General features: G+C 71.6%; 55 protein-coding genes, 1 tRNA gene, 1 pseudogene and 1 riboswitch (1 of these 58 cut by a window edge). Of the genes and pseudogenes, 37 read left to right on the top strand and 20 right to left on the bottom strand.

Features of this window, described 5'->3' with window-relative positions:
• The 9 genes from ABTX62_RS22660 to ABTX62_RS22620 all read left to right on the top strand — a co-directional run.
• A protein-coding gene (locus tag ABTX62_RS22660) for a polyprenyl synthetase family protein (protein WP_352117915.1) crosses the window boundary here: on the top strand, positions 1–799 show its 3' portion. It extends 335 nt beyond the left edge of the window; 799 of the gene's 1134 nt are visible here — the last part of the coding sequence; the start codon falls outside the window, past its left edge; it ends in the stop codon at positions 797–799.
• Positions 800–921: 122 nt separating this feature from the next.
• Entirely contained in the window at positions 922–2991 is a 2070-nt protein-coding gene (shc, locus tag ABTX62_RS22655) for a squalene--hopene cyclase (protein WP_352117868.1), read from the top strand.
• On the top strand, positions 2988–3629 hold the full coding sequence (locus ABTX62_RS22650; RefSeq protein WP_352117867.1) for a 5'-methylthioadenosine/S-adenosylhomocysteine nucleosidase family protein: 642 nt from the start codon (positions 2988–2990) through the stop codon (positions 3627–3629). The genes shc and ABTX62_RS22650 overlap by 4 nt, the downstream gene beginning before the upstream one ends.
• A gap of 5 nt (positions 3630–3634) precedes the next feature.
• On the top strand, positions 3635–4657 hold the full coding sequence (hpnH, locus tag ABTX62_RS22645) for an adenosyl-hopene transferase HpnH (RefSeq protein ID WP_352117866.1): 1023 nt from the start codon (positions 3635–3637) through the stop codon (positions 4655–4657).
• A 4-nt stretch (positions 4658–4661) separates the two neighbouring features.
• Entirely contained in the window at positions 4662–5819 is a 1158-nt protein-coding gene (gene ispG / locus ABTX62_RS22640) for a flavodoxin-dependent (E)-4-hydroxy-3-methylbut-2-enyl-diphosphate synthase (RefSeq protein ID WP_352117865.1), read from the top strand.
• A 29-nt stretch (positions 5820–5848) separates the two neighbouring features.
• Positions 5849–7744: a 1-deoxy-D-xylulose-5-phosphate synthase gene (gene dxs, locus ABTX62_RS22635; RefSeq protein ID WP_352117864.1), complete on the top strand. Its 1896-nt coding sequence runs from the start codon at positions 5849–5851 to the stop codon at positions 7742–7744.
• Positions 7741–9156 carry an aspartate aminotransferase family protein gene (locus ABTX62_RS22630; RefSeq protein ID WP_352117863.1) on the top strand — a complete coding sequence of 472 codons (1416 nt, stop codon included), beginning with the start codon at positions 7741–7743 and terminating at the stop codon, positions 9154–9156. The genes dxs and ABTX62_RS22630 overlap by 4 nt, the downstream gene beginning before the upstream one ends.
• Before the next feature lie 75 nt (positions 9157–9231).
• On the top strand, positions 9232–9876 hold the full coding sequence (locus ABTX62_RS22625; protein WP_352117862.1) for a helix-turn-helix domain-containing protein: 645 nt from the start codon (positions 9232–9234) through the stop codon (positions 9874–9876).
• Positions 9873–9992, top strand: a complete 120-nt coding sequence (locus tag ABTX62_RS22620; protein ID WP_283968768.1) for a DUF6126 family protein — start codon at positions 9873–9875, stop codon at positions 9990–9992. Before ABTX62_RS22625 ends, ABTX62_RS22620 begins: the two co-directional genes overlap by 4 nt.
• Positions 9993–10011: 19 nt before the next feature.
• Here ABTX62_RS22620 and ABTX62_RS22615 read toward each other — a convergent pair whose 3' ends face one another.
• Positions 10012–10809, bottom strand: coding sequence for a tyrosine-protein phosphatase (locus ABTX62_RS22615; RefSeq protein ID WP_352117861.1), 798 nt, complete (start codon positions 10807–10809; stop codon positions 10012–10014).
• A 179-nt stretch (positions 10810–10988) separates the two neighbouring features.
• On the opposite strand from ABTX62_RS22615, the gene ABTX62_RS22610 reads away from it, so the two are divergent.
• The 4 genes from ABTX62_RS22610 (at position 10989) to ABTX62_RS22595 (ending at position 16296) form a co-directional block, all read left to right on the top strand.
• Positions 10989–13064: an alpha-galactosidase gene (locus ABTX62_RS22610; protein WP_352117914.1), complete on the top strand. Its 2076-nt coding sequence runs from the start codon at positions 10989–10991 to the stop codon at positions 13062–13064.
• A 315-nt stretch (positions 13065–13379) separates the two neighbouring features.
• Positions 13380–13534, top strand: a riboswitch (cyclic di-AMP (ydaO/yuaA leader).
• A 4-nt stretch (positions 13535–13538) separates the two neighbouring features.
• Positions 13539–14480 (top strand): M23 family metallopeptidase, encoded by a 942-nt coding sequence (locus tag ABTX62_RS22605; RefSeq protein WP_352117860.1) that lies wholly within the window; start codon positions 13539–13541, stop codon positions 14478–14480.
• Positions 14481–14648: 168 nt separating this feature from the next.
• A complete protein-coding gene (locus ABTX62_RS22600; protein WP_352117859.1) occupies positions 14649–15365 on the top strand; it encodes a DUF6250 domain-containing protein in 717 nt (238 codons plus the stop codon).
• Positions 15366–15510: 145 nt separating this feature from the next.
• Entirely contained in the window at positions 15511–16296 is a 786-nt protein-coding gene (locus tag ABTX62_RS22595) for an SGNH/GDSL hydrolase family protein (RefSeq protein ID WP_352117858.1), read from the top strand.
• A gap of 159 nt (positions 16297–16455) precedes the next feature.
• On the opposite strand, the gene ABTX62_RS22590 is transcribed toward ABTX62_RS22595, so the two are convergent.
• Together ABTX62_RS22590 and ABTX62_RS22585 are read right to left on the bottom strand one after the other, a co-directional pair.
• Positions 16456–17073, bottom strand: coding sequence for a TetR/AcrR family transcriptional regulator (locus ABTX62_RS22590; RefSeq protein ID WP_352117857.1), 618 nt, complete (start codon positions 17071–17073; stop codon positions 16456–16458).
• A gap of 147 nt (positions 17074–17220) precedes the next feature.
• Entirely contained in the window at positions 17221–18399 is a 1179-nt protein-coding gene (locus ABTX62_RS22585) for a Glu/Leu/Phe/Val dehydrogenase dimerization domain-containing protein (protein WP_352117856.1), read from the bottom strand.
• A gap of 140 nt (positions 18400–18539) precedes the next feature.
• Here ABTX62_RS22585 and ABTX62_RS22580 point away from each other — a divergent pair, with 140 nt between their 5' ends.
• Positions 18540–19730 carry an MBL fold metallo-hydrolase gene (locus ABTX62_RS22580; protein ID WP_352117855.1) on the top strand — a complete coding sequence of 397 codons (1191 nt, stop codon included), beginning with the start codon at positions 18540–18542 and terminating at the stop codon, positions 19728–19730.
• A 770-nt stretch (positions 19731–20500) separates the two neighbouring features.
• On the opposite strand, the gene ABTX62_RS22575 is transcribed toward ABTX62_RS22580, so the two are convergent.
• From ABTX62_RS22575 to ABTX62_RS22565, 3 genes are all read right to left on the bottom strand, one after another.
• Positions 20501–22387 (bottom strand): AMP-dependent synthetase/ligase, encoded by a 1887-nt coding sequence (locus tag ABTX62_RS22575; RefSeq protein ID WP_352117854.1) that lies wholly within the window; start codon positions 22385–22387, stop codon positions 20501–20503.
• A 243-nt stretch (positions 22388–22630) separates the two neighbouring features.
• Positions 22631–23008 (bottom strand): SapC family protein, encoded by a 378-nt coding sequence (locus tag ABTX62_RS22570; protein WP_352117913.1) that lies wholly within the window; start codon positions 23006–23008, stop codon positions 22631–22633.
• 303 nt (positions 23009–23311) lie between these two features.
• Complete coding sequence (locus ABTX62_RS22565) at positions 23312–23611, bottom strand: hypothetical protein (protein WP_352117853.1); 300 nt, start codon at positions 23609–23611, stop codon at positions 23312–23314.
• A gap of 103 nt (positions 23612–23714) precedes the next feature.
• Here ABTX62_RS22565 and ABTX62_RS22560 point away from each other — a divergent pair, with 103 nt between their 5' ends.
• Both ABTX62_RS22560 and ABTX62_RS22555 read left to right on the top strand, forming a co-directional pair.
• A complete protein-coding gene (locus ABTX62_RS22560; RefSeq protein ID WP_352117852.1) occupies positions 23715–24260 on the top strand; it encodes an ABATE domain-containing protein in 546 nt (181 codons plus the stop codon).
• A gap of 64 nt (positions 24261–24324) precedes the next feature.
• Positions 24325–24747 carry an alpha/beta fold hydrolase gene (locus ABTX62_RS22555; RefSeq protein ID WP_352117851.1) on the top strand — a complete coding sequence of 141 codons (423 nt, stop codon included), beginning with the start codon at positions 24325–24327 and terminating at the stop codon, positions 24745–24747.
• A gap of 91 nt (positions 24748–24838) precedes the next feature.
• On the opposite strand, the gene ABTX62_RS22550 is transcribed toward ABTX62_RS22555, so the two are convergent.
• From ABTX62_RS22550 to ABTX62_RS22530, 5 genes are all read right to left on the bottom strand, one after another.
• Entirely contained in the window at positions 24839–26290 is a 1452-nt protein-coding gene (locus tag ABTX62_RS22550) for an alpha/beta hydrolase family protein (protein ID WP_352117850.1), read from the bottom strand.
• 41 nt (positions 26291–26331) lie between these two features.
• Positions 26332–26553 carry a hypothetical protein gene (locus ABTX62_RS22545; RefSeq protein ID WP_352117849.1) on the bottom strand — a complete coding sequence of 74 codons (222 nt, stop codon included), beginning with the start codon at positions 26551–26553 and terminating at the stop codon, positions 26332–26334.
• Between the two features lie 156 nt (positions 26554–26709).
• A complete protein-coding gene (locus tag ABTX62_RS22540; protein ID WP_352117848.1) occupies positions 26710–27435 on the bottom strand; it encodes an ion transporter in 726 nt (241 codons plus the stop codon).
• Positions 27436–28219: 784 nt separating this feature from the next.
• Complete coding sequence (locus tag ABTX62_RS22535; RefSeq protein WP_352117847.1) at positions 28220–28846, bottom strand: hypothetical protein; 627 nt, start codon at positions 28844–28846, stop codon at positions 28220–28222.
• Positions 28847–28865: 19 nt separating this feature from the next.
• Positions 28866–29864, bottom strand: a complete 999-nt coding sequence (locus ABTX62_RS22530) for an inorganic phosphate transporter (protein ID WP_352117846.1) — start codon at positions 29862–29864, stop codon at positions 28866–28868.
• Between the two features lie 1237 nt (positions 29865–31101).
• On the opposite strand from ABTX62_RS22530, the gene ABTX62_RS22525 reads away from it, so the two are divergent.
• From ABTX62_RS22525 to ABTX62_RS22475, 11 genes are all read left to right on the top strand, one after another.
• Positions 31102–33507, top strand: coding sequence for an ATP-binding protein (locus tag ABTX62_RS22525; protein WP_352117845.1), 2406 nt, complete (start codon positions 31102–31104; stop codon positions 33505–33507).
• Positions 33508–33575: 68 nt separating this feature from the next.
• Complete coding sequence (locus ABTX62_RS22520) at positions 33576–34007, top strand: roadblock/LC7 domain-containing protein (protein ID WP_030840841.1); 432 nt, start codon at positions 33576–33578, stop codon at positions 34005–34007.
• Positions 34008–34009: 2 nt separating this feature from the next.
• Positions 34010–34381, top strand: coding sequence for a DUF742 domain-containing protein (locus tag ABTX62_RS22515; protein ID WP_062930368.1), 372 nt, complete (start codon positions 34010–34012; stop codon positions 34379–34381).
• Positions 34359–34988: a GTP-binding protein gene (locus ABTX62_RS22510; RefSeq protein ID WP_352117844.1), complete on the top strand. Its 630-nt coding sequence runs from the start codon at positions 34359–34361 to the stop codon at positions 34986–34988. The genes ABTX62_RS22515 and ABTX62_RS22510 overlap by 23 nt, the downstream gene beginning before the upstream one ends.
• Before the next feature lie 60 nt (positions 34989–35048).
• Entirely contained in the window at positions 35049–35621 is a 573-nt protein-coding gene (locus tag ABTX62_RS22505; RefSeq protein ID WP_352117843.1) for a GAF domain-containing protein, read from the top strand.
• A 179-nt stretch (positions 35622–35800) separates the two neighbouring features.
• Entirely contained in the window at positions 35801–36829 is a 1029-nt protein-coding gene (tdh, locus tag ABTX62_RS22500) for an L-threonine 3-dehydrogenase (RefSeq protein ID WP_352117842.1), read from the top strand.
• Between the two features lie 34 nt (positions 36830–36863).
• Entirely contained in the window at positions 36864–38057 is a 1194-nt protein-coding gene (locus tag ABTX62_RS22495) for a glycine C-acetyltransferase (RefSeq protein ID WP_352117841.1), read from the top strand.
• A gap of 36 nt (positions 38058–38093) precedes the next feature.
• On the top strand, positions 38094–38996 hold the full coding sequence (locus ABTX62_RS22490) for a LysR family transcriptional regulator (RefSeq protein ID WP_352117840.1): 903 nt from the start codon (positions 38094–38096) through the stop codon (positions 38994–38996).
• Between the two features lie 46 nt (positions 38997–39042).
• The gene (locus ABTX62_RS22485; RefSeq protein ID WP_352117839.1) at positions 39043–39615 is read left to right on the top strand and encodes a helix-turn-helix domain-containing protein; all 573 of its coding nucleotides are present in this window, start codon (positions 39043–39045) and stop codon (positions 39613–39615) included.
• Positions 39612–40148: a GNAT family N-acetyltransferase gene (locus tag ABTX62_RS22480; RefSeq protein WP_352117838.1), complete on the top strand. Its 537-nt coding sequence runs from the start codon at positions 39612–39614 to the stop codon at positions 40146–40148. Before ABTX62_RS22485 ends, ABTX62_RS22480 begins: the two co-directional genes overlap by 4 nt.
• 20 nt (positions 40149–40168) lie before the next feature.
• Positions 40169–40525, top strand: coding sequence for an MmcQ/YjbR family DNA-binding protein (locus ABTX62_RS22475; protein WP_352117837.1), 357 nt, complete (start codon positions 40169–40171; stop codon positions 40523–40525).
• Between the two features lie 12 nt (positions 40526–40537).
• Here the strand turns inward: ABTX62_RS22475 and ABTX62_RS22470 are convergent.
• A pseudogene (locus tag ABTX62_RS22470) lies at positions 40538–40825 on the bottom strand (transketolase); the annotation flags it as partial.
• A gap of 89 nt (positions 40826–40914) precedes the next feature.
• Between ABTX62_RS22470 and ABTX62_RS22465 the strand changes: the two are divergent.
• Positions 40915–40988 (top strand) — tRNA-Pro (locus ABTX62_RS22465).
• A 261-nt stretch (positions 40989–41249) separates the two neighbouring features.
• Here the strand turns inward: ABTX62_RS22465 and ABTX62_RS22460 are convergent.
• The 3 genes from ABTX62_RS22460 to ABTX62_RS22450 all read right to left on the bottom strand — a co-directional run bounded on the left by ABTX62_RS22460 (position 41250) and on the right by ABTX62_RS22450 (position 43745).
• Entirely contained in the window at positions 41250–41777 is a 528-nt protein-coding gene (locus ABTX62_RS22460) for an NUDIX hydrolase family protein (RefSeq protein WP_352117912.1), read from the bottom strand.
• Between the two features lie 181 nt (positions 41778–41958).
• Positions 41959–42771, bottom strand: a complete 813-nt coding sequence (locus ABTX62_RS22455) for an SAM-dependent methyltransferase (RefSeq protein ID WP_352117836.1) — start codon at positions 42769–42771, stop codon at positions 41959–41961.
• Between the two features lie 158 nt (positions 42772–42929).
• Positions 42930–43745 (bottom strand): hypothetical protein, encoded by an 816-nt coding sequence (locus ABTX62_RS22450; protein WP_352117835.1) that lies wholly within the window; start codon positions 43743–43745, stop codon positions 42930–42932.
• A 182-nt stretch (positions 43746–43927) separates the two neighbouring features.
• On the opposite strand from ABTX62_RS22450, the gene ABTX62_RS22445 reads away from it, so the two are divergent.
• The 7 genes from ABTX62_RS22445 (at position 43928) to ABTX62_RS22415 (ending at position 50911) form a co-directional block, all read left to right on the top strand.
• Positions 43928–44605, top strand: coding sequence for a helix-turn-helix domain-containing protein (locus ABTX62_RS22445; protein WP_352117834.1), 678 nt, complete (start codon positions 43928–43930; stop codon positions 44603–44605).
• A gap of 68 nt (positions 44606–44673) precedes the next feature.
• A complete protein-coding gene (locus tag ABTX62_RS22440; RefSeq protein WP_352117833.1) occupies positions 44674–45999 on the top strand; it encodes a M24 family metallopeptidase in 1326 nt (441 codons plus the stop codon).
• Positions 45999–46976 carry a thiamine pyrophosphate-dependent dehydrogenase E1 component subunit alpha gene (locus tag ABTX62_RS22435; protein WP_352117832.1) on the top strand — a complete coding sequence of 326 codons (978 nt, stop codon included), beginning with the start codon at positions 45999–46001 and terminating at the stop codon, positions 46974–46976. The genes ABTX62_RS22440 and ABTX62_RS22435 overlap by 1 nt, the downstream gene beginning before the upstream one ends.
• Positions 46964–47944: an alpha-ketoacid dehydrogenase subunit beta gene (locus ABTX62_RS22430; protein WP_352117831.1), complete on the top strand. Its 981-nt coding sequence runs from the start codon at positions 46964–46966 to the stop codon at positions 47942–47944. The genes ABTX62_RS22435 and ABTX62_RS22430 overlap by 13 nt, the downstream gene beginning before the upstream one ends.
• Positions 47945–47985: 41 nt before the next feature.
• Positions 47986–49347, top strand: coding sequence for an amidohydrolase family protein (locus tag ABTX62_RS22425; RefSeq protein ID WP_352117830.1), 1362 nt, complete (start codon positions 47986–47988; stop codon positions 49345–49347).
• On the top strand, positions 49344–50225 hold the full coding sequence (locus tag ABTX62_RS22420) for a cupin domain-containing protein (protein ID WP_352117829.1): 882 nt from the start codon (positions 49344–49346) through the stop codon (positions 50223–50225). The genes ABTX62_RS22425 and ABTX62_RS22420 overlap by 4 nt, the downstream gene beginning before the upstream one ends.
• Positions 50222–50911: an SDR family NAD(P)-dependent oxidoreductase gene (locus ABTX62_RS22415; protein WP_352117828.1), complete on the top strand. Its 690-nt coding sequence runs from the start codon at positions 50222–50224 to the stop codon at positions 50909–50911. The genes ABTX62_RS22420 and ABTX62_RS22415 overlap by 4 nt, the downstream gene beginning before the upstream one ends.
• Before the next feature lie 12 nt (positions 50912–50923).
• Here ABTX62_RS22415 and ABTX62_RS22410 read toward each other — a convergent pair whose 3' ends face one another.
• From ABTX62_RS22410 to ABTX62_RS22395, 4 genes are read right to left on the bottom strand one after another with little or no spacing between them, the layout of a single operon-like run.
• Positions 50924–51571, bottom strand: coding sequence for an HhH-GDP family DNA glycosylase (locus ABTX62_RS22410; RefSeq protein ID WP_352117827.1), 648 nt, complete (start codon positions 51569–51571; stop codon positions 50924–50926).
• Positions 51572–51574: 3 nt separating this feature from the next.
• Positions 51575–51919, bottom strand: a complete 345-nt coding sequence (locus ABTX62_RS22405; protein ID WP_283968738.1) for a DUF3140 domain-containing protein — start codon at positions 51917–51919, stop codon at positions 51575–51577.
• 52 nt (positions 51920–51971) lie between these two features.
• Positions 51972–52448, bottom strand: coding sequence for a Dps family protein (locus ABTX62_RS22400; protein WP_352117826.1), 477 nt, complete (start codon positions 52446–52448; stop codon positions 51972–51974).
• Positions 52445–52702, bottom strand: coding sequence for a WhiB family transcriptional regulator (locus tag ABTX62_RS22395; protein WP_352117825.1), 258 nt, complete (start codon positions 52700–52702; stop codon positions 52445–52447). The genes ABTX62_RS22400 and ABTX62_RS22395 overlap by 4 nt, the downstream gene beginning before the upstream one ends.
• A 174-nt stretch (positions 52703–52876) precedes the next feature.
• Here ABTX62_RS22395 and ABTX62_RS22390 point away from each other — a divergent pair, with 174 nt between their 5' ends.
• Together ABTX62_RS22390 and ABTX62_RS22385 are read left to right on the top strand one after the other, a co-directional pair.
• Positions 52877–54064: a thiolase family protein gene (locus ABTX62_RS22390; RefSeq protein WP_352117824.1), complete on the top strand. Its 1188-nt coding sequence runs from the start codon at positions 52877–52879 to the stop codon at positions 54062–54064.
• A gap of 108 nt (positions 54065–54172) precedes the next feature.
• Positions 54173–54946 (top strand): sulfite exporter TauE/SafE family protein, encoded by a 774-nt coding sequence (locus ABTX62_RS22385; RefSeq protein WP_352117823.1) that lies wholly within the window; start codon positions 54173–54175, stop codon positions 54944–54946.
• On the opposite strand, the gene ABTX62_RS22380 is transcribed toward ABTX62_RS22385, so the two are convergent.
• Positions 54932–55732 (bottom strand): HAD-IIA family hydrolase, encoded by an 801-nt coding sequence (locus ABTX62_RS22380; protein ID WP_352117822.1) that lies wholly within the window; start codon positions 55730–55732, stop codon positions 54932–54934. The two genes, ABTX62_RS22385 and ABTX62_RS22380, sit on opposite strands and share 15 nt — an antisense overlap.
• Positions 55733–55999: the final 267 nt, after the last annotated feature.

The following is a 55999-nucleotide window of genomic DNA, read 5'->3' as shown; positions in this document are numbered from 1 at the left end:
CGCCGTCGCCGTGGAACTCATCCACAACTTCTCCCTCCTCCACGACGACCTCATGGACGGCGACGAGCAACGCCGCCACCGCGACACGGTCTGGAAGGTGCACGGCCCCGCCCAGGCCATCCTGGTCGGCGACGCCCTGTTCGCCCTCGCCAACGAGGTGCTCCTCGAACTCGGCACCGTCGAAGCCGGCCGCGCCACCCGCCGCCTGACCACCGCCACCCGCGCCCTCATCGACGGCCAGGCCCAGGACATCTCCTACGAGCACCGCGACCGCGTCAGCGTCGAGGAGTGCCTGGAGATGGAGGGCAACAAGACCGGTGCCCTGCTCGCCTGCGCCAGCTCCATCGGCGCGGTCCTCGGCGGCGCCGACGACCGCACCGCCGACACCCTGGAGAAGTACGGCTACCACCTGGGGCTCGCCTTCCAGGCCGTCGACGACCTGCTCGGCATCTGGGGCGACCCGGTCTCCACCGGCAAGCAGACCTGGAGCGACCTGCGCCAGCGCAAGAAGTCCCTGCCGGTCGTGGCCGCCCTCGCGGCGGGCGGCTCCGCCTCCGAGCGGCTCGGCGAGATCCTCGCCGCCGACGCCAAGAGCAGCGGTGCCGAGAGCTTCTCCGAGGAGGAGTTCGCGGCGCGCGCCGCCCTCATCGAGGAGGCCGGCGGCCGCGAGTGGACCGCCGACGAGGCACGCCGTCAGCACACCATCGCCATCGAGGCCCTCGACGCAGTGGACATGCCCGACCGGGTGCGGGAGCAGTTCACGGCGCTCGCGGACTTCGTCGTCGTACGGAAGAGATGATCACTATCGGTCGAATAGCCCTCGCGTAGTCGCCGGCCGGTGCCGCGAGTCATCACGGAGCACCGGCCGACGGCGGACCCACAGCAGCTGCACACCTTGCACCACTGCACGAAGGGGAAGCCATGACAGCGACGACCGACGGAAGCACCGGGGCCCTGCCGCCCCGCGCCGCCGCGGCCAGCGACACCGACACAGACATCCCCGCGGCGGCCGGGGTTCCGGAGGCCGCCGCACACGCCGCCCGGCGTGCCACCGACTTCCTGCTCTCCCGGCAGGCCCCCGAGGGCTGGTGGAAGGGCGACCTCGAGACCAACGTCACGATGGACGCCGAAGACCTGCTGCTCCGTCAGTTCCTCGGCATCCGCGACGACAGGACCACCCGGGCCGCCGCCCTGTTCATCCGCGGCGAGCAGGGCGAGGACGGTACCTGGGCCACCTTCTACGGCGGACCGGGCGACCTGTCCGCCACCGTCGAGGCGTACGTCGCGCTCCGCCTGGCCGGTGACGCGCCCGAGGCCCCGCACATGGCGAAGGCATCCGCCTGGATCCGCGCGCAGGGAGGCATCGCCGCGGCCCGGGTCTTCACCCGGATCTGGCTGGCCCTGTTCGGCTGGTGGAAGTGGGAGGACCTGCCCGAACTCCCGCCGGAGCTCATCTTCCTTCCGTCGTGGGTACCGCTCAACATCTACGACTTCGGCTGCTGGGCGCGCCAGACCATCGTCCCGCTGACGATCGTCTCCGCCAAGCGGCCGGTACGCCCCGCGCCCTTCCCGCTCGACGAGCTGCACACCGACCCGGACCGGCCCAACCCGGCCAAGCACCTGGCGCCGCCGCTCAGTTGGGACGGGGCCTTCCAGCGGATGGACAAGGGCCTGCACGCCCTGCGGAAGGTCGCCCCCCGCAGACTGCGCAGAGCCGCCATGAGCAGCGCCGCCCGCTGGATCATCGAGCGGCAGGAGAACGACGGCTGCTGGGGCGGCATCCAGCCCCCGGCCGTGTACTCGATCATCGCCCTGCATCTGCTCGGCTACGACCTCGGACACCCCGTGATGCGCGAGGGGTTGGCCTCCCTCGACCGGTTCGCCGTGTGGCGCGAGGACGGGGCCCGGATGATCGAGGCCTGCCAGTCTCCGGTGTGGGACACCTGCCTGGCGGCCATCGCCCTCGTCGACGCCGGACTGCCCCCCGATCACCCGCAGTTGGTGAAGGCGGCCGACTGGATGCTCGGCGAGGAGATCGTCCGGCCCGGTGACTGGTCGGTGAAGCGGCCCGGACTGCCGCCCGGGGGCTGGGCGTTCGAGTTCCACAACGACAACTACCCCGATATCGACGACACCGCCGAAGTCGTCCTCGCGCTGCGCCGGATCACCCACCACGACCCGGAGCGGCTCGACGGGGCCATCGCACGCGGTGTGCGCTGGACGCTCGGCATGCAGTCCAGGAACGGTGCCTGGGCCGCCTTCGACGTCGACAACACCAGCCCCTTCCCCAACCGGCTGCCGTTCTGCGACTTCGGCGAGGTCATCGACCCGCCCTCCGCCGACGTCACCGCGCACGTCGTCGAGATGCTCGCGGTGGAAGGGCTCTCCCACGACCCGCGCACCCGGCGCGGCATCGAGTGGCTGCTGGCCGAACAGGAGCCGGACGGCTCGTGGTTCGGGCGCTGGGGCGTCAACTACGTCTACGGCACCGGGTCCGTCGTGCCCGCCCTGACCGCCGCCGGCATCCCCGCCGCCCACCCCGCGATCCGGCGGGCCGTGGCCTGGCTGGAGTCGGTCCAGAACGACGACGGCGGCTGGGGCGAGGACCTGCGCTCCTACAAGTACGTCAAGGAGTGGAGCGGCAAGGGCGCCTCGACCGCCTCGCAGACGGCCTGGGCGCTGATGGCCCTGCTCGCGGCGGGGGAGCGGGACTCCAAGGCCGTCGAACGCGGTGTCGAATGGCTCGCCGCCACGCAGCGGGAGGACGGCTCCTGGGACGAGCCGTACTTCACGGGGACGGGCTTCCCGTGGGACTTCTCGATCAACTACCACCTCTACCGGCAGGTCTTCCCGCTTACCGCGCTCGGCCGCTACCTGCACGGCGAGCCCTTCGCCCAGAAGCTCCGGGGGACCGGGGCGGCCAGGGCGGCCGGGGAGCTCAGGGGGAGCCGGGCCGGGGCGCCGCTCGTCGAGGCCGAGGGGAGCGGATGAGCGCACAGCCCGCCCCGGCCCCGCTGCTGATCGCCTGCGCGCTCGGCATCGAGCAGTTCGCCCTGCGCGCGGGCGGCCGTGGCGGGGCCGACGGTCCGGTCACGGTGCTGCGGACGGGCATGGGACCGGTCGCCGCCGAACGGGCCGTCACCCGGGTGCTGGCCGACCCTGCCCTGCGTGACGCCGCCGTGCTGGCCACCGGCTTCTGCGCCGGGCTCACGCCGGGCATGCACCCCGGCGATCTGGTCGTCGCCGAGGAGACCCGCGGCCCACGCGGCACGACCCCCTGCGTCGGGACCGGCCTGCTGGTCGAGGAACTGGCCCGCGCACTGCCCGGGCGGACCGTGCACACCGGCCCGCTCACCGGCTCCGACCACGTCGTGCGCGGCCCCGAACGGTCCGCTCTGCGCGCGACGGGGGCGATCGCGGTCGACATGGAGTCCGCCGTCACGCTCCTGAGCGCCGTGCGCGTGGGCGAGCGCCCGGTTGCGGCCGTCCGGGTGGTCGTGGACGCTCCTGAACATGAACTCGTCCGGATCGGCACGGTACGCGGTGGAATATCGGCTTTCCGTGTTCTTCGTTCCGTCCTTCCCGCTTTCTTCGAATGGCACCGTTCCTCGCTGCTCCCCAGGAGGTGAGCCAGATGGCCATGCCGCTCCGACAGTCCATCAAGGTCGCTACATACTTGGCTGAACAGAAGATCCGCCGACGGGACAAGTTCCCGCTGATCGTCGAGCTGGAGCCGCTGTTCGCCTGCAATCTGAAATGCGAGGGATGCGGCAAGATCCAGCATCCGGCCGGGGTGCTCAAGCAGCGGATGCCGGTCGCCCAGGCGGTGGGGGCGGTCATGGAGTCCGGTGCCCCGATGGTGTCCATCGCGGGCGGCGAGCCGCTGATGCACCCGCAGATCGACGAGATCGTCCGTCAGCTGGTGGCCAAGCGGAAGTACGTCTTCCTCTGCACCAACGCGATGCTGCTGCGCAAGAAGATGGACCACTTCACGCCGTCGCCCTACTTCGCCTTCGCGGTGCACATCGACGGGCTGCGCGAGCGGCACGACGAGTCGGTCGCCAAGGAGGGCGTGTTCGACGAGGCCGTGGAGGCGATCAAGGAGGCCAAGCGGCGCGGCTTCCGGGTGACCACCAACTCGACCTTCTTCAACACCGACACCCCGCAGACCGTCATCGAGGTGCTGAACTTCCTCAACGACGACCTCCGGGTCGACGAGATGATGATCTCTCCCGCCTACGCCTACGAGAAGGCCCCCGACCAGGAGCACTTCCTCGGCGTGGAGCAGACCCGGGAGCTGTTCAAGAAGGCCTTCTCGGGCGGCAACCGGAGGCGCTGGCGGCTCAACCACTCCCCGCTGTTCCTGGACTTCCTGGAGGGCAAGGTCGACTTCCCGTGCACGGCGTGGGCGATCCCCAACTACTCGCTCTTCGGCTGGCAGCGCCCCTGCTACCTGATGAGCGACGGGTACGTGCCGACGTACCGGGAGCTCGTCGAGGACACCGACTGGGACAAGTACGGCCGCGGCAAGGACCCGCGCTGCGCCAACTGCATGGCGCACTGCGGCTACGAGCCCACGGCCGTCCTCGCCACCATGGGATCGCTGAAGGAGTCCCTGCGCGCCATGCGCGAGACGGTCTCCGGGAACCGGGAGTGATGTCATGACCGCCATTTCGCTGGGTGTCCCCGAGGTACCGGTCCGGCCGGTCGCGGAGCGGCGCGTCTCGCGCCGGATCCAGGTCGGTCCGGTGGCGGTCGGGGGCGGGGCCCCGGTGTCGGTGCAGTCGATGACGACGACCCGCACGTCGGACATCGGCGCGACCCTGCAGCAGATCGCGGAGCTGACCGCGTCCGGCTGCCAGATCGTCCGGGTCGCCTGCCCCACGCAGGACGACGCGGACGCGCTGGCGACCATCGCCCGCAAGTCGCAGATCCCGGTGATCGCGGACATCCACTTCCAGCCCAAATACGTCTTCGCGGCCATCGAGGCGGGCTGCGCGGCCGTCCGCGTCAACCCCGGCAACATCAAGCAGTTCGACGACCGGATCAAGGAGATCGCCCAGGCGGCGAAGGACCGCGGCACCCCGATCCGCATCGGCGTCAACGCCGGATCACTGGACCGGCGCCTGCTCCAGAAGTACGGCAAGGCCACCCCGGAGGCCCTCGTCGAGAGCGCGCTGTGGGAGGCGTCCCTCTTCGAGGAGCACGGCTTCCGGGACATCAAGATCTCCGTCAAGCACAACGACCCGGTCGTCATGATCGAGGCCTACCGGCAGCTGGCCGAGCAGTGCGACTATCCGCTGCACCTGGGCGTCACCGAGGCTGGGCCCGCGTTCCAGGGCACGATCAAGTCGGCGGTGGCGTTCGGCGCGCTGCTGTCCCGGGGCATCGGCGACACCATCCGGGTGTCGCTGTCCGCGCCGCCGGCCGAGGAGGTCAAGGTCGGCATCCAGATCCTCCGGTCCCTCGGGCTCAAGGAGCGCCGCCTGGAGATCGTCTCGTGTCCGTCCTGCGGTCGCGCCCAGGTCGACGTCTACAAGCTGGCCGAGGAGGTCACGGCGGGACTCGACGGCATGGAGGTGCCGCTGCGGGTCGCCGTCATGGGGTGTGTGGTCAACGGGCCCGGCGAGGCTCGGGAGGCCGATCTGGGGGTCGCCTCCGGCAACGGCAAGGGGCAGATCTTCGTCAAGGGCGAGGTCGTCAAGACCGTCCCCGAGTCCAGGATCGTGGAGACGCTGATCGACGAGGCGATGAAGATCGCCGAGCAGATGGAGCAGGACGGCGTGGGGCCGGGGGAGCCGGCCGTCACCGTGAGCTGAGCAGCACGGAATGCGAAGGGGGCCCGAGCGTGACGATTCTGGAGAGCATCCGGGGACCACACGACCTGAAGGCGCTGTCCGAGGCGGAACTGGGCGAACTGTCCGAGGAGATCCGTGAGTTCCTGGTGCACGCGGTGGCCCGGACCGGCGGCCACCTCGGACCCAACCTGGGCGTGGTGGAGCTGACCGTCGCCCTGCACCGGGTCTTCGAGTCGCCGGTCGACCGCATCCTGTGGGACACCGGCCACCAGAGCTACGTCCACAAACTGCTGACCGGACGCCAGGACTTCTCCAAGTTGCGCGGCAAGGGCGGCCTGTCCGGCTACCCCTCACGTGAGGAGTCCGAGCACGACGTCATCGAGAACAGCCATGCCTCCACCGCCCTCGGCTGGGCCGACGGGCTCGCCAAAGCACGCCAGGTGCGGGGCGAGGAGGGCCATGTCGTCGCGGTCATCGGCGACGGTGCCCTCACCGGCGGCATGGCCTGGGAGGCGCTGAACAACATCGCGGCCGCCAAGGACCGTCCGCTGATCATCGTCGTCAACGACAACGAACGCTCCTACGCCCCCACCATCGGCGGTCTCGCCAACCACCTCGCGACGCTGCGCACGACCGACGGCTACGAGCGGGTCCTGGCCTGGGGCAAGGACCTGCTCCAGGGCACGCCCCTTATCGGCCACACCCTCTACGAGGCCCTGCACGGCGCGAAGAAGGGCTTCAAGGACGCGTTCGCCCCGCAGGGCCTGTTCGAGGACCTGGGCCTGAAGTACGTGGGGCCGATCGACGGGCACGACATCGGGGCCGTGGAGTCCGCGCTGCGGCGTGCGAAACGCTTCCACGGACCGGTGCTCGTCCACTGCCTCACGGAGAAGGGCCGCGGCTACGAGCCCGCCCTCGCCCACGAGGAGGACCACTTCCACACCGTCGGCGTCATGGACCCGCTGACCTGCGCACCGCTGTCCCCGGCAGGCGGTCCCTCCTGGACCTCGGTGTTCGGCGAGGAGATCGTCCGGATCGGCGAGGAACGCCAGGACGTGGTGGCGATCACCGCCGCCATGCTGCACCCGGTCGGTCTCGGCGCCTTCGCCGAGCGGTTCCCGGACCGGATCTGGGACGTCGGCATCGCGGAGCAGCACGCGGCCGTGTCCGCGGCGGGCCTGGCCACGGGCGGCCTGCACCCGGTCGTCGCCGTCTACGCCACCTTCCTCAACCGCGCCTTCGACCAGCTGCTCATGGACGTCGCCCTGCACCGCTGCGGGGTGACCTTCGTCCTGGACCGGGCCGGGATCACCGGTGTCGACGGGGCCTCCCACAACGGCATGTGGGACATGTCCGTCCTCCAGGTCGTGCCCGGTCTGCGGATCGCCGCGCCCCGGGACGCCGACCAGCTGCGCGCCCAGCTCCGCGAGGCCGTCGCCGTCGACGACGCGCCGACGCTGCTGCGGTTCCCCAAGGAGTCCGTCGGCCCCTCGATCCCGGCCGTGGGCCGGGTGGGCGGACTGGACGTGCTGCACCGATCGCCTGAGCCGCAGGTCCTCCTGGTCGCCGTCGGCGTGCTGGCGGCGGTCTGCCTCCAGGCCGCCGAGCTGCTCGAAGCGCGCGGCATCGGCTGCGCCGTCGTCGACCCCCGCTGGGTCAAACCCGTCGACCCGGCGCTGACGGGCCTGGCCGCCGAACACCGCCTGGTCGCCGTCGTCGAGGACAACAGCCGCGCGGCCGGGGTCGGTTCGGCCGTGGCGCTGGCCCTGGGCGACGCCGACGTCGACGTACCGGTACGGCGGTTCGGCATCCCCGAGCAGTTCCTCGCGCACGCCAAGCGCGGTGAGGTGCTCGCCGACATCGGCCTGACACCCGTCGAGGTCGCCGGACGGATCAGCGCGAGCCTGACCGTCAAGGAAGAGCTGTCCAAGGAGCCACAGGAATGACAACCGCCGAGTCCGCGCCGGAGTCGTCGCAGGCCGGGGAGTTCGACCTCGGCACACTGCTGGCCGAGCGCGGAGCCGAGCGCTACGAACTGCACACCCGCTACCTCAACCACCAGCTCCCGCGCATGCTGCACACCATCGGCTTCGACAAGGTGTACGAGCGCGCCGAGGGCGCCTACTTCTACGACGCGGACGGCAACGACTACCTGGACATGCTCGCCGGCTTCGGGGTGATGGGCCTCGGCCGTCACCACCCCGTCGTGCGCAAGGCGCTGCACGACGTGCTGGACGCCTCTCTCGCCGACCTCACCCGGTTCGACTGCCAGCCGCTGCCCGGCCTGCTGGCCGAGAAGCTGCTCGCGCACAGCCCTCACCTGGACCGGGTGTTCTTCGGCAACAGCGGCACCGAGGCCGTCGAAGGGGCCCTGAAGTTCGCCCGGTCCGTCACCGGCAGGCCCAGGGTCCTGTACTGCGCGCACGCCTTCCACGGTCTGACCACCGGCTCCCTCTCGGTCAACGGCGAATCCGCCTTCCGGGACGGCTTCGCCCCGCTGCTGCCGGACACGGCCGTACCGCTCGGCGATCTCGACGCGCTGGACAGGGAGCTGAAGAAGGGCGACGTCGCCGCGCTGATCGTCGAGCCGATCCAGGGCAAGGGCGTCCTGGAGGGCCCGCCCGGCTGGCTCCGGGCCGCCCAGGAACTGCTGCACCGGCACAAGGCGCTGCTCATCGCCGACGAGGTGCAGACCGGCCTCGGCCGGACCGGCGACTTCTACGGCTACCAGCACGAGGAGGGAGTGGAACCCGACCTGGTGTGTGTGGCCAAGGCGCTCTCCGGCGGCTATGTGCCGGTCGGCGCCACGATCGGCAAGGACTGGATCTTCAAGAAGGTCTACTCGTCCATGGACCGGGTGCTCGTCCACTCGGCGAGCTTCGGATCGAACGCGCAGGCGATGGCGGCGGGCCTCGCGGTGCTGTCGGTGATGGAGAACGAGCAGATCGTCGCGAACGTGCGGGCCACCGGGGAGCAGCTCAGATCCCGGCTCGCGGCGCTCACCGAGAAGTACGAGATGCTCGCCGAGGTCCGAGGCCGCGGCCTGATGATCGGCATCGAGTTCGGCCGGCCGAAGTCGCTGAAGCTGCGCAGCCGCTGGGCCATGCTCCAGACCGCCCGCAAGGGGCTCTTCGCTCAGATGGTCGTCGTGCCGCTGCTGCAGAAGCACCGGATCCTCACCCAGGTCTCCGGCGATCACCTGGAGGTGATCAAGCTGATTCCGCCGCTGATCATCGGCGAGCGGGAGGTGGACCGGTTCGTCGACGCCTTCACGGCCGTGATGGACGACGCGCACAACGGCGGGCTGGTGTGGGACTTCGGCAAGACGCTCGTCAAACAGGCCGTCGCCCACCGCTGAGACTCCGCCCGTCCGCGCTTTTGCCTGTGAGGCAAGATATTTGCCGGTGAGGCAAAGGTCCGACTGAATGGAGGTATGAGCTCCTCCGAGACCGAGCGGCCCCACGGGGCCGACTCGCCGGGCGAACCGGCGGCCGGTGCGCTGCCCGCCGTCGCGCCCCAGCTACGGGCACTGAGACGGCAGGCCTCCCTGACGCTGGAAGCCGCGGCCCGCGCCGCCGGGCTGTCGCCCGCCCATCTCTCCCGACTGGAGACCGGGCAGCGCCAGCCCTCGCTGCCGATGCTGCTCGCACTCGCCCGTGTCTACGGTACGACGGTCGCCGAGCTGCTCGGCGAGACGGTCGCCGGCCGGGACGCCGTCATCCGCGCGGCCGACATGGAACCGACCGCGGCGGGCGGCTGGACGTACTGGCAGGCCGGTGCCCCCGGCCGTGGGATGCAGGCCCTGCGCGTCCACGTCCCCTACGGCTCCCAGGGCGACGTCGTGCGCGTCCATCCCGGTGAGGAGTGGCTGCATGTGCTGCGCGGCCGGCTGCGGCTGCGCCTCGGTGACACCACCCACCGGCTGGCGGCCGGCGACAGCGCCCACTTCGACTCGCTCACCCCGCACCGGATCGCCGCCGAGGACCACGACGGCGTCGAGCTGCTGTTCGTCCACACCCTGCTGCAGAGCCCCACGGCCGCCCTGTGCCTGGGCCCCACCCCCGGAGACCTGTCATGAGCGACCTGGAGGAGAAGTTCCCCCGCGCCCTGTGGGTGAGGCTGTTCGTCTACCTCATCGCCGGCCACATCTTCGCCGCGTTCGTGTACCTGCTGTTCGAGGTCGGGGCGAAGTAGCCCGTCCCCGGGCGGCGACTCAGTCGAGGAGCCGCTCGCGCAGCCGCTCCCGGGTCTCCGGGCTGAGCCGCAGCCCCTGCTCCAGATAGGCGTCGACCCCGCCCCAGGTCTCCTCGATGGTGTCGAAGGCCGTCTCCAAGTACTCGGCGCGCGCGTCGAAGAGGGGGCTGAGCAGCTCCATGACCTCGGGGGAGTAGGCCGAGGCGACGGAGCTGCTGCGGTGCACCTTGTAACGGCGGTGCTTGGCGTTCGACTTCAGGTAGTCCTCGACGATCGCCTCGCGCTGCACGCCCACCGCGAGCAGTGTCACGGCGACGGACAGACCCGCGCGGTCCTTGCCCGCCGCGCAGTGCATCAGCGCGGGAACGCTGTCCTGCGCGAGCGCGTGCAGCACCCGGGAGTGCTCGCCCGTGCGCTCCTTGACGATCATGCGGTACGAGGCGATCATCCGGTCCGCGCCCTTGCCGTCCGCGAGGATCGCGCGCAGCTGGTCCAGGTCGCCGTCGCGGACCATCTTCCAGAACTCGGCGCCGTCGGCCGGGTCGCTCAACGGCAGGTTCACATTGCGCACGCCGGGCAGCTCGACGTCCGGCCCCTCGAGCTTCTGGTCGGCCGCGTTGCGGAAGTCGAAGATCGTGTGCAGGCCCAGGGTGGTCAGGAAAGCGGCGTCCTCCCCGGTCGCGTGGGCGAGATGGCCACTGCGGAACAGCACCCCGTGCCGCACCCGTCGGCCGTCCACGGTCGGAAGTCCGCCCACATCGCGGAAGTTGCGCACTCCGGCCAGCTCGGGCTCGGTCGACGGGACCTGCTGTGTCACGAGGGCTCCTCCCCTTCGGCGCCGCCGGCGCGGCTCGTCGGCGGGCGTCACTCGACGATACGACATGCCTGCCTGGGGCAATGAGTTGTCCACAGGCGTTGCCCGCAGGCCCCACCGCACTCGATGATGTTGCCGCCTGGTCGGCACTGATCGGGCTTGTTCGAATCTGTGAGGGCATGATGCTGGAGATCTCCGAAGACGGTCGTACATGGGTGCTCTCCGGGCCGGCCAGCAGCTACGCCGTCCATGTCACCGACCGGGACGAGCTGCTGCACCTGCACTGGGGTCCCCGGATCGGCCTCGCCGACGCCGAGGCCCTCGCCGTGCGGCCGCTTCCGGACTACTGGCCCTTCGAGTCCCCGCTCGACGGACGCGAGGAGTACCCGGTCGAGGGCGGCCCCCGTTTCGTCCGCCCCGCCCTGTCAATGCGCACGGCCGAGCGGCGCGGCACCGAGTGGGTCTTCGAGGGGCACGACACGGAGGACGACGAACTGCGGCTCCGGTTCCGCGACGGCGACCTGGCCGTCACGCTGCACTACCGGGTGCGCTCCGGGGCGGACGTCGTCGAGCGCTGGGTGACCGTCGACAACCGGGGACCGGCCGTCGAGCTGCTGCGCGCCGACTCCGCGACCTGGACCCTGCCCGACCGGGACGCCTGGCGACTGTCGCAGCTGCACGGCCGCTGGGGTGCCGAGTCCCGGCTGACGCGCTCCGGCCTCACCCACGGGGAGAAGGTCATCGGCAGCCGCCGCGGCCACACCTCCCACCAGCACCTGCCCTGGGTCGCCCTCGACACCGACGCCACCGAGGAGCACGGCGAGGTCTACGGCTGCGCCCTCGGCTGGTCCGGCTCCTGGCGCATCGCCGTGGCCCGGCTCCCCGACGCCCGCGTGCAGATCACCGGCGGGGCCGGCTACGACGACTCCGGCCTGCTGATGCTCGGCACCGGGGAGTCGTACACGACCCCTGTCTTCGCCGGGCTCTGGAGCGACGGCGGTTTCGGCGGGGCGAGCCGCGCCTGGCACGCCTATCAGCGGGCGTATGTGATCCCGGACGCCGAGCAGGACCGGCCGGTGCTGTTCAACTCCTGGGAGGCCACCGAGTTCGACATCTCCGAGGAGCAGCAGCGGGCGCTCGCCGAGCGGGCCGCCGCCCTGGGCGTCGAGCTGTTCGTGGTCGACGACGGCTGGTTCGGGGCGCGCACCAGCGACCGGGCCGGGCTGGGCGACTGGACCCCCAATCCCGACCGCTTCCCGGGCGGGCTGAAGCCGCTCGCCGACCACGTGCACGGCCTCGGCATGCGGTTCGGCATCTGGGTCGAGCCCGAGATGGTCAACCCGGACAGCGACCTGTACCGGGCGCACCCGGACTGGGTGCAGTACCAACCAGGACGAAAGAGGACGGAGTTCCGCAATCAGCTCGTCCTCAACCTGGCTCGGGAGGACGTCCGGGAGTACCTGTGGGAGCAGCTCGACGGGCTCCTCTCCGGCGCGCCGGTCGACTACGTGAAGTGGGACTTCAACCGCTGCTTCACCGACGCCGGGTGGCCGGACGACCCCTACCCGCAGCGACTGTGGGTCGACCACGTGCGCGGCCTGTACGCCCTGCTGGACCGGCTGCGGGCCGCCCACCCGGGTGTGGCCTTCGAGTCCTGCTCGGGCGGCGGCGGCCGGATCGACCTCGGGGTGCTGAGCCGTACGGACCAGGTGTGGACCTCCGACAACACCGACCCCCTCGACCGGCTCGCCATCCAGCACGGCTTCAGCCAGCTCCACCCGGCCCGGGTCATGGCCGCCTGGGTCACCGACAGTCCGAACGCCATGCTCAACCACCGGGCCAGTTCCCTGCGGTTCCGATTCGTCAGCGCCATGGCCGGGGTGCTCGGGGTCGGCGGCGACCTCACGCGGTGGACGCCGGAAGAGCTCGCCGAGGCGGAGCGGTGGGTGGGGCTGTACAAGGAGATCCGGCCCGTGGTGCAGCGCGGCGACCTGTACCGGCTGCGGCCCCCGGAGGGCGGCCTGAGCGCCGTGCAGTATGTCCTCGGCGCGGAGACCGTCGTCCTCGCCTGGCTCCAGGCGCAGCACTACGGCGAGCCCGTGCCGACGCTGCGGCTGCGCGGCCTTGACCCGACAGCGGCGTACGAATGCCTCGAAACGGGCGAAGTTCATCGAGGGGCCGTGCTGCTGCACCACGGATTGCGGGTCGGCCTGAGCGGAGATTTCGACGCCACTGTCGTCCGTCTTAGGCGCAAGTAGTCGTTCTGCCCGAATAGGGAGTTTCGGCTGCTATGGGGTAACGTGCCCCGATCGTAAGGGGGATGAGGTCGGGGTGCGTGACCATCGTCATATTCGTGACGATGCGTTGCTGCCATGTTCACGTAATTTCCATGGCGGCAAGGGTCATTGAGAAAAGCGGAAGATCGGTCATCCACGCTCGGTGACGGCATGTGTGTCGGCGCGTCGAGGAAAACACCGTCGCGGGCAACCGCAAGCTTGTCCCATTGCGTCTTGGTCGCTTACGTTCCACACCCATCCGGACGGACGCCTAATCCTGCCGCCGCCCGGAGCCCCACACACTGACCCGACGTACGGCAGGAGCGGGGGACCCACAGGTAAGACGCCTGTTCCGGTTCCCGGAACGGCTTGGGGTTAAGTCGCGCCTCGGCGCGACCGGGCATCTCCAGCCCGCACCCGACAGCTCACCTCGCAGGCGACGGAGAGGAATTCGTCATGCCCGCGAAGGGTAAGCACCGCCGCCCCAAGACCCAGCGTTTCACCCGCTCCATCGCCGTCGCCGGAACGGGCGGGGCCGCTCTCGCCCTGCCGCTCATGGGGGCCACCGGCGCCCACGCCGCCACCCCGCAGTCGGCTCCGGACAAGGCCGTCCAGTCGGCTCCGGCCGCCGGCGAGAAGGCCGCCGGCAAGGCCACCGGCGCCCACACGTACACCGTGAAGGCCGGCGACTACCTCGCGAAGATCGCCGACGACCAGCACGTCAGCGGCGGCTGGAAGAAGCTCTACGCGGACAACCGTGACGCCGTCGGCTCCGACCCGTCGCTGATCCACCCGGGCCTGAAGCTGTCGATCGGCAAGAAGGCCGCGAGCGCGCCCAAGGCCTCGGCCCCGTCCGCGCCGAAGGCCTCGGCCGCGAAGCCCTCGGCCGCCAAGCCGTCCGCCGCCGAGTCGGCCCCGAAGGCGGAGACCGCCGCGAAGCCGGCCGCCGCCAAGCCCGCCGCCGGGCCCGCCGCCCAGAGCAACTCCAGTGGCTACAGCCTCCCGGTGGCCGGTGCCACCGTCGGTACCCCGTACCGCATGTCCGGCAGCATGTGGTCCAGCGGTTACCACACCGGTGTCGACTTCGTCGTCCCGACCGGCACCTCCCTCAAGGCCGTCGGCGCGGGCACCGTCGTCTCCGCCGGCTGGGGCGGCGCCTACGGCAACCAGGTCGTCATCAAGCTCGCCGACGGCTACTACGCCCAGTACGCCCACCTGTCCCAGCTCTCCGTCTCGGCCGGCCAGACCGTGACCGCCGGGCAGCAGATCGGCCTGTCGGGCGCCACCGGCAACGTGACCGGACCGCACCTGCACTTCGAGATCCGCACCACGCCGGACTACGGCTCGGACGTGGACCCGGTCGCCTTCCTGCGCTCGCACGGCGTCTCCGTCGGCTGACCGACCGCACGACCACCTGCCTGACACGCGACCGAAGGCCGGACCCCGATCCCGGGTCCGGCCTTCGGCCTGTCCGTGTCGATCGCCTCAAGGGATCGACAGCGGGCGGCAGTTGGGACACAGTGATCACGTCGAGAGTGCAAGCGCTTTCTGAAGGAGCTGTGTCCCGTGCCGACCACCCGCAGAACGTTCGCAGCCCTGTCCGCCGGAGCCGCCCTGGCGGTCGTCTCCCCGACGGGCGGCGCGCACGCCGCCTCCCGTCATCGCCGCCTCGTCGCCCGCGACGATTTCTGTCACGGCCTCGGGCAGTGGGCGACCGAACTCCAGGGCGGCGGTACCGTCACCGCCTCCCGCGGCATCCTGGAGATCGACGTACCGAGCGGCGCTACCGTGTGGTTCAGGCAGCGGCTCGAAGGGCCGTACCTTCTCGAATACACCGCGACCCCGGTCTCCGCGGGCGGGGTGAACGACCGGGTCTCGGACCTGAACAACTTCTGGAACGCGACCGACGTCCGCTCCCCGGAGGATCTCCTCGCCACACCGCGCGCCGGGGCCTTCGACGAGTACGACCACCTCACGGCGTACTACGCGGGCTACGGCGCCAACCACAACACCACGACCAGGCTGCGCCGTTACGTCGGTCAGCCCGGTGTCCGCCCCCTGCTCCTCGACTACGCCGAGCCGCTGCTGGTGCCCAACGAGCCGAACCGGGTCCGCATCGTCTCCGACGGCTCCACGGTCCAGTGGTGGAACAACGGGCGACTCGTCTTCGGTCACCTCGACCCGCAGCCGTACACGAGCGGGCATTTCGCCTTCCGGACCGTCTGGAGCCATTTTCGGATCAGCGGATTCCGGGTCTGGCGGTTCACTCGGAAACATCCCTGACGAGCGGTGTATTCCGAAGTTGACGAACCCTTGGAAAGTGGCTTATCTCACCGCCAGTCAATCCCTTCCTACGGTCGCGTAGGTCACATTCGAAGGTGAATCATGGACTGCTGTGGCAGACGATTCGAAGAGTGACAGCAGAGTAGTGATCGGGTCGTACGTAGCGGTGGGGGACAGCTTCACCGAGGGCGTGGGTGATCCCGGCCCCGACGGGGCGTTCGTCGGCTGGGCCGACCGGTTCGCCGTCCTGCTCGCCGACCGCAGGCCCGAGGGCGACTTCCAGTACACCAATCTCGCCGTACGCGGAAAGCTCCTCGACCAGATCGTGGCCGACCAGGTTCCGCGGGCCGTCGCCATGGCCCCGGACCTCGTCTCGTTCTGCGCCGGGGGCAACGACATCATCCGGCCCGGCACCGACCCCGACGAGGTCGCCGAGCGCTTCGAGCGGGCCCTGGTCCAGCTCACCGCGGTATCCGGCACGGTCATGGTGACGACCGGATTCGACACCCGTGGCGTGCCCGTGCTCAGGCACCTGCGCGGCAAGATCGCCACCTACAACGGGCACGTCCGGGCCATCGCAGACCGGTACGGCTGCCCGGTGCTCGACCTGTGGTCCCTGCGCAGTGTCCAGGACCGCAGGGCCTGGGACGCCGACCGGCTGCACCTGTCCCCCGAGGGGCACACGCGCGTGGCGCTCCGCGCGGGCCAGGTGCTCGGCCTCGACGTGCCGGCCGACCCCGAGCAGGCGTGGCCTCCGCTGCCCCCGCGCGGCGTTCTCGACGTGCGGCGGGACAACGTCGCCTGGGCGCGCGATTTCCTGGTGCCGTGGATCGGGCGCCGATTGCGCGGAGAGTCGTCGGGCGACCATGTGACGGCCAAGGGGGCGCTGTCGCCGGACGACATCAGGATGCGGATCGCAACGGTGGCGTGAGAGCGGTTCACTGCGCGTGAGGGCCGTGCCGACGGCCAAGGGGGCGCTGTCGCCGGACGACAGGATGCGGATCGCAACGGTGGCCCAGGAGCGGTTCACGGCGCGTGCGGGCCGTGCCGGGTGGAACACCGGCGCGGCCCCCACGCGCAGAAGCACCGGCTACGACGGCATCAGCCGCTCGCCCTCCACCAGCCCCAACTCGCGGGCCAGTGCCTCCTCCACCCACTCCTGAGCCCGTGCTCGCGGTACCGCGCCGGCGTAGGACGTCAACTGCACGGCGAGGCCGTCGAGGAGGGCGGTGAGACGCAGGGCCGTGCCCTGCGGGTCCGGGCAGCGGAACTCGCCGGCGGCCACACCCTCCGCGATGACCTCGGCGAGGGCGGCCTTCCACTGCCGGTCGAGGTCCTGGGCCACTTCCCGCAGCACCGGGTCGCGCAGTGCCGCCGCCCAGCCCTCGATCCACAGGCGCCAGCCCTTGGCCTTCCCGGTCGGGGCGTACCACCGTACGGCCGACCGCAACCGGCGCAGCGCCGGCCAACGGCGGCCGAGCAGCTTGCGCAGATGCGCGAGATCGCCCTCCGCCGCGTGCCGGAACGCGGCGGCGACCAACTGCTCCTTCGTGGAGAAGTGATAGAGGACCAGCGCGTTGCTCACGCCGAGCGCGGAGGCCACGTCGGCGATCCTGACCGCCGCCACACCCCTCGCCTCGATCTGCTCGATGGCGGCCCGCAGCAGATCCCCACGCCGCTGAGCCACACTCAACCGGACTCTGGTCACCCGGTCACCCTACCCACGCGCGTGCGGTGCCTCGACGGGGCGTTTCGGCCTGTCCGGCCCTGGCCCGCGACGGCGGTCGCCGAGAGGACGACGATCGCCTGTCCGGCCCTGGCCCGCGACGGCGGTCGCCGATGGACGACGATGCCCTCACCGGTACCAGCCGAATCGCTCCGCGATCACCGGTAGCCGGTCCGCCGCGATCGCGTGGGCCGCGGCCCGCGGTGTCGTCCCGTCGGCCCGGGCGCGGGCCAGCATCCGCTCGACCAGGTCCCGCATCGACCGCCGGGTGTACGCGAAGGCCTTCTCAGCGTCGGCGCCGATGTCCCCGAACAGCGTCCACCACCACCAGGCGTTCGTCCCCGAGTTGACCACGACGTCCGGCAGCACGGTCACCCCGCGCGCGGCCAGCGGGAGCTCCGCCTCCGGCCGCACGGGCATGTTGGCCGCCTCCACGACCCAGCGGGCCGTGATGCGCCCCTGGTTGCCGGCATCGATGGCGTACGACACGGCGGCCGGCACCAGTACGTCCGCGTCCGCCGACAGCCAGGCGTCGCCCGGCAGTTCGCGGTCGCCGGACCGCAGCGCCGAGCGGTCCACCGTGCCGTGGGCGTCCCTCGCGGCGAGCAACGCCTCGACGTCGAGACCCGCCGGGTTGGCGACCGTGCCCCTGACGTCGGCCACGGCCACGACCGTGAGCCCCGCGCGCGTGAGGAAACGCGCGGTGGCCCCGCCCATGGTGCCCAGTCCCTGGAGGGCGACCCGCGTCCCCGTGTACGGCACACCGGCCAGGTCCAGGGCGGCCAGGGCGGCTTCGGCCACACCGCAGCCGCCGGCCAGCTCGTCCAGCCCGATCCCGCCGACCTCGACCGCGAACGCGTCCCGGAGCCGCCGCCGGGCCTCGGCCTCGTCGTCCAGCAGCGGATACACGGCCTGGATCGAGGAGACCAGCCCCGCCTCGGCGGCGGCCCGGTCCACCAGGTCCTGGGTGAGCCCCAGGTCCTCGCCCGTGGTCCAGCAGCTCTCTATGTACGGCCGCATCGCCCGCAGGTAGCGCACCAGCAGCGGGTACGCCTCCGGGTCCCGGGGGTCGCAGTCGATGCCGCCCTTGGCACCGCCGAGCGGGACGTAGCGGCTCGCGGGGTCGTAGTGCAGGGCCTCCTTCACGGTCATGCCGCGGGCCAGGCCGGTGACCTCCTCCAGGGTGCAACCCGGGCGCATCCGCAGACCGCCGCTGGCGACCCCGCGCACCAGCCGGTCGACGACCAGGAAGCCCTGCCGTCCCGTGAGGTGATCGGTCCAGGTCAGGGACAGCAGGGGGGTGGCCATTCGAGCTCCTTCGCCGTCGGGTCCGCCGTCGGCTTACTGAATCATCGGTCAGTATTACCTTCGCTGGGACCCCTGGGGCCCGGTGATGTCGGAGGGGCCGACCATAATGGAAAGCCTGACCGACTCCACCTGGAGGTACCGTGGCCGGTTTCCGTACCCCGAACTCCGGGCTCCGCGCGCTGCGGCCCGGGGCGTTCGGCGCGGACCCTGATGGTGAGCGCATGGCGCGCATCCGCAGATCGCCCCACTTCAAGGACGGAGTCTTCCAGAACCCCGGGGGCCCCGCGCGGACCCGGCCCTCGGGCTCGACCCTGGACTTCGCGAAGGTCTTCTTCGACAAGGACACCCGGCCCCGCCGCACCCCGAAGGGCACCGTTCCGGTGCACTCCACCACCCTCGCCGACATCGCCCGGCCCCCGGCCACCGGGCTTCGCCTGACCTGGATGGGGCACTCCAGCGTGCTCGCCGAGATCGACGGCCGGCGCGTCCTGTTCGACCCGGTGTGGGGCGCGCGCTGCTCCCCGTTCTCCTTCGCCGGACCCAAGCGGCTGCACCCCGTGCCCATGCCGCTGGCGGCGCTCGGCCCGGTCGACGTCGTGGTCATCTCGCACGACCACTACGACCATCTGGACATGCCCACCATCAAGGCGCTCGCGGGCACGGACACGCTCTTCGCCGTGCCCCTCGGCGTCGGCGCACACCTGGAGCGCTGGGGCGTGTCCGCCGACCGGCTGCGCGAGCTGGACTGGCACGAGGCCACCAGGATCGGCGGCCTCACCCTGAGCGCCACCCCGGCACGGCACTTCTGCGGCCGCGGGCTGCGCAACACCCAGCACACCCTGTGGGCTTCCTGGGTCGTCGCCGGTGAGGAGCACCGCATCTACCACAGCGGCGACACCGGCTACTTCGACGGTTTCAAGGAGACCGGCGCCGAGCACGGGCCGTTCGACGCCACGATGATCCAGGTCGGCGCGTACTCCGGCTTCTGGCCCGACATCCACATGACGCCTGCCCAGGGGATGCAGGCCCACCTTGACCTGCAAGGAGGCAGTCCGGGCGGGGTGCTGCTGCCGATCCACTGGGGCACCTTCAACCTGGCGCCACACGCTTGGGCGGAGCCGGGCGAGTGGATGAAGGACGCGGCTGAGGAGGCCGGCCAGGCGGTGGCGTTCCCGCGGGCGGGCGAGCCGTTCGAGCCGGCGGGGAAACTGCCGGTGGAGGCGTGGTGGCGGGCGGTGTCGCAGCCGATCGCGTGCCCGTGGCGTCGTCCGGAAGTCGTTGATCGTACGGCCGGGACGAACAAGGGACTCGACCTCGCCGGTGAGCGGTGACATCGGAGACGAGCCCCGCGAGATGGCACGGATACTGGGGCGTCCCCGGCTGCAGAGCAGGATCGTTTGCCGCGCGCCTTGGACCGAGCGCCGCATGCGGAGCATGAAGCCACTGCTCAGTGATCCAGGTCCTTGCCGTCCCCGGAAGGCTCACCCGGGTTTGTCGTCCGAACACGCATCGCGGAGCGCTGAGCCGGCCGGAGAACCAGCTCCCCGCCAGGTGGTGCCTCCTGAGCTGTGGTCAGGGCGTCTGACCCGGCTGGCATCCTGCCCGCCTCCAGCATTCCCGTCCGCAGGTCTGCCCCGGCCGACACCCCTCCCACACGTAACCCTCCCTCGACGCCACGGAGCCCCGGCCGAGCAGATCGGCCGGGGCTGCCTTGCGGTCAGATGCCCGCCAGTTCCCGTAGTGAATTCATCGCCGGTCGGAGGCTGTGTCAGGTCGTCTCGCCCTGCACGATGACACCCATGGAGGCCACATAGCCGTTCCAGCCGAAGACGGCCACGGCGCCGTATGAAGAGGAGCCCGGCTCCGGCGAGCGTCCACGGGGCCGCATCGGCGCGGGTGTGAGCGGTAGCCGGCCGGGCCCGTCCGCGAAGGAGTCCGAGCCGCCCGTGGACGGTGCGGACTCGCCAGAGCGCAGCCGGCGTTCAACGCGTGCTCGTGGAGTGCCCTGGAGCTTGACCTGCAGGCGCGAGCACATACTGATCGCCGAAGTGCAGCACGGGAGCGCAGTGTTCGGTTCGGCTGTTGTCCCGGCAGATCGGGGTCAGGCTTCGCGGGAGCCCTCGTACATCGCGTCAATGGCCTGGGCGTACTCGCGCTCCACGACAGGGCGCTTGACCTTGAGGCTCGGGGTGAGTTCGCCGTGCTCGACGTCGAGGTCGCGCGGCAGCACCGAGAATTTCTTGATGGTCTGCCATCGTTGCAGGTCGCCGTTGACCCGCTGGACGAAGCCGTCGATCAGCTCGTGGACCTGCGGTGAGGAGACGACCTCGGCGTAACTGCGGCCGCCGAGGTGGTGGGATGCCGCCCAGGGCATGATGACGGTCTCGTCCAGGGCGATCAGGGCGGTGCAGTAGTTGCGGCCGTTGCCGATGACCAGGATGTTGCTGACAAACGGGCAGATGGCCTTGAAACGGCCCTCGATCTCGGTGGGTGCCACGTACTTGCCGCCCGAGGTCTTGAACACGTCCTTCTTCCGGTCGGTGATCCGGAGGAAGCCGTCCTCGTCCACCTCGCCTATGTCGCCGGTGTGGAACCAGCCGTCGCTCTCCAGGACCTCGGCGGTCTTGTCCGGAAGATTGTGGTAGCCGCGCATGATGCCGGGACCTCTCAGGAGGACTTCGCCATCCTGGGCGATGCGCACCTCGGTGCCGGGCAGGGGTTTGCCCACCGTGCCGACCCGGTAGCCGTCGGCGGGATTGACGGTGCAGGCAGCGCTGGTCTCGGTCAGGCCGTAGCCCTCGAAGACGTGCACGCCGGCGCCGGAGAAGAAGTAGCCGATGTCCGGAGCGAGGGCGGCGCTGCCGGAGACGCTGCCCCGCAGATTGCCTCCGAAAGCCGCGCGGATCTTGCCGTACACCAGCCTGTCCGCGATGGCGTGCTGAACGGCGAGCGGCAGGGGCACCCGGCGCCTCCCGGTCGCCGCTGTGCCCTCCTGCCCGGTCCTGGCGTAGTCGCGGGCGACCTTCGCCGCCCAGAGGAAGATCTTGTACTTGGCGCCGCCCTCGGCTCTCGCTCTGCCGGCGATGCCGTTGTAGACCTTCTCGAAGATCCGCGGCGCGGACGCCATCACGGTGGGCCGGACCTCGGGCAGGTTGGTGACGATACGGTCGACGCGCCCGTCCACCGCCATCACATGACCGGTCCTGACCTGTCCGGCGATCAGCGCCTTCCCGAAGACGTGGGACAGGGGCAGCCACAGGAACTGCACGTCGTCGGAGCGCAGCAGTCCGCTCACCTCTTGGGCGACGCCCTGGTACGACCAGCAGTCGTGAACCAGGCGCACGCCCTTCGGCCGGCCGGTCGTTCCGGAGGTGTAGATGAGGGTGGCGAGGTGCTCCCGCTCGATTCCCCGGACTGCCTGCCCGACCGCGTCCGGGTGCTCTTCCAGGTACACGGCCCCGCGCTTTTCCAGGTCAGCGAGCGACAGTATCTCCAGCCCCTCAACCTTGGGGATGTCCGCCCCGGGGTCGAAGAGGATCGCGTGGCCGAGCTCGGGCAGACGGTCCGCGTGGGCGACCACCTTGGCCAGCTGCGCGGCATCCTCGACGAATATCGCCCGGCTGCCCGAGTCGGAGAGGATGTACACCGTCTCATCGGCATTGGTGCTGGGGTAGACGGCGGTGGCGGCGGCGCCCGCACACATCACACCGAGGTCGGCCAGGATCCACTCCACCCGGGTGGAGGAGGAGATCGCGACCCGCTCTTCGCGCCGCACTCCGAGGGCCAGCAGCCCGGCCGTGATCACCCTGACGCGCTCTGCGGCCTGTGCCCAGGTCAGCGAGCACCACCGCTCGGTGCCGGAAGCACCGTCGCCGGCCGGCGCGGGGTAACGGTAAGCCTCGCCGTGAGGTGTTGCCTCGACTCGTGAGAGAAACAGGTGCGCCACGGAAACGGGGCGGCTTTGAACAAGGGACTGCGCGGAACTCACATTGGCCTCCGGGCCCGGATGCGCCTACTCAAGGACTTGTTAACTGGCTGGTAACTCGCAAGTAGGGTGAGACTAAAGGCAAACGTGCCGGCGCGTAAGGGAGGAAGCGTTGGGGGGAAGCGGTCAATGACCCCTCGGCGCCCTCGCGTACGGGCGCTGGCAAGGGCCGGAGGCAGCGTGCCCGGCATGGCGGTTCGCTGCCGTTGCCGGGACCTCGCGCAGCAGTCGGCGGTGCGGAGGGGCTCATCCCTCCACGAGTTCGCCCATGAGCCGCTCGGCATGGTGGAGCGATACGAGGTGGGTATGTGCCCAGCCGAGGTACCCGCTGTCGTGGAGGCGGACGAGGCCGGGGCGGGCGAGCTGGCGCAGCCTGTCCTCGTCGACCATGCGGAACCCGCCGACCGTCAGAGTCCGGCCACTGCTGTGGTGGCTGAGTTCCAACGGCCTCGGTTCCAGCAAGGCCAAGCGGTCCGGCTCCACGCTGAACGCCTTCGCACGCTCGGTCTCCCGGCGCGATCCCCGAAGGAAGCGGAGCACCTCCTCCAGGTAGGGGGCGTTGCCGCCGTCGGTCTTGAAGAGGCGCTCGCCTCCCGTGGTGCTCCAGCCGGGGAAGGTTGAGATGGTCGGCGACCGACCGCCGGACGTACTCGGACGTGTCGCGGTGCAGCGCGTCCAGTACGGGCAGGGCGGGGGCGAGGTCCGTGATGGGCCGGCGCTTGGGTGGTGTGCGCGTTGAGCAGTTCCTCCACTGCGGGCACGGCACCCTCCTGGTGAGTTCTCTGTCGCCTCACCCGGTCCTTCCGCCCGACGGTGGCCGGGCGGAAGTGACTGCGGCTGTGTCTAGGGGGCTTCTGATGGATCTCCGTAGCGTCACGACGCCCGGCACGCACGCTCCTTCTTCCACGTAGATCCATCAGAAGCCCCCTAGACCTGCGTGCTGTGCAGCACCTCGGCGTGCCGCATGTCGTGGACCTCGCCGATCAGGCCGAAGAAGCCCGCGGCGCCGGGGTCACCGGGCATCTCGCGCGCCGCGCGGGCGGCTGCCTCGGGGGAGGTCCACAGGAGGAAGTCCAGGAAGGAGCCGTCCTCGGACCGGGCGAGGTGGGCACCGAGGAAATCGGCCCCGTAACGCTCACGCAGCAGCGAGACCAGCCCGTCGCGGTGGGCTGCCAGCTCGGTGGGGTCGGTGCTCTCGAACCGTACGTACTCAATGGTCGTGCTCATGGACACTCCTTTGACGTGGGTCACGGATTCGTGCCTCGAAATCCGTGAGGGAAGCTATCACGGATTTCGATGTCTAAAAGCGTTAGTCAGGTAGTTTGGGAGCATGACCCTCAAGAACCTCCACGAGATGCCCTGGATCGGAGAGCACCCGGTGCTGGACCTCGCCAACACCGTTGTGTGCGGCGCCGGACCCGCCCGCGGGGACATCGACTTGCTGGCCGACCCGGAGCTGCGGGCGTCCTGGCGCAGCCGGGCCGCCGACTGGGCATTGGCAAACCTGCCTCTGGAGGAACTGACGGAGCTGCGAGACCCGGTCAGGGCCGTACTCGACGCGGCGGCACGGCAGGCCCGACTGCCCGAGACCGCGCGAACACGACTCAACGACCTCGCCGCTTCGGCCCCAGTCACCTTCCAGGTGGAGAAGGGCGGCCGGCTTGTCGAGCGGGAGGGCGGCGGCCCAGCCGCCGGCGCGGCGGCCCGGCAGGCCCTCGTCCTGGCCGCCGGTCCCGAGCAGGCCAGACTTCAGCGCTGTCCCGCGCCCAGCTGCGGCATGTTCTTCCTGGCCCGCCGGCGCGACCAGGCATGGTGCTCGACCGGCTGCGGCAACAGGGCGCGCTCCGCCCGCCGTCGGCACCAGCACACGGACTGACGCCGGCTTGACCTCGCGCACGCCCTGCCGCGTACCCGCCGGGCATGTGGGCGGTTCAGGCCCTGTGCGCGCGGCCGACGTACTGATAGCAGCGGCCTTCCTCCAGGAACCCACCGACCGGCGACGCCCCACCCGACTCGGCGCCTCCGCCCTGCGCCGCATGCCGGCCGCCGATCTCGCCGACGTGCTGGACGTCCCGCTCAGCCCCGCGGTCCACAGCGCGGCAGCCGCCCTGCACCGCCCAGGCGGCGCCCGACGCGTACTCGCGGCGCTGCGCACGGCCGACGCCGACCGGATCCCGCTCCGCCGCGCACTGCGCGACGTGTCCGTCCCCGTCACCCTGGTGGCCGGTGCGGACGACCCCCTGACGAACCCCGTCCCCCGTCCCGTCCCCACCGTCCCGGGCGCCGGCCACTACCCACAGCTCACCCACCCCGACACGGTGGCCCGCATCCTCGACGAACAGGGTTCCCCCACCACCACGTAACACCGGCTCCCGACCGGCGGACCGCGCCCGCGCGACGGTCACACGGGCCGTCGGGCACCTGAGAAGCGGGCGGGGCCGCACCCCGGCTTCGTCAGGTCCTGCCGCGCGGGGAGTGGACGGTGAGTACACCGTGAGCGGGCAGAACGGTGGCCAAGTCATCCGGTTCACCGCGCAGCGTGGTGTCGAGGAAGGCATGTGAGGCTCCGGCGGTGATACGCGCTCCATCGGTACGGCCCAGTGATCCGACGATCGACCCCACCGGGGGCAGGTAGAGCGGCGCGTCGGTGAACGTGAGGTGTGCCGCGCCGGGGACGGTGAGCCGGTAGCTGGTCGCGGTGCTCAAGGTGAGCACATGTGTGAGGGCGGGGATGTAGTCCGGGTCGATGTCCCGGCGGATGTCCTGGGTGAGTGCCAGGACCGGTTGCGGGAAGGGTTTCGCGTCGGGGTCGTGCGGAAAGCCGTCCAGGTTGATGACGGCGTCGAACCGGCTGTCTTGGCGAGCCGCTTGCAAGGCGGCGCCTCCGCCGAGGGAGTGGCCGGTGACGGCCACTCGGCCGGTGTCCATGCGCCCGCCCACCGGCCCCGGGACCTCACCTCGCGCGACGCGGTCCAACTGGGTGAGGACGAAACTCAGGTCGGCGGCCCGGACCGCTGTCCAGCCGGCCGCCAGCTTCTCGTCCCGGTCGGCGTCGCCCGTGGCGGTGACCTTCGTGGGGATGGTCCGGCCGCCGGCGAGAACGGCGGCGGAGTCGTAGGGGTGATCAAGGGCCGCGACGACATAGCCGTGGCTGGCCAACTCCTGAGCCCATGCCGTGTTCTGAGAACGTACTCCGCCCAGCCCCGGGGAGAACAGCACGACCGGGAAACGTCCGCCTCCCTCTGCCACTGGCGCGTCGACCACCGCGTGGGTACGGGCGCGAGACAGGCCGTCGAGCAGGAAGCCGGGCACGCCGACGTAGTCGGCGAGGGCATTGGAGACGATGCCCGCCTCATGCTCAGTGCGGCCGAGGTACGCGGCGCGTCGCGCGTCCACCGGACTCTTGCGCGCCGGGTACCACAGCTGGACCACGACGGTGCGCCGGTCGTCAGCCTCGGGGGTGGCGTTCTCGGGCCGGTTGGCGTCGGTCCACTCCACCACGCTGGTGCCCACGGCGAAGGAGCCGGACGGCGCGGGAAACGCGGGCGTGGGAAGGGCCCAGGCGGCGGCCGGGCCGATGGCGATCAGGCACAGGCACACCAGCGACGCCGGCAAAGCCACCCACCATCGAGCCCTGCGCGGCGGCCGGCAACTGCGCGCTCGCAGCTCGGCTGCGACGACGAACGGCAAGACGAGTGCGGCGCCCGCCAGGACGGGCACCATCTGCCAGCGCACTGAACCCACCACCAGCGCCGTGCCGGACAACAGCGCCACCAACCCGGCATTGAACGCGACTGGCCGACGCATCCGTCGGGGAAGCCAGCGGGCCGCCACGAGCGCGACGGCACCTACCACCACCACGGTTTCCAGAAGGGACATGTGCAGCCCCGGCAGTGTCTCGGTCACACGGCCATGCTGGCCGCGTGACCGTCCTCCCCGCATCGAGCTCAGGTCGTGACCGAGTGCGACCTGAGGGTGAAGTCACCGTCATCCGAAGGCCGTACGGAAGCGCTCGCGCAGATCACCGAGACGGTCGGCCGGCTCGTTGGCGAAGACCAGCCGTAGATATGTGTCACGCGGGCGGCGGCGAGCCGGCCGGCCGCGGCGGACAGCTCGCGTGCCGCGACGTCCCCGGCGGAGGCCCAGTCGCCGCTGTACCGCTCACCCACCGATTTCCTGGCGAACCGGCTGCAAGCGGCCTCGTAACCCAGGCGAGGACCGGGGGAGTGCGGCCCATGACGGGGGCGCACCGGCTGTCCTGCATGGTGCGGGCGGGCCGTCGTGCATAGGGCCGTCCCATCACGGCGACCCATGGCGGTGCCTTTTCAGCCGGTTCCGGGAGGACGAGCCCCTGGAACCGGCGTGGGGTCACCGTCGCCGTCGGGTGTCGTCCTGGTGCGTTTGTCGATGAAGTAGGCGCCGAAGGTTCCCGCCAGGGCGGCGACGACCACCGCTGAGTACACCGCCAGCAGGACTTCCAGTACCGTGCCGTAGGCCGTGGCCGTGCGGAGCGGCTGTCCGCTGATCGTCATCAGCGCGGTGGCGTGCAGCGTGCTGGCGTAGGAGCCGTGGGCGCCGTCGAGCTCATACAGCAGCTCGCTGGCAGCCAGGATCACGATCAGCGTCACCATGGACAGCCATGCCGCCCGGTCGCCGAGCAACCGCCCGGCCGAGCGCGAGGACCGCACAGTCGAGGAGAGCACCCTGCCGGTGCGGATCAGCCGCAACGACTTCAGCAAGCGGAAGACCCGCAGGAACGGCAGTACCAGGAAAATGACCTGCCACCAGTTCGTACGCAGGAAACGGCCGCGGTGGGACGCCAGAACAAGCCGGGTGGCGAACTCCGCGGCGAAAACCCCCCACAGCACCCAGCCGACCACCGCCAGGGCAGTCGAAGCGGCGCTTTCGGGCGCGACCAGGCGCTCGGCGATGACCACCAGCAGAAACAGCAGCCCAAGGCCGCTCATCACCGGAGTGAGGCGCTCCAGCAGATCGCGCGCCAGTTGGTCACGAAGAGCCGCATCCAGACGTTGCCAACGGCGCCACTCCATACCGAAGTTTCTCCCTGAGAACCCCCATGCCGCCCAGGCAGCACGCGCCACACGGACCCGGCCGCGCGGCCGGCTGCATCTCATATCTTTCCACCCCGCCTGCGCGATGCAGTGCGCCGACGGGCTTTGAATCCGGATTGACCACGCCGGCGCGGGAAGAAGGAGAGCATCGTCGTGGCAACCGCCATCATCTCGGGCCATCAGTTCCCAAGCGTGCGAGCTCGGGAGGCCGGCTCCCTGGTACTACCGTCAGTCGTGCGTGCCGGCGGCATCCCGACTCCCGCCCTTGACGCGTCGGTGCCCCAGCCGGCCAGCAGTCGTAGTGCCTCCGCCGACGGGGAGAACAGGGTTAGGGCGCTTCTGGTGGCTCTTGGCCGGTGTCTCGGAGCCAGATGACGATCGTGGTGACGGTCAGGGTGCCGTTGGTCAGCAAGTTCAGGCCCGGCACTTCCGCCTACCGCCACAGGACGATCACCGCAAGTGGGCCGTAGGCAACCGCGAGGGCGCAGAAGAGCCGTCTCCGTTCAACGGACCAGTGCCGCCGGCCCCGCCCCTTACTGTTGCCACCCAGCGTCCCGGACGCTTTGAGTCGGGCTTCTCGCAGCAGATGAAAGGCGCGTTGATGCGTCCTGTAGCCGGTGAAGGAACCCATCAGTGAACTGCCGAAGGCGACCGAGCCCAGTGATGTCGCCGCGGGCCGGCCGATGGGCGCCGTCCGGCTGACGACGACCGCCGTGGCGTTCCGGAACTGGCCGCACGAGCGCCTGCTGGGCCGCCCGTCCGGTCACGGAGATCGCGGCAGTGTCGTTCGAGGGGCAGCCCCGGTCACAGCCGGGCTTGTGGTGTGCCGGGCCTGGGCGACGGCGTCGTGCAGGAGCTGGGAGAGGCGTTGGTCCGCATCGGGCGCGGTGAGCAGGACGCGCAGGGAGTGTTCGAGGTGGCGGCGGCCTGGGCCGCGCCACCACAGCAGGTCGGCGATGCGAGCCGCCGTCTTCGGCGGACGGGCGTGGGCGAGCCGGCGGGCCCGCTGGTGGCAGGCCGTGCTGTGCCGCTTCAGGCGCCGGGATGCGGGCTGTACGCGGCGGGCGGCGTCCACGACCGTGGCGACCAGCAGTGGTCCGTAGGCGCGGTCGGCGGGGTCGGCGTCGGCGAGGTCGGCGGCCAGCGGCCACAGGGCCTGGCGGGCGGTGTCGCTGACGGCGTCGTTGACCGCGCGGGCGAGGCCGGCGAGTACCGGGTGGGTACCGGGTGGGCTGTCGGTGAAGCGGCCGGTGGCCAGCAGTGATGCGGCCTCCATCAGGCAGGCGCCGTCGTCGGGATGCAGATGCGCGAAGCGGCCCGGCGCGGGAAGACCGTCGGGAATCCCGCCGCGCGGTGGCCCGTACGGCTGGGGGTTGGATGGGGCGGGCATGGGCGGCCTCCGGCTCGGGTCACAGTCCGGTGGTGGCGTGCAGGATCAGGTAGAGGGCGGCGGCGGGCAGTCCGGCTCCGGGGAAGGTGAGGACCCATGCGGCGAAGATGGAACGGGCCACCTGCCAGCGCACGGCCGAGATGCGGCGGGTCGCGCCGGCGCCCAGGATGGACGCGGTGATCGTCTGGGTGGTGGAGATCGGGGCCTCGAAGACGAACGCGGTGGTGTAGAGCACGCCCGCGGCGGCGGACTCGGCGGCGAAGCCGCGCGGCGGATCCAGGCGGACGATGCGCCGGCCCAGGGTGGTGATGATGCGGCGCCCCCCGCTGTAGGTACCGGCGGCCATCGCCGCGGCCACGGCCACGATCACCCACAGGGGCACGGAGAAGTCGTCCTGCCAGCCGGCCGTGACCAGTGCCAGCACGATCACGCCCATGGTCTTCTGCGCGTCCTGCAGCCCGTGGCCCAGGGCCATGCCGGCAGCCGAGACGGTCTGCGCCATGCGGAAGCGGCGGGTCGTGGGGCGGGGGGCAGCACGGCGGAACGCCCACAGGATGGCGGTGTGCAGGAGGTAGCCGAGGGCCACGCCCACCAGCGGGGACAGCAGCATGGGCAGCAGGACCTTGCCCAGGATGCCGGACCAGTGCACGGTCGCGCTGGCGGCGAGGGCGGCGCCGACCAGTCCGCCGATCAGGGCGTGCGAAGAGGAGGTCGGCAGCCCGCGCCACCAGGTGAAGACGTTCCAGCCGATCGCGCCGATGAGCGCACTCATCACCAGCAGCAGGCCCGAGACCCCCTGGGGCGCGCCGACGATGCCGCTGCCGACGGTCTCGGCGACCTCGGTGCCCAGGAAGGCGCCGAAGAAGTTCATCACGGCGGCCATACCCAGCGCGATGCGGGGAGTGAGGGCCTTGGTGGAGATGGACGTGGCGATCGCGTTCGCGGCGTCGTGGAAGCCGTTGGTGTAGTCAAACGTCAGTCCGACGATGATGATCAGCACCACGAGAGTGAGCTCCACGGCCGGATCACCTTTCGCCACGCACAGGACCTATAGGGACCCTCGTCTGTCTTCTCCATCCTGCCGCGAAACAGTGCGCGGAGCCTGGCGCGACACCGTGGGCACCGATCACGACCGGGTGAGTGACAGGGGGTGGCCGTCAGTTCTGCGGGGTGTCGGTGTCGACGTTGGTGGCTGTCGTCCACCCGCCGTGGCCCTGGCGACGGCGCGGGCCACGGCGGCAGCAACGGCTCGATCAACGCAGTCGACAGAGCCTCACGTTGTCCGGATTTCCACATGTCCTTAGAAGTGGGTATGCGCGACGCGCCTGTGGATGGACCCCGTGAGGGGACCTCGCGGCCGCCCGCGCGGTCGGTGCCGGTGTCGTCCTGCCCCGGCCCGGTGCGCCCTTCGAGCCCACGGCGGAGAGCCTGCCGGCGGAGCCGTGGTGGCGTGGGGTGGCGCTTGCTTCGAAGGGCGGCCGTCCGGTGACGGGGGTCCGCGCCGGAGCGGGTATCAAGACCGTCTCGAAGACCGCATCGGACGCAGGAGTCGTGGCCTGGGCCGCCACGGTGAGTGACGATCATGGTCGGGCCGGCAAGGGTGCCGAGGACTCCCAGACGCTCCCGGCGGGCTGACCCGGGGCGCACGACAGGCAGGCGGCGAGTGCCGGGGAGCGCAAGGCTCCCCGGCTGTCGCCGTCTTCCTATGACCGCTGCTGACCAGGTCGGATCGATCTCTTTCGTTCGTGGCCGGATGTGCGGAGGTGCTATCGATCTGCCGTACGAGACCTCATACCAGAGCGGGACGCTCACCGTATGAGTTTGTCAACTGCCCACCGCACATGATGCGCTGGCGACTACTGTCAGTGGCCGTCGGGAAACAGGACGGATCAACGGATCAGGGGAGCGGGGGCCGGTACGTGCAGGCGCAGGGCGGACGAGGGAGTCGACGCGACGGGGATCCCCGCTGCCCGCGTGCCACCGACGCCGGCACGGGTGCGGTCAGCGAGACGGGTGCCGGGGCCGGGTCCGGTGACGCGGTGGCCGCCGCCGGTGTGGATGCCGCCGGGGCCGGTGCGGGCGGCGCCGGGGCTTCCGGCCCGGGCCCGCACGCGGGTCACGGTGGCGCCGGGGCCGCGCGGAAGCGAGGGGAGCCCGGGCGCACGGCCCGGGCGCGCAAGCGGCCGCGCGAACCCGGCCGCACCGCCGCAAGCGCCCCTGGCACCCAGGCCCGACGGACCAGTACGAGGACACCGATGTCTCACCTCCGCGCCCCGGCCGCACGCGCAGACCGCCGTGAGGGCGGGCGGCACGGGCGGCCTGCCGTCCGCACCGCACCCGCGTTGCCCGAGACCCATATACGGCCCCAGCTGCTGCGCCTCGCGGTGCTGCCGCCCGTCGCCGTCGCCCTCAGCGGCTGCGCCGCCGTCCTCTTCACCGTCCGGTCCACCGGCACGCGGCCCGGCCCCACCCTGTGGGTCGTGCTCGGCGGCGCGGTCTTCGTGGCCCTCGTCGGCATCGCCGTCGCCGCGGTCGCCGCCAACCGGGCCGCCCGGTCCGTGCACGACCGCATCGGCGTGCTGCGCCGCAGCACCGCACGGCGTGAGGCCGACCTGCACACCCTCGTCGAGACCCTGCGCCGCGGCGACGGCCCGCCGCAGCTCGCACCGCAGAGCCGGCACGGCGATCCCGCCGAGGACGCCGACGACTTCGACCTCCTCACCGCCGACCTGTCCCGCGCGCACGACGGCGCCGTCACCGCCGTCGTCCAGGCTTCCCAGCTCTCCAGCCAGGCCGGCAGTGAACAGAAGCTCGAAGTGTTCGTCAACCTCGCCCGGCGCCTGCAGTCACTGGTGCACCGCGAGATCTCCATCCTCGACGAGCTGGAGAACGAGATGGAGGACCCCGACCTGCTCAAGGGGCTCTTCCACGTCGACCACCTCGCCACCCGCATCCGCCGCCACGCCGAGAACCTCGCCGTGCTGGGCGGGGCGGTCTCCCGCCGCCAGTGGAGCAACCCGGTCTCCATGACCGAGGTGCTGCGCTCGGCCATCGCCGAGGTCGAGCAGTACTCGCGGGTCAAGCTCGTGCCACCCGTCGACGGACAGCTGCGCGGCCACGCCGTCGCCGACGTCATCCATCTCCTGGCCGAACTCGTGGAGAACGCCACGGTGTTCTCCGCACCGCACACACAGGTGCTGCTGCGCGCCAACCTCGTCACCTCCGGGCTCGCCGTCGAGGTCGAGGACCGTGGACTCGGCATGCCCCTGGAGGAGCAGACGCGGATGAACGCGCTGCTCGCCGATCCCGACCAGGTGAACGTCGCCCGCCTCCTCGCGGACGGCCGGATCGGGTTGTTCGTCGTCTCCCAGCTCGCCCGTCGGCACGGCATCACCGTCCGCCTCCAGACCAACATCTACGGCGGAGTGCAGGCGGTGCTCGTCGTGCCGCAGGCGCTGCTGGGAGCGGAGTCGGGGGCAGGGACTCCCGGGGGCACGGGGCAGCCGGAGGGCGCAGCGGCGGCCGGTCCGGAGCGTCCGGCTGTGCCGGGGCGAAAGGACGGTCAGACCGGCCTGACCGGGCCGGGCGCGCAGTCCGGGCGTCATCGACAGGGGCAGAACGGGCAGGCCGGTGCCGGTGCCGGAGTCGGCGGCGTGTCCGGGGGGCCTGCCCCGGCCGGGGACGGCGTCTTCGGGGTCTCCTCCGTGCCGCTGCCCGCGCCCGGATCAGGGCCAGGGCCGTCGGCCCCGCTCGCCGTATCCGCCGCACCTCAAGGGCACGAGTCCGTACTTCAAGGCCATGAAGCCCTGCCCCGACGGCACGAGTCCGTACCTCAAGGCCACGAAGCCCTGCCCCGACGGCACGAGTCCGTACTTCAAGGCCACGAAGCCCTGCCCCGACGGCACGAGGCCCTGGCCCAAGGACACGGGCAGGAAGCCCGGCCGGGCCCGGGCGGGAGCCCGCAGGGCGGTCGGCCCGCGCCCCTGCCGGTGCGCGGGGCCCGGCGGGAGCGGCCCACCCCGGCCGAGGCGCGTCCCGGCATCACACCCGACGACCGGCGTGTCCTGGCCGAGCACGGGACCGCACCGCCCACCCCGCGCAAGGGCGCCGTGCGCGGCACCATGGGCAAACCCCAACTGCCCCGTCGCCGCGCGCAGGAGCACATCGCGCCCCAGCTGCGCGACGGCCCGACGCCCCGCCAGGACCCCGAACACCTCGTGAGTCATGACCCCGGTCTCATGGCGGCCTTCCAGCGCGGCATCAGCCTCGCCGAGGCCCAACAGCACATGGAGGCCGGCGCCACGGCGTGGTCCGACGTGGAGGTGGCCCATATGGAGGCCGCCGATATGGGGTCCGCCCACATGGAGGCCGCCGACATGGGGTCCGCCCACATGGAGTCCGCAGGCAGGGGATCCGACCGCACGGAGTTCGCCTACACGGACTCCGCCCACACGGACTCCGCCTACACGGACTCCGCCCACACGGACCCCGCACCCAGCGGGTCCGCCCGCAGGGATCCGATGCCCGTTCGGCCGGTTCACCTGGAGGCGCTCCCCTCGGAGCTATCGAACAGGCCGACCCCCGGGGCCCGTCCCCCCGGGGCCCGTTCCGACCCCCGCACGACCACCACCCGGCAGGACGGGAGCGCACCCGCCGGATGACCACCCCTCGTTCCACCCCCACACCCAGCGCTCCCGCAGACCTTCGTACCCCAAGGAGTCGATCCACCATGGCGAGCGATGCGCCGACCGCCCATGTTTCCGACCTCGACTGGCTGATGAGCGGCCTCGTGCAGCGCGTGCCGCACACGACCGCCGCCGTGCTGCTGTCCTGCGACGGGCTCGTCAAGTCCGTTCACGGCCTCGACCCGGACAGCGCCGACCACATGGCAGCGCTGGCCTCCGGCCTGTACTCCCTCGGCCGCAGCGCCGGTGTCCGCTTCGGCGACGGCGGCGACGTGCGGCAGGTCGTCGTCGAACTCGCCTCGACCCTGCTGTTCGTCACCACCGCGGGCTCCGGCACCTGCCTGGCCGTGCTCGCCGGCCGCGAGGCGGACGCGGCCGTGCTGGGCTACGAGATGGCGATGCTGGTCAAGAGCGTCCGTCCCTATCTGGTGACCGCTCCCCGGCAGTCCGTCGAATCCCCGGCGATGAGGCCTTGAGCGTGACGGCGGCCGGTGACGGGCCCTGGCTCGACGACGCGGCCGGGCGGCTGGTGCGCCCGTTCACGGTCAGCAACGGCCGCACCCGTCCCACCGTCGCGCTCGACCTCGTGTCGCAGGTGATGGCCACCGGGGCGACCCCCCTCGGCTATCTCGGCCCCGAGCACGCGCAGGCACTCGAACGGTGCCGGGTACCCGTCGCCGTCGCCGAGGTCGCCGCCCATCTCAAACTGCCGGTGGCCGTCACCAAGGTGCTGCTGGCGGACCTCGTCGACTGCGGGGCGCTGACCACCAAGCCCCCCGCGTTCCACCACAACCCGACGGACCGGGCCCTTCTGGAGGCAGTGCTCGATGGACTACGACGACAGCTCTGACTACACCGACGGACCGGCTCGCGGCGCCGACCCGTTCCCCACCGCGCTGAAGATCCTGGTGGCGGGCGGGTTCGGCGTGGGCAAGACGACCTTCGTCGGCGCGGTCAGCGAGATCGCGCCGCTCAGCACGGAGGAACTGCTCACCACCGTCAGCGCCGCGACCGACAATCTCGACGGCATCGAGAACAAGGTCGAGACGACCGTGGCCATGGACTTCGGCCGCATCACCCTCGACCCGAAACACGTGCTGTACCTGTTCGGCACGCCCGGACAGGAGAGGTTCTGGTTCATGTGGGACGAGTTGTGCGAGGGCGCGCTCGGCGCGGTCATCCTCGCCGACACCCGCAGGCTCCAGGAGTGCTTCGCGGCCGTCGACTTCTTCGAACAGCGCGGCCTCGACTTCATCGTCGCGCTCAACGAGTTCGACGGCGCCTACCGCTACGACCCCGAGGAAGTGCGAGGCGCCCTCGACCTGTCCGAGGACGTGCCCGTCGTGCGCTGCGACGCGCGGATCTCCAGCTCCGGGGTCCAGGCCCTGCTGACCCTGGTGCGTCATCTCATCGCTCACACGCCGGCCCCCGCGACGGGGTACGGCGCCCACATGTGACCCCCTCACACCGCCAGGGAGCCCCTATATGAGGCAAGTCCACAGCCCAGGAGCACGCCCATGACCTACGACCCGCCGCGCCCGGCCGGTCGTCTGCTGCTCACACCCGAGGACAGGGAGGCCCCCGCCCGCACCCGCCGACTGCGCCGACTGGGCCTGGGGGAGCGCCCCGAACCCGCACTCGACGCCTTCGCGCACCGCCTCGCCGAGTTCACCGGGACGCCGTACGCCATGGTCAACCTCCCAGACGAACAGGGGCAGTTCTACGCGGGTCTGCACGTGCCGGCCGTCGCACCGGTGGTGCGCAGCGACGGCACCACCCCGCGCCTGGGCCGTGCCCTGCCCCGTGACCACGGCTTCTGCCCCCATGTGGTGGCGCGCCGCAAGGCCCTCGCCCTGGAGGACGTGGGCGACTTCCCGCGGTTCGCCGGCAACCCGGTGGTGGACGAATTCGGCATCCGCTCCTATCTGGGAGCTCCGCTCGTCGACGGCACGGGACTCGTGCTGGGCACGGTCAGCGTCGCGGACGTCGGGCCGAGGCCGTGGGGGAAGCCGGGCCTGACGGCGATCAAGGAGTACGCCGCGCAGCTCGTCATCGAGCTGGAGGCCCGGGACGGCCTGCCGCCCTACTGAAACCCGCGGGCCCGGCGGGACCCCGAGGGCGTGAAGGAAAGCTGAGGCGCCGCTTAAGAAAACCTCGATGGACCGGCGTGCCGCCGTACGGCAGATTGCAGTGCGATCCCACTCCTCTCCCGGCCCAGGGGTTCCTTCGGCATACCCGGAGCCGGGACTCACCCCCAGGAGCCGTAGCGGTGAAGGCGCTGGTCAAGCAGAAAGCGGAACCCGGGTTGTGGCTCGCGGACGTCCCCGAGCCCATCGTCGGGCCCGGCGACGTACTCATCAAGGTGCTGCGCACCGGAATCTGCGGCACCGACCTGCACATCCGGGCCTGGGACGGCTGGGCGCAGCAGGCGATCAGCACCCCGCTCGTGGTCGGGCACGAGTTCGTCGGCGAGGTCGTCGAGACCGGGCGGGACGTCACCGACATCGCTATCGGCGACCGGGTCAGCGGCGAGGGCCACCTGGTGTGCGGCAAGTGCCGCAACTGCCTGGCCGGACGCCGGCACCTGTGCCGGGCCACCGTGGGGCTCGGGGTGGGACGGGACGGGGCGTTCGCCGAGTACGTCGCGCTGCCCGCCGCCAACGTGTGGGTGCACCGGATCCCCGTCGACCTCGACGTGGCCGCGATCTTCGACCCGTTCGGCAACGCCGTGCACACGGCGCTGTCGTTCCCGCTGGTCGGCGAGGACGTCCTGATCACCGGCGCGGGCCCGATCGGCCTGATGGCCGCCGCCGTGGCCCGGCACGCCGGCGCCCGCAACGTCATGATCACCGACGTCAGCGAGGAGCGGCTGGAGCTGGCCCGCAAGATCGGGGTCAGCCTCGCGCTGGATGTCTCCGGATCCACCATCGCCGACGGCCAGCGCGCCCTCGGACTGCGCGAGGGCTTCGACATCGGCCTGGAGATGTCCGGCCGTCCCGAGGCCATGCGCGACATGATCGCCAATATGACGCACGGTGGCCGGATCGCGATGCTCGGTCTGCCCGCCCAGGAGTTCCCCGTCGACTGGGCCCGCGTCGTCACCTCGATGATCACCATCAAGGGCATCTACGGCCGCGAGATGTTCGAGACCTGGTACGCCATGTCGGTCCTGCTGGAGGCCGGCCTGGACCTCGCGCCCGTCATCACCGGCCGCTACGGCCACCGTGACCACGAGGCGGCGTTCGAGGACGCGGCGAGCGGTCGCGGCGGCAAGGTCATCCTCGACTGGACCGCGTAACCCCCTTTCACCGCAAGCACCCCTGGAGCTCCCGATGTTCGACTCCGTGCGCGACGACCTGCGCGCCACCCTCGACGAGATCCGCGCCGCCGGCCTGCACAAGCCCGAGCGCGTGATCGGCACCCCGCAGTCCGCCACCGTGAACGTGACCGCGGGCGGTCGCCCCGGCGAGGTCCTCAACTTCTGCGCCAACAACTACCTCGGTCTCGCCGACCACCCCGAGGTCGTCGCCGCCGCCCACGAGGCCCTGGACCGCTGGGGCTACGGCATGGCGTCCGTCCGCTTCATCTGCGGCACCCAGGAGGTGCACAAGGAACTCGAGGCACGACTCTCGGCGTTCCTCGGCCAGGAGGACACGATCCTGTACTCCTCCTGCTTCGACGCCAACGGCGGTGTGTTCGAGACGCTGCTCGGCCCGGAGGACGCGGTCATCTCGGACGCGCTCAACCACGCCTCCATCATCGACGGCATCCGCCTGTCCAAGGCCCGCCGCCTCCGGTACGCCAACCGTGACATGGCCGAACTGGAGGCGCGTCTGAAGGAGGCCTCCGACGCGCGCCGCCGCCTGATCGTCACCGACGGCGTCTTCTCCATGGACGGGTACGTGGCCCCGCTGCGTGAGATCTGCGACCTCGCCGACCGCTACGACGCGATGGTCATGGTCGACGACTCCCATGCGGTCGGCTTCGTCGGCCCCGGCGGCCGCGGCACGCCCGAGCTGCACGGCGTCATGGACCGCGTCGACATCATCACCGGCACCCTCGGCAAGGCCCTCGGCGGCGCGTCCGGCGGCTATGTGGCGGCCCGCGCCGAGATCGTCGCCCTGCTGCGCCAGCGCTCCCGGCCCTACCTGTTCTCCAACACCCTGGCCCCGGTGATCGCGGCGGCCTCGCTGAAGGTGCTCGATCTGCTGGAGTCGGCGGACGACCTGCGCGTCCGGCTGGCCGAGAACACGGCCCTCTTCCGCGGCCGTATGACCGACGAGGGCTTCGACGTCCTCCCCGGCGACCACGCCATCGCCCCGGTGATGATCGGCGACGCCGCGGTCGCCGGCCGCATGGCGGAGCTGCTGCTGGAGCGGGGCGTCTACGTCATCGGCTTCTCGTGCCCGGTGGTGCCGCAGGGCCAGGCCCGGATCCGCGTCCAGCTGTCGGCCGCGCACTCCACGGACGACGTCAACCGCGCGGTCGACGCGTTCGTGGCGGCACGCGCCGAGCTGGAGGGCTGACCGGCAGCACGGGGCGAATTTGAGACAATCGATCGCATGATCGAAGCGCGGCGGCTGCACATCCTCCGGGCGGTGGCCGACCACCGTACGGTGACGGCGGCTGCCGCCGCGCTGTACCTCACCCCGTCGGCCGTCTCCCAGCAGCTCGCCGCCCTGGAGCAGGAGACCGGCCACCGGCTCGTCGAGCGCGGCGCGAAGGGCGTACGGCTCACCCCGGCCGGTGAGATCCTGCTCAATCACACCAACGCCGTCCTCGCCCAGCTGGAGCGGGCGGAGGCCGAGCTCGCCGCGTACAGCTCGGGCGCGGCGGGCACCGTCACGGTCGCCTCCTTCGCGACCGGCATCGCCCTGGTCGTCGCGCCCGCCGTGGCCTGTCTCGCCCGGTCGGCGCCCGGGATCCGCATCCGCGTCCAGGACGCCGAGGGCGACGCCAGCCTGCCGATGCTGCTGGACCGGCAGGTCGATGTGGCCGTCGCCGTCGAGTACCGCGGGGCCCCGCCCGCCGACGACCCGCGACTGGCGCACCTGCCGCTGTACGCCGAGCCCTTCGACGCCGTCGTCCCGGTCACCCACCGCCTGGCCGGCGCGGCCGAGGTGCCGCTCGCCGAACTGGCCAAGGACTCCTGGATCGGCCCGTACCCCGGCAACCCCTGCCACGACGTGGTGGTGCTGGCCTGCGAGAGCGCCGGTTTCCAGCCCCGCATGGAGCACTCCTCGGACGATTTCCGCGCGGTCGTCGCCCTCGCCTCGGCCGACGTGGGTGTCGCCCTGGTGCCGCGCTCGGCGCTGCGCGGGATGGACCTCACCGGCGTGGTGGTCCGCCCCGTCGACGGAACGGCCCCCACCCGCCGGGTCTTCGCCGCCGTACGCCGGGGGGCCGAGGAGCATCCCCTCATCCGGCCGGTGCTGGACGCGCTCGGCGAGGCGGCCCAGGGGTGAGGAGTCCGTAACACCGCTGTCTCATATCCGGGATAGCGTCCCGGATATGAGAAGTGAGGAAACGGAGGCACTCGACGCCCGGCTGGGCGCGCGCCTGGCCGAACTACGGACCGCACACGGATGGTCCCTGGGGGAGCTGGCCGACCGCAGCGGGGTGAGCCGGTCCACCCTGTCCCGGGCCGAGCGGGCGGAGATCAGCCCCACCGCCGCACTCCTGAACCGCCTGTGCGCCGTCTACGACCGCACCATGTCCCAGCTCCTCAGCGAGGTCGAGGCCGAACCGCAGGCCGTCGTCCGCTCCACCGGCCAGCCCGTCTGGCGGGACCGGGCCTCCGGCTTCGTACGGCGGTCCGTGTCGCCGCCGCACCCCGCCCTGCGCGGCGAACTCGTCGAGGCCCGCCTCTCACCCGGCGCCGACCTCGCCTACGACCGCCCGCCCGTGACCGGCCTGGAGCAGCACCTCTGGGTCCTGGAGGGCGCCCTGGAGGTGACCACGCAGGGCATCGCACACCGGCTGGACGTTGGTGACTGCCTGCGGATGCGGGTGTGGGGCCCCATCCGGTTCCGCTGCACGACCCCCGAGGGCGTCCGCTATCTGCTGGCGGTGGTGCGGCCGTGATCCGCCTGGACGTACCCCGGCTGCTCGCCCGTCGCGCGGAGCTGGCGGATCTGCTGACCGCCACCGTGAACGGGGGCGCCTCGGTCGGCTTTCTCGCCCCGCTCGGCCACGCACGGGCCCGCGACTGGTGGGGGGAGCGGGCCGCCGAGGTCGCCGCGGGCCGGCTCGCCGTGTGGGCGGCCTGCGACGGGGAACGGGTGCTCGGCACCGTGAGCCTGGCCTTCCCCGGCAAGGCCAACAGCCGGCACCGCGCCGAGCTCGTGAAGCTGATGGTGCACCCGGACGCCCGTGGACGCGGCCTCGCCCGCGGGCTCCTGGCCGCGGCCGAGGCCGCGGCGGCGGCGGCCGGTGTCACCCTCCTGCACCTGGACACCGAGACCGGCAGCCCCGCGGAGCGTCTGTACCGGTCCGCCGGCTGGACGCCGGTCGGAGCGATCCCCGACTACGCGGCGAGCCCCGACGGGGTGCTGAGGCCGACGACGATTTACTACAAGCGGCTACCGGCACCCGCCTCACCAGGTGATGGCCAGTGAGAGCCGATACGGTGCCTGCCATGCCGGATGCCGAAGACGTACGACGGATCGCCCTGTCCCTGCCGGACACGATGGAGAAGATCGCCTGGAGCATGCCCACGTTCCGGGTCGCGGGAAAGATGTTCGCCACACTGCCGGAGGACGAGACCTCCATCGCCGTGCGCTGTCCCAAGGTGGAGCGCGACGAGCTGGTGCTCGCCGAGCCGGGGAAGTTCTGGATCGCCGACCACGAGTCCTCCTTCTCCTGGGTGCGGGCCCGGCTCGACGCCATCGAGGACGAGGGCGAACTGCGCGACATCCTCGCCGACTCGTGGCGTCAGGCGGCCCCGACCCGCCTCCTTGAGGCCCACCCCCGGCTCGGCCTGCCGGTGGTGTGACGCCTCGCGGTCTCACACGCGGACGGCCGCCCCGACGAAGCTCCCGATGCGCTCCCGCAGCGACCGGGCGTCGAGTCCGCGGGCGGCCACGTGCTCCGCGGGCTGCCCGTACCGCCGCAGTTCGCGACGTCCCACGCCCAGCCCGAGGACCCGGTGCGGTACGTCCGACAGCGCGTCGTTCGCGGCGGCCGTCGACGTCCCCGCCAGACAGGGCTCGACGAGGACGACGTCCGTCCCGGCCGCCTCGGTGGCCTGGCGCAGGGCGGTCGCGTCGAAGGGACGGACGGTGGTGGCGTACAGGCCGGGAAACGGATGCGCGATCACCGGCGCGAGTGCGGTATTGTTTCCCTGCGCGTTCGGCCGGGGGAATCCCCAGGTCAGACGGGCAACGGGACGTGGCGCAGCTTGGTAGCGCACTTGACTGGGGGTCAAGGGGTCGCAGGTTCAAATCCTGTCGTCCCGACAGAGTCGACCAGCGGGTCTGCCGATATCGGCAGACCCGCCGGTCGCGTTCGGGGCGGTCGCCGGGCGGGGTCAGCCGCCGCCGTCCACGCCGTTCCGTGGGGGCGGGAAACCTCCGGCTCGTGGCCGTCGAGCCGGCCTCTCGTGCAGCTTGCCCCGGGCGTTCTCGAAGGGCCGGTGGAGGATCACCATCGGGCGGCCGTTCGGTCGTCAAGCCGCATCGGCGAGGGCCTCTCCCGGTCCTCCGCCGACCGCCCGGCGGTCAGATCACGCAGCCCGCATGCGCCAGCGCCTGCTTCAGCAGCACCCCGTGCCCACCCGGCATCTCGCTCTGCACCGCCTCCGAGACGGCCTCCCGCGGGCTGAACCACACCAGGTCGAGCGCGTCCTGCCGGGGCCGGCAGTCGCCCGTCACCGGCACGATGTACGCCAGGGACACCGCGTGCTGGCGGGGGTCGTGGTACGCCGTGACGCCCTGCGTCGGGAAGTACTCAGCGACCGTGAACGGCTGGAGCGACGCCGGGACGCGGGGCAGCGCGACCGGGCCGAGGTCCTTTTCCAGGTGGCGCAGGAGGGCGTCGCGGACGCGTTCATGGTGCAGCACGCGGCCGGAGACCAGCGTCCGGCTGACCGTGCCGTCGGGCCCTATGCGCAGCAGCAGGCCGACGCTGGTGACTTCGCCGCTGTCGTCGACGCGGACCGGGACGGCCTCGACGTACAGGATCGGCATGCGGGCGCGTGTCATCTCCAGTTCGTCGGAGGACAGCCAGCCGGGCGTGGTTTCGGTCATGTCAGACATTGCTTGATCATACTTTCAGCCGTTCGGACTTCCTGGGTAGCCGCTTCAGGAGAACTGTGACCGGCCACACGCCCGTTCAATCGTCCTCCCGGCCCTCGGCCGCCGGCCGGTGGGCCCTGAGGACGTCGTCCCGCCCGGGCTCTCCTGGTTGCCGCGACGGCACCGCCGCGTGTCAGGGTTTCACGGCCACCGCGCCGTACTGCGGCACGAGCACGGCCGAGCCGGGCTCGGCACGCCACTGGCCGCACGAGACCATGCCCGGCTCCAGCAGCTCCAGCCCCTCGAAGAACGCGGCGATGTCCGCGCCGGCGCGGGCGGTGATCGGGGGAGTGGCGTGCTCGTTCCAGAACTTCATGGCCGGGATCTGGCCCGCGCCGCCCAGTTCGTCGTCGAAGGTCGGGTGGGTGAGGACCAGGAAGCTGCCGGGCGGCACCGCGGCCATCACCCGGCGCACGATGTCCCGGGCCTCGGCGGCGTCCAGGACGAAGTTGAGGATGCCCAGCATCATCACGGCGATGGGCCGCGTGAAGTCGAGGGTCTGCCCGGCCCGTTCGAGGATGGCGTCCGGGTCGTGCACATCGGCGTCGATGTAGGAGGTGACGCCGTCGTGGGTGCCGGTCAGCAGTGTGCGGGCGTGCACCAGCACGATCGGGTCGTTGTCGACGTAGACGATGCGTGAGTCGGGCGCGAGGCGCTGGGCGATCTCGTGGGTGTTGTCCGCCGTCGGCAGTCCTGTGCCGATGTCGAGGAACTGCCGCACACCGCGCTCACCGGCGAGGAACGACACGGCCCGGCCGAGGAAGTCCCGGTCGGCGCGGGCGATGTCCCGGATGATCGGGAACATGCCGGCGACCTGCTCGCCGACCTGCTGGTCGACCTCGTAGTTGTCCTTGCCGCCGATCCAGTAGTTCCACACGCGCGCGTTGTGCGCCACACCGGTGTTCAGCCTCGCCGACCCGCCTGAAGGGGTGTGGCCATCGCTCACGACTCGTCCTCTCCTCGCACTCGCACGAACGACCGAAACCGGTCATCGGCGCCATTGTGCCGCTCCGGTGATCACGCTGTCCCGGAAATCGGCGGAGCGGCGACGGAGGTCGGGGTGGGGCAGGGCCGCGGGAGGAGGCGCGCGCCGTGCCGGCCGCTCTAGGTGGGGCTCGCGGCGGGCGACTTCCCGGCCAGGACGTCCTTCAGGCGCTGGGTGCCCTGGCGCACCGCCTGCTGGACGGAATCGTTCTCGTCGCCGTCGAGCCCGCCCGCGGTGACGGTGATCGCGTCGTCGCCGACGCGGACGGCGGCGACGTCCAGGGTCAGGGTGGCCTCGTCGCCGTCGGCCGAGCCCTGCACCGTCACGCGCAGGCCCTGACGGGCGTCGCCGACCTTGGGCAGCGAGGTCTCGATGACCTGGACGGTGCGCTGCTGCCGGCCGTCGGTCACGGTGAACTGGTCGCACTTCTCCGGCAGGGTCGCCATCCAGTTCAAGGAGTCCTGCGGGGCGGTGCGGTCGTAGGAGGCGACCTGGTACAGCAGGCGGGAGTCGCCCTGCCGGAAGCCGCGCAATGCGGACGCGCCCGACGGTCTGCCCAGCAGATCGTCGTCGAAGAGGGAGTCGAGGAGCCGTTGGCAGTCGGCCGACTGGGCCTTGGCGGTGAGGAAGTCGGAGACGTCGACCGTGCCGATGAGCAGGTTGTCGTGCCAGCTCTTCGCCTCCGTGTCCGTCACCTGCGTCCAGGCGTCCTCGATGTCCGCCTCGGTGATCAGCGCGGTCCGGGCGCCGTCCGTGGAGAGCGTGGCGGTGGGGGAGGGGGTCTGCCGCTGCGCTGCGGCCTGGGACGGGGTGACGCCCGGGACGCGCGCGCCGTCCGTCCCGCCGTCGTCCGAGCAGGCTGCGGTGGCGAGCAGCGTGCCCGCCGCCAGGGCGGGGGTGAGAGCGCGGACGAGGCGGGACGGACGAGGGGTCATCGGGTGTGCCTCCTGGGAACGTGACGCGTGCCCTCAGCGCACCACCGCCCGCCACGGCCCACCACCGGCGCCGGACCGTTCGGGTGAGGACCGGACGGCGGGGGACCTCCCACTCCTGGCGCAAGGGCGCGCACGGACTGTTCAATGGAGCTGCACACGCTGCCCGAGCAGAGGAGCCGCCCGTGTCACCCGCCGTCGTGCCGCCCGTCGGCGCGCGCATCCGGCGTGCGCGCCTGGAGCGCGGTACGACTCTGCGTGCGCTGGCCCGGGAGATCGGCGTTTCGGCGAGTCTGGTGTCGCAGATCGAGACCGGGAAGAGCCAGCCGTCCGTCAGCACGCTGTACGCGATCACCACGGCGCTGGGGATCTCCGTGGAGTCCCTCTTCGACGCGGACGAGGGTGCCGGGGAGGGGGTCCGGGAGCCGGTCCGGACGGGCGTCGCGGCGGGTCCCCTCGCCGCCGTCCCCGCCACCGTGCCGCACGCCCTCGCCGGCTTCGCGGCGGATCCCGGGCGGCGGATCGGGCCCCTGGTCGGTGCGGGCGGGCGGGAGACGCTGGAGCTGGACTCGGGGGTCGTGTGGGAGCGTCTCGGGCGGGTCCCGGGCGCGGAGGCCGACTTCCTGCTGGTCACGTACCGGCCCGGTGGCTCCTCATCCGGCTCCGGCGCGCTGATGCGGCACGCCGGAACCGAATACGGCTATCTGACCTCCGGCGAGCTCGTCCTCACCCTCGGTTTCGAGGAGTACGCCGTCCGGCCGGGCGACTCCGTCTGCTTCGAGTCGACGACCCCCCACCGCTACCGCAACGATGGAGAGGTACCGGCTGTGGGCGTCTGGTTCGTGTCCGGCGATGCCGGGTGACAACCTTGTTCAGTGCCACTTGACACCCACCGCACTCGGGCGTTCACTCCGAAGTGGGGGTGGTCGCCATGGCGATCCACACATACGGACCCAACGCCGTCGACTGGGAAGAGCGCATCGACCTGGACCGGCTGCGCGGACAGCGGCTGGCCCGGCTGCACGAGTCGCTGAACCGCTCCGAGCTGGGCGCGGTGCTCAGCTTCGACTTCGCCAACATCCGCTATATGACGGCCACCCACATCGGCACCTGGGCGATGGACAAGCTGATCCGCTTCGCCCTCCTGGTGCGCGACGGCGAACCGGTCGTCTGGGACTTCGGCTCCGCCGCCCGCCACCACCAGATGTACAACCCCTGGCTCGACTACAGCGACGGCAAGGGCGGCCCGCCCACCGGTGCCCGCGCCGGCATCTCCACCCTGCGCGGCGCCTTCCACCCGGACGCCCGGATCGCCGAGGACGTGGCCGCGAAGATCGCCGCCGAGCTGCGCGAGCACGGGCTCGCGGGTGAACTCCTCGGTGTCGACGTCGCCGAGATGCCGGTCCTCGCCGCGCTGCGCGCCGAGGGCGTCGACGTCGTCGACGGGCAGCAGGTCTTCCTCGAGGCCCGCCGGATCAAGACCGGCGACGAGATCGCCCTGCTCACCCAGGCCTGCGCCATGGTCGACGCGGCCTACGAGGAGCTGTACGGGTACCTGCGCCCGGGGGTGCGCGAGAACGAGTGCGTCGGAGTGGTCAGCAAGGTGCTCTACGACCTCGGCAGCGAGTACGTCGAAGGCGTCAACGCCATCTCGGGCGAGCGCTGTTCGCCGCATCCGCACGTCTACAGCGACCGGTTGATCCGTCCCGGCGACCCGGCCTTCTTCGACATCCTGCACAGCCACCTCGGCTACCGCACCTGCTACTACCGCACCTTCGCCGTGGGCAGCGCCTCGCGGGCGCAGCGGGACGCCTACGTGCGCTGCCGTGCCTACATGGACGAGGCGATCGCCCTGGTCCGGCCGGGCGCCACCACCGCCGACATCGTGCGGGTCTGGCCGCGTGCCGAGGAGTTCGGCTTCGCCGACGAGACCGCCGCCTTCGCCCTCCAGTACGGCCACGGCGTCGGCCTGTCGATCTGGGAGAAGCCGATCTTCAGCCGTCTGGTCTCCCTCGACCACCCCGAAGTCCTCGAGGAGGGCATGGTGTTCGCCCTGGAGACGTACTGGCCGGCCGCCGACGGCTGGTCCGCCGCCCGGATCGAGGAGGAACTGGTCGTCACCGCCGACGGCTGCGAGGTCATCACCAAGTTCCCCGCCGAGGACCTGCTGGTGGCCGGGCGCAAGTACTGGACGGTGGGCGGCGAGCTGAACACCCAGCGCGAGGCGCAGTCCCACCTCAACACCCAGGACCGCTGATGGACGCCACCGCCCTCCTCGACCGGTACGAGCGGATGAACGTCATCCGCCGCACGGAGAAGGCCGCCCACGACCTGTTCCTGCGAGGTCTCGTGAAGGGCACCACGCATCTGGCCGCCGGGCAGGAGGCGATCGCCGTGGGCGCGAGTGCCGCACTGCGTCCGGACGACTATGTGTTCGCCACCTACAGGGGTCACCACCACGCCCTGGCCCGGGGTGCCACGCCCGAGGAGTGCCTCGCCGAGCTGATGAGCCGGGCGACCGGGCTGTGCAAGGCCAAGGGCGGCTCCATGCACCTGACCAAGGCGGCCACCCACATGCTCGGCTCGTACGCCATCGTCGGCTCCCATCTGCCGATGGCGGTGGGGGCGGCCTGGTCGGCCCGGCTGCGCGGCACCGAGCAACTCGCGGTCGCCTTCTTCGGCGACGGCGCTACCAACATCGGTGCCTTCCACGAATCGCTCAACCTGGCCGCGGTGTGGAAACTGCCGGTGCTGTTCGTGTGCGAGAACAACCTGTACATGGAGTACACGCCGATCGCCGACGTCACGGCCGTGGCCCGCCCCGCCGCCGACCGGGCCCCCGCCCACGGCATCCCGGGCGAGGTCATCGACGGCAACGACGTCGAGGCGGTCGAGGAGGCGGTGGGGCGGCTCGCGCGGCGGGCCCGGGCCGGAGACGGGCCCGCCGTGCTGGAGGCCGAGACCTACCGTCACTTCGGGCACAGCCGCGCCGACCCGGCGGCGTACCGCCCGGCCGAGGAGGTCGAACGCTGGCTGAAGCACGACCCGCTGGACCTCGCGCGGGGGCGTCTGGCCGAACTGGGGGTGGGCGAGGAGACGGTCGCCGAGGCCGACGAGCGGGCCCGGGCCGTGGTGGAGCGGGCCGTGGCGGCGGCGAAGGCCGCGCCGCCGCCCGATCCGCGGGAGGCACTGACCGATGTGTGGGCGGACGGAGGTGCCGCATGGCGGACGTGATCACCTACCGGGACGCGGTCGCCGAAGGCATCGCGCGCGAGATGCGGCGGGACGCCTCGGTGGTGTGCCTCGGTGAGGACATCGGCGCGGCCGGCGGGGTGTTCAAGACGACCACGGGGCTGCACGCGGAGTTCGGGCCCGAGCGGGTGTGGGACACGCCCATCTCCGAACAGGCCATCGTGGGCGCGGCGATGGGCGCGGCGATGACCGGGATGCGGCCCGTCGTGGAGATCATGTTCTCCGACTTCCTGGCCTGCTGCTGGGACTACCTCGCCAACGAGATCCCCAAGGTCCGCTACATGACCGGCGGCCAGGTGACCGTGCCTCTCGTCGTACGCACCGCCAACGGCGGCGGGCTCGGTTTCGGCGCCCAGCACTCCCAGTCCACCGAGAACTGGGCGCTGACCGTCCCAGGACTGAGGATCGCGGCACCGGCCACACCCGCCGACGTCGTCGGCATGATGGCGGCGGCGATCCGCAGCGACGACCCGGTGGTCTTCTTCGAGCACAAGGGGCTGCTCGCGAGCAAGGGCCCACCGGCCCCGCCCGATCATGTCGTCGAACTGGGCCGGGCCTCGATCGTCCGGGAGGGCGGCGACGTCACGCTCGTCGCGCTCGCCTCCATGGTGCCCCTGGCCTTGAAGGCCGCCGACCTGCTGGCGGGGGAGGGGATCGAGGCCGACGTCGTCGACCTGCGCTGTCTGGTCCCCCTGGACGCCCCGACCGTCCTGGCCTCGTTGGGCAAGACCTCGCGGCTCGTCATCGTCGAGGAGAACCCGTACCAGGGCGGCTGGGGCGCCACCGTCGTCTCGGTCGTCGCCGACGAGGGGTTCGGCCTGCTGGACGCGCCCGTGCGCCGGGTGGCGGGGGAGTGCGTCCCGCTGCCCTTCGCGGACGCGCTGGAGGAGCAGGTCATCCCCACCGTCGACAAGGTCGTCACGGAGGTCCGCAGGCTCGCCGCGTACTGAGTCGCACACCCGCCGTCGAACACCCCATGGGAGGAAGCGCGATGACCACCAGGACACTGCTGCGCTCCGGTCACGTGATCTCGATGGACCCGGACATCGGGGACCTGCCCCAGGGGGACGTCCTGGTCGAGGACGGCAGGATCGCGGCCGTCGAACCCGAGATCAGCGCCGACGCCGAGGTCCTCGACATGACCGGGCACCTCGTGATCCCCGGCTTCGTCGACACCCACCGCCACACCTGGGAGGCCCCCATCCGGGGCGTCGCCCCCGACGCCACCCTCGACGACTACTTCGTCGACATCCTCGACACCTTCGCCCCCCTGTACACCCCCGAGGACGTCTACGCCGGCAACCTCGCCGGCGCGCTGGAGTGCCTCAACGCCGGCATCACCACCCTCGTCGACTGGTCGCACATCAACAACACCCCCGAGCACCCGGACGCGGCGATCCAGGGCCTGGCGGAGTCCGGCATCCGGGCGCGGTACGCGTACGGCAGCGCCAACACCTCCCTCGCGGACTACTGGTTCGAGAGCCGGATCGCCCTTCCGGCGGACGACGTACGGCGGATCCGGTCGACGCACTTCGCGTCCGACGACGGCCTGCTGACCATGGGCCTCGCCACCCGCGGCCCCGGTTTCTGCGTCGACGAGGTCGTCACCGCCGAGTGGGCCATGGCGCGCGAACTGGGTCTCCCCATCACGGTGCACGTGGCCATGGGGCGGCTCGCCGGCCGCTTCGGCATGGTCAGGCGGCTGCACGGCCTGGGACTCCTCGGCCCCGACACCACCTATGTCCACAGCTGCTACCTCAGCGGCGAGGAGTGGCGGATGGTCGCCGACAGCGGCGGCACGGTCTCGATCGCGCCCCAGGTGGAACTCCAGATGGGGCACGGCTGGCCACCGGTGATGCAGGCGATCGAGCACGGTCTGCGGCCGTCGCTCAGCATCGACGTCGTCACCACCGTGCCGGGCGACATGTTCACCCAGATCCGCGCGGCCTTCGGCGCCGAACGCGCCCGCGTCAACGCCGACTGCTGGCAGGCCAACATGCCGGTGCCCGACACCATGCTGACAGCACGTCAGATGCTGGAGATCGCCACGATCAACGGCGCCCACGTCGCCGGGCTGGAGGACCGCACCGGCTCCCTCACCCCAGGCAAGCGCGCCGACATCGTCGCGATCGACGCCACCGCACCGAACGTCGCCCCGGTGCACGACGCCGTCGCCGCGGTGACGCTGTGCGCCGACGTCTCCAACGTGGACACCGTCCTCGTCGACGGCGTGCTCCGCAAGCGCGACGGCAGGCTCCTCGGTGACACCGCACGCGCCCTGCGGCTCGTCGGCGAGTCCCGTGACCGGCTCCTCGCGGCGAAGGAGGCCAAGGCAGCGAAGGCACCGGCATGACGAACCACCTGGTGCGCCACGCCGCCGACCTGCCCGAGCCGCCCTACGACCGGCACGGTCACCGGCGCCGGGCGCTGGTCGGCGAGGAGGACGGCAGCGTCCACACCGGCTTCGGCCTCTGCGACCTGCTCCCGGACGGCCGGGTGCCCGCGCACGTGCACTCGTACGAGGAGGCCTTCCACGTCCTCGACGGAGCCGTGGTGCTCGACGTGCCGGACGGCTCGTACCTGCTGGAGGCGGGCGACTACGGCCTGCTGCCGACCGGTGTCCCGCACGCCTGGCGCGGGGCCGGGAGCACCGCGGGCCGCTGGGCGGACATGCTGGCCCCGGTGCCGCGCGCCCGCTACGGACACGACACGCAGGCCGTACCCGACCTGCCCGCGCGCCGGCCGGCCCGGGTGGACGTGCGCGACCCGCGCACCCGTTCCTTCGGCCACTTCGAACCCGACCAGATGGATCCCGGCAAGCAGTCGCAGGACCTGCTGGCGGTCACGGCGAGTATGCGGACCGCGCTGCTGGTCTACAGCGGGATCACGGTGAAGATGATGATCGACCCCGATCTGGGCGCGGTCGCCTCGACGATGTTCATGGTGCAGTACGCCCCCGACGGGGTCATCGGCACCCACGACCACCCCTTCGAGGAGACCTATCTGATCCTGGAGGGCCTGGCGGAGGCCACCCTCGACGGCGAGCGGTACCGGCTGGAGCCCGGCGATGTGGCCTGGGCGGGCGCCGGCTGCGTGCACGGTTTCGGCAACGCGGGGCGGGGGCCGCTGCGCTGGCTGGAGACACAGGCGCCGCAACCGCCGTCACGGCACTCGTACCGGTTCACACGGGACTGGGACTACCTGCGCGCGGCACTGGAGGAGAAGTCATGAGTAGTGTGCTCGTCGTCGGCGGAACATCCGGGATCGGGCTGGAGATCGCCCGGGCGCGGGCCGGGCAGGGCGACGACGTCGTTCTCACCAGCCGCGACACCCAGCGGGCCGAAACGGTCGCGAAGGAGGTCGGCGCCCGTGGACTGGCCGTCGACCTGGCCCGGCCGATGGAGATCGCGGCGGCCCTGTCCGGCATGGGCCGCGTCGACCACCTGGTGATCGCGGGCGTCTCCCGGGACGACAACAAGGTGACCGCGTACGACATCGACGCGGCCCTGCGCCTGGTCACCCTCAAGCTCGTCGGCTACACGGAGGTCGTGCACACACTGCGCGGCCGGCTGCACGACGACAGCGCCATCGTGCTCTTCGGCGGCCAGGCCAAGGAGCGCCCCTACCCGGGAGCGACGACGGTGGCGACGGTCAACGCCGGGGTGCGGGGCCTGATGCACTCCCTCGCCGTCGAGCTCGCCCCCGTCCGGGTCAACGCCGTGCATCCCGGAGTCGTGGGCGACAGCCCGTACTGGCAGGCCAAAGAGGAGAAGGTGCTCACCGCGCTGCGCACCGAGACACCCACCGGGCGGCTCGCCACGATGGCGGACGTGGTCGACGCGGTGGACTTCCTGCTGCGCAACCGGTCCGTCAACGCGGTGGAACTGGCCGTGGACGGGGGCTGGCTGCTCGGGTGAGGGGGGTGCCGGTCATCGGGCGCGGCCGAGCGTGTCCTCGGCGACCTCCTTGTCCACCGCCGCCCGAACCAGCGCGGCGGCGAGGACGGCCGGGTCGGTGTCCCCGGCCAGTGCTACCAGACGCTTCGGCTCCTTCGGCAGGTTCAGCCGCTCGGCGCCCTGGAGGGCCTTGGCGTCCAGGTAGGGGGCCGCCTCCGGCCAGACGCCCTGCGCCTCGCGCAGGAAGATGTCGGCTCCGGCCGGGCCCATGCCCGGGAACTCCTGGAGAAGGCGGCGCAGTTCGGGCACCTCGCCGTCCGCCTCCGCGCGCAGCCGCCGCAGATCGCCGCCCCACCGGTCGTTCAGCAGCTCCGCCGCGTCGCCGAGCTGGGTGGCCGTGCGTTCGTCGTAGCGCCGGTAGCCGCCCCGGCCCAGCGCGTCGACCCGCTCCTGCCAGGCGGCCCGCGCCATACGCCGCGGATCGCGCAGCCCCGCCCCGTGCAGGGCACGGGCGGTGGCCAGCGCGATCGAGCCGCGGATGCGGGCACTGAGCAGATGGGACAGCACCAGCAGCCGGTAGAGCGGCTGCGGTGTGTCCTTCAGCCGGATGCCCGCCTCCTCGGCGTACGTCCGGCCGTGCGCGCCGACCAGTTCCCGTACGACGCGCTCCTGGCGGCCCATGGCCTATCCCTTCAGCGGGTCGTGCCCGATCGTCATCAGCCGGTGCCGACGGCGGGTGTCCTCGGCCGTCACCTCGGGCTCCGGCTCGTTCTCCAGGTCCACCTGTTCGGTGACCGTGTCCACGACCTTCCGCATCACACGCAGGTCGTCCTCGGTCAGGTCGGTGCGCCGCTTCTGGAGGATGGCCAGGACGTGCTGCCCGGTGGGGGAGCCCGCCTGGTCGGGCAGCGGCTCGGTGGCCTCGTCGGCGTCGCGGACCCGCAGCCAGGCCGCGAGTTCCTGCGAGGTCATGTTCACCACGCGGTGGAAGTCCTCCCACAGCGCGTCGAGTTCGAGGGCGTCGGTCATCGCCTGCCCCTTCCGTAGATACGTCGGATACCGGGTGCCGTCCTGCCGCGGATCAGCGGGGGAAGTTCTCGGCGTCGAACATCCACCGCTGCTTCTCCAGCTCCGCGGTGATGCCGATCAGCAGGTCCTGGGTGACCGGGTCCGCCTGCTCGGTCGTGTCGATACGCTCGCGCAGACGGCCCACGGCTTCCTGCAGCGTGTCCACCATCACCCGCACGGCGTCCGAGTCGCGCACCCAGCCCTCCGCCGGGGAGGGCAGCGTGAACGCCTTGGCGACGGTCTCCGGGCGGCCGTCCGGCGGGACGCCCAGCGCGGCCGACCGCTCCGCCACGGTGTCGGCGAAGTCCCGCGCGGTCGTGACCACCTCGTCCAGTTGGAGGTGGATGGACCGGAACCGCGGTCCGACGACGTTCCAGTGCGCCTGCTTCCCGACCAGCGAGAGCCCGAGCAGATCCACCAGCGTGTCCTGGAGTGCCTCGCAGGAGACCTTGCGGGCGTCGTCGGGCAGTGTGCTTCGCACAGCCGTCATAGGGCACTTCTCCTTCTCGCGTCGTTCCTCGTCCCCCGGAGCAGTGCGTCGCGCTCCTCCTCGCCGGTGCCGCCCCATACGCCCGAGGCCTGACCGCTGCCCAGTGCGAAGCTCAGGCACTGGTCGGTCACCGGGCAGCGCGCGCAGATCCGCTTCGCGGCGCTCGTATCGCGCAAGGCGGGGCCGGCGGTACCGACGGGAAAGAACAGCTCGGGGTCCTCGTCCACGCAGGCAGCGCTCCGCAACCACTCCATGACGGCGCGGGTGCCCCGGGCGCACTGGTGCAAACGTGACGCATGGAGGGCGTCCGGCCTGCGATATGACCTGCGGGAAACCCTGGGAGGCGCGGAATCTTCACAGGCGGCGGAGTGAAGGTCTATAGTCCGAAACTAGCAGTGCTAATTAATGCGCGGTGTGAGGAGCCTCTCGTGCGTCCCGTCCACTTCGCGGCCGCCCGCCGCACCCCCATCGGCAAACTGCGGGGATCCCTCTCCTCGGTACGGCCGGACGACCTCGCCGCGACCGTCGTCCGGGCCCTGGTCGCCGGCGCGCCCGCGCTGGACCCGGCCCGCGTCGACGACGTCTACTGGGGCGCCGCCAACCAGGCCGGCGAGGACAACCGCAACGTCGCCCGCATGGCCGCCCTGCTCGCAGGCCTGCCCGACTCCGTGCCCGGCGCCACCGTCAACCGCCTGTGCGCCTCGGGCCTGGAGGCCGTGACCACGGCGGCCCGCACCATCGCCGCCGGCGAGGCCGACATCGTGATCGCGGGTGGCTCCGAGTCGATGAGCCGCGCCCCCTTCGTCCTGCCCCGCCCCGACGACGCCCTGCCGCACCGCATGGAAACCGTCGACACCCGCCTCGGCTGGCGCCTGGTCAACCCGGCGATGCGTGACCTGCACGGCCTGCTGGCCATGGGCGAGACGGCCGAGGAGGTAGCCACGCGGTACGGCATCCCGCGCGAACGCCAGGACGATTTCGCGCTGCGCAGCCACCAACGGGCCGCCCTGGCCCGCAAGAACGGACACTTCGACGACGAACTCCTGCCCGTCGAACGCCCCGACGGCGTGGTCGTCGACACCGACGAATGCGTCCGCGAGGACACCTCGCACGAGAAGCTGTCCCGGCTGAAGCCCGTCTTCCGCGACGGCGGCACGGTCACCGCGGGCAACGCCTCGCCGATGAACGACGGCGCCGCCGGTCTCCTCCTCGTCAGCGAGGACGCCCTGAACGAGCTGGGCCTGGAGTCCCTGGGCCGCTACGTCGCGGGCGCCTCCGCCGGAGTCCATCCCGACGTCATGGGCATCGGCCCCGTCCCCGCCACCCGCAAGGTCCTGACCCGCGCCGGCTGGAGCGTCGGCGACCTGGAGGAGGCCGAGTTCAACGAGGCATTCGCCGCCCAGGCCCTGGCCTGCGTGGACCAGCTCGGCATCGACCCCGACCTGGTCAACCCCAGCGGCGGCGCCATCGCCCTCGGCCATCCCCTGGGCTGCTCCGGCGCCCGCATCCTGACGACGCTGCTGCACCGGATGCGGCGCACGGGGGCGGGGCGAGGCCTGGCCACGATGTGCGTCGGGGTGGGGCAGGGGAGCGCGGTCCTCGTCGAGCGGTCCTAGCGAACGGCCGGGGACGGTCCCCTCGGCCTCGACCTCGACCTCGGCGCGCCCATCAGGCGAGACAGCGCTTACGGGCATCTGTTCGTCGCACATAGCATCAGTGCTCGCATGAACACCATGACGCTCTGGCACATCACCGGCTGGCAGTTCGCCGTCCTCGCCTTCGCGGCCCTGCTCGTCGGCTTCTCGAAGACCGCCGTGAGCGGGGCCAACACGGTCAGTCTCGCCCTCTTCGCGGCGGTGCTGCCCGCTCGTGCCTCCACCGGCGTCCTGCTGCCGATCCTGATCGCCGGAGACCTTCTGGCCGTCGCCACCTACCGGCGGCATGCCCACTGGCCCACGCTGTGGCGGCTGTTCCCGGCGGTCGCCGCGGGCGTCGTCGTCGGCACGGTGTTCCTGGTCTGGGCGGACGACGCGATCGTACGGACCTCGATCGGCGCGATCCTGCTGCTGATGGCGGCCGTGACGGTGTGGCGGCGGCGCACGGCCGACACGGAGGAGGAGCCGGAGTCGGTCACCACCCGCCCGGGCCGGCTCAAGGCCCGGTCCTACGGCGTCCTCGGCGGCTTCACCACCATGGTCGCCAACGCGGGCGGCCCCGTGATGTCGATGTACCTGCTCTCCGCGGGCTTCCGCAAGCTCGGCTTCCTCGGCACATCGGCCTTCTTCTTCCTGATCGTCAACGTCTCCAAGCTGCCCTTCAGCGCGGGCCTCGGCCTGATCGACGGCCGCTCGCTCCTCCTCGATCTGGCGCTCGTGGCGTTCGTCGTGCCCGGCGCGCTGTTCGGCACGTGGGCCGTGCACCGGATCGACCAGCGGCTGTTCGAGCAGCTCGTCATCGTGGCGACCGTCGTGGGCGGCCTGCAACTACTGCTGCGCTGACTCCCGCAGCAGCGCGGGGAGGTCCGCGAAGGAGTCGATCACGTGGTCGGGCGTGCCGTCGGCGGCCCGCAGCGTCTCCGGCTGGAACTTCCCGGTCCGCACGAGCACCCCGGTGATCCCGGCGCGCTGCGCCGCCAGCACGTCGGACTCGACGTCGTCCCCCACCATCACCGTCTCGTCCGCGCCGACGCCCAGCCGGGCGAGCGCCGACGCGAAGAACGCCCGCGCCGGTTTGCCGGTGATCTCCGCCTCCATCCGCGCGGCCCGCTCCAGCCCGGCCAGGAACGCCCCGGAGTCCAGCCGCAGCCCCTCGGACGTACGCCAGTACAGGTTGCGGTGCATCGCCACCAGCCGGGCCCCGCGCTGCAGATGGCCGAACGCCCGGTCGAGCGCCGCGTAGCCGAACTCGGGACCGGCCCCGCCGACCAGGACGACGTCCGGCACGGTCCGGGTGTCACTGGCCTCGACGAGGGTGACACCCTCGAGGTCCTCCGCGATGTCGCCGCTGTTGAGCAGCGCGCACCGGGCGCCGGGACAGCGCTCGGCGAGGTGGGCGGCGGTGGCGGCGGGCGCCGTCAGGATGTCCTCGGCGGACACCGGGAACCCCGCCTCCGCCAGCGTCCCGGCGATCGACGCCCGCGTGCGGGAGGTGGTGTTGGTGACCAGCAGGACGGCCGGCCCTGCCTCCCGGATCTCCCGGAACGCCGCCACGGTCCCGGGCAGCGGGCGCCACGACACGGTGAGCACCCCGTCGATGTCCACGAGCACGGCACGCACGGACTCCATGCCAGGACGATAGCCACCCGGAGCCGTGTTCGCCGGTCGGCGTCCGGTCGGGAGGTGGGCGGGACGGGGCACGCGCGGAGCACCGTCCCGCCGACGGCCGGTTGGGACCCGTCCTGTCGGCGGCCGGTTGGGACCCGTCCTGTCGGCGGCCGGTTGGGACCCGTCCTGTCGGCGGCCGGTTGGGACCCGTCCTGTCGGCGGCCGGTTGGGACCCGTCCTGTCGGCGGCCGGTTGGCACCCGTCCTGTCGGCGGCCGGTTGGCACCCG

It is taken from the genome of Streptomyces sp. NPDC096046 (genome assembly GCF_040303285.1).
Classification (GTDB): domain Bacteria; phylum Actinomycetota; class Actinomycetes; order Streptomycetales; family Streptomycetaceae; genus Streptomyces.
Note: the sequence above shows the minus strand (reverse complement) of the source record. Positions and strands in the feature narration are given on the sequence as shown.

Coding starts and splice junctions, on each gene's coding strand:
- ABTX62_RS22425 (WP_352117830.1), top strand. CDS start 47,986: ATGACCACCAGGACACTGCTGCGCTCCGGTCACGTGATCTCGATGGAC.
- ABTX62_RS22435 (WP_352117832.1), top strand. CDS start 45,999: ATGGACGCCACCGCCCTCCTCGACCGGTACGAGCGGATGAACGTCATC.
- ABTX62_RS22535 (WP_352117847.1), bottom strand. CDS start 28,846: ATGCCCGCCCCATCCAACCCCCAGCCGTACGGGCCACCGCGCGGCGGG.
- ABTX62_RS22585 (WP_352117856.1), bottom strand. CDS start 18,399: ATGGCCACCCCCCTGCTGTCCCTGACCTGGACCGATCACCTCACGGGA.
- ABTX62_RS22620 (WP_283968768.1), top strand. CDS start 9,873: ATGAGCGACCTGGAGGAGAAGTTCCCCCGCGCCCTGTGGGTGAGGCTG.
- ABTX62_RS22420 (WP_352117829.1), top strand. CDS start 49,344: ATGACGAACCACCTGGTGCGCCACGCCGCCGACCTGCCCGAGCCGCCC.
- ABTX62_RS22405 (WP_283968738.1), bottom strand. CDS start 51,919: ATGACCGACGCCCTCGAACTCGACGCGCTGTGGGAGGACTTCCACCGC.
- ABTX62_RS22630 (WP_352117863.1), top strand. CDS start 7,741: ATGACAACCGCCGAGTCCGCGCCGGAGTCGTCGCAGGCCGGGGAGTTC.
- ABTX62_RS22450 (WP_352117835.1), bottom strand. CDS start 43,745: ATGACCCCTCGTCCGTCCCGCCTCGTCCGCGCTCTCACCCCCGCCCTG.
- ABTX62_RS22560 (WP_352117852.1), top strand. CDS start 23,715: ATGACCCTCAAGAACCTCCACGAGATGCCCTGGATCGGAGAGCACCCG.
- ABTX62_RS22650 (WP_352117867.1), top strand. CDS start 2,988: ATGAGCGCACAGCCCGCCCCGGCCCCGCTGCTGATCGCCTGCGCGCTC.
- ABTX62_RS22415 (WP_352117828.1), top strand. CDS start 50,222: ATGAGTAGTGTGCTCGTCGTCGGCGGAACATCCGGGATCGGGCTGGAG.
- ABTX62_RS22385 (WP_352117823.1), top strand. CDS start 54,173: ATGAACACCATGACGCTCTGGCACATCACCGGCTGGCAGTTCGCCGTC.
- ABTX62_RS22610 (WP_352117914.1), top strand. CDS start 10,989: ATGCTGGAGATCTCCGAAGACGGTCGTACATGGGTGCTCTCCGGGCCG.
- ABTX62_RS22540 (WP_352117848.1), bottom strand. CDS start 27,435: ATGGAGTGGCGCCGTTGGCAACGTCTGGATGCGGCTCTTCGTGACCAA.
- ABTX62_RS22460 (WP_352117912.1), bottom strand. CDS start 41,777: ATGACCGAAACCACGCCCGGCTGGCTGTCCTCCGACGAACTGGAGATG.
- ABTX62_RS22520 (WP_030840841.1), top strand. CDS start 33,576: ATGGCGAGCGATGCGCCGACCGCCCATGTTTCCGACCTCGACTGGCTG.
- ABTX62_RS22410 (WP_352117827.1), bottom strand. CDS start 51,571: ATGGGCCGCCAGGAGCGCGTCGTACGGGAACTGGTCGGCGCGCACGGC.
- ABTX62_RS22430 (WP_352117831.1), top strand. CDS start 46,964: ATGGCGGACGTGATCACCTACCGGGACGCGGTCGCCGAAGGCATCGCG.
- ABTX62_RS22625 (WP_352117862.1), top strand. CDS start 9,232: ATGAGCTCCTCCGAGACCGAGCGGCCCCACGGGGCCGACTCGCCGGGC.
- ABTX62_RS22495 (WP_352117841.1), top strand. CDS start 36,864: ATGTTCGACTCCGTGCGCGACGACCTGCGCGCCACCCTCGACGAGATC.
- ABTX62_RS22475 (WP_352117837.1), top strand. CDS start 40,169: ATGCCGGATGCCGAAGACGTACGACGGATCGCCCTGTCCCTGCCGGAC.
- hpnH (WP_352117866.1), top strand. CDS start 3,635: ATGGCCATGCCGCTCCGACAGTCCATCAAGGTCGCTACATACTTGGCT.
- ispG (WP_352117865.1), top strand. CDS start 4,662: ATGACCGCCATTTCGCTGGGTGTCCCCGAGGTACCGGTCCGGCCGGTC.
- ABTX62_RS22525 (WP_352117845.1), top strand. CDS start 31,102: ATGTCTCACCTCCGCGCCCCGGCCGCACGCGCAGACCGCCGTGAGGGC.
- ABTX62_RS22395 (WP_352117825.1), bottom strand. CDS start 52,702: ATGGAGTGGTTGCGGAGCGCTGCCTGCGTGGACGAGGACCCCGAGCTG.
- ABTX62_RS22605 (WP_352117860.1), top strand. CDS start 13,539: ATGCCCGCGAAGGGTAAGCACCGCCGCCCCAAGACCCAGCGTTTCACC.
- ABTX62_RS22485 (WP_352117839.1), top strand. CDS start 39,043: ATGAGAAGTGAGGAAACGGAGGCACTCGACGCCCGGCTGGGCGCGCGC.
- shc (WP_352117868.1), top strand. CDS start 922: ATGACAGCGACGACCGACGGAAGCACCGGGGCCCTGCCGCCCCGCGCC.
- ABTX62_RS22510 (WP_352117844.1), top strand. CDS start 34,359: ATGGACTACGACGACAGCTCTGACTACACCGACGGACCGGCTCGCGGC.
- ABTX62_RS22505 (WP_352117843.1), top strand. CDS start 35,049: ATGACCTACGACCCGCCGCGCCCGGCCGGTCGTCTGCTGCTCACACCC.
- ABTX62_RS22565 (WP_352117853.1), bottom strand. CDS start 23,611: ATGAGCACGACCATTGAGTACGTACGGTTCGAGAGCACCGACCCCACC.
- ABTX62_RS22380 (WP_352117822.1), bottom strand. CDS start 55,732: ATGGAGTCCGTGCGTGCCGTGCTCGTGGACATCGACGGGGTGCTCACC.
- ABTX62_RS22490 (WP_352117840.1), top strand. CDS start 38,094: ATGATCGAAGCGCGGCGGCTGCACATCCTCCGGGCGGTGGCCGACCAC.
- ABTX62_RS22440 (WP_352117833.1), top strand. CDS start 44,674: ATGGCGATCCACACATACGGACCCAACGCCGTCGACTGGGAAGAGCGC.
- ABTX62_RS22400 (WP_352117826.1), bottom strand. CDS start 52,448: ATGACGGCTGTGCGAAGCACACTGCCCGACGACGCCCGCAAGGTCTCC.